Genomic DNA, 57,671 nt, shown 5'->3' with positions numbered 1-57,671 from the left:
GGTACCGGCGCCGCACCGGGTTCGGGCGCAAACTTTCCAGTAGCCCTGGATCGTGTCCAAGCCTCTGCGCTTTCGTCCGCGGGCGCCACGGCGGGCGACAAACGCTATTTCATCCACGTAGTTGGCGCCACGTGCCCTGAGGGCACCAAAGTCGCTGTTCTGTATGAAGCGACCAGCCCGGCGATCAACCCTGCCACCGGTAACCTGAAAAACACGGCGACCGCTACACCGGCATCCAAAGTCGAAGTGCAAATCGTCGATGGCGCCATCAACAGTCCGATGGACCTGCGCCTGGGCCAGGCGTCGACGATGGCAACCGTCACTGGCGGCACCGCATCGATGCCGTTCTACGCGCGCTACATCGCTACCGGTGGTGCAGCCGGCCAAGGCCTGGTCAACACCAGCGTGCAGTACACCGTTACGTTCCCTTGATTGGAGCGGATTGAACTCAATCCCGCTTGCTGCAAGCGCCCCGTCCGGCTAGCCGGGTGGGGCACTGACCTCCATCAAGGAACGTGCAATGCCGAACTTCCCAACCTCCTGGATTCATAGGGTGACTGGCGCCGCGCTGTGCATGGCAGCCGCTCTGGTTTCTCAGGCACTCAGCGCTGGCGTGATCATTGACGGCACGCGCCAGATCTACCCGGAGCAGCGTCGCGAGATCACCGTGCGCCTGACCAATGACGACACGCTTGCGCCGCGGCTTGTCCAGGCCTGGCTGGACAGTGGTGCTCAGGAGCAGGGCCCTGAGCACAGCGATGTCCCGTTCACGCTGTCGCCGCCGGTTTTTCGACTGGACCCGGGCAAGAGCCAGACCATGCGCTTGTCGTACACCCGGCAACCGCTGCCCTCGGACCGCGAGTCGGTGTTCTGGCTCAACGTGCTCGAAGTGCCCCCGGCGGCCAACGAGTTCGACCCCGCGCTCGAGGAGGGGGAGCGTAACCAGTTGCGCTTCGCCTTCCGGATTCGTACCAAAGTGTTCTTCCGCCCGACGGATCTGCCCGGAGCGCCGGCAGAGGCGCATGAACAATTGCGCTGGCAGCTCGATCACAGCGCTAAAGAAACGGCCCTGGTGGTGCACAACCCATCCGCTTATCACGTGACCTTCAACGATGTCGCGCTGGTCATGGGGGCACGCAAGGTGGCCGTAGACATCGGTATGGTCGAGCCGGGGAAAACCCTGCGCCTGCCTGTACGCACGCCCTTGCGCACCGTGCCCCCTGATGCGCAGGTCGACTTTACGTATATCAACGATTTTGGCGGGTTCTCTGCCATGCAGCGCACCTCGCTGCACCGTTGATTCCCGTACACCCGGCACTAAGCGAATGGATGACCATGCCTAATCACGTCCAACTCAGGGTGCATCGCCACGCCCCCATTTTACCTTTCCCCCGGCGAACACTGATGCTGGGCAGCCTCATCAGCGCGGCGTTGATGTCCCATGAAGCCGCCTTGGCGTCGACGCAGAGCTTCGACCTGAATGCGTTTTCCAACAGCCTTGGCGCCATCGATACAACACGCTTCAGCACCAGCAATGCGATGAGCCCTGGCACTTACCGTGTGGATATCGTGGTGAACGGCCAGCCCATCGGGCGGCGCGACGTGCTTTTCAAGGAGGCCGCCGACAGCGCCAGCGCCCAGCCGTGCCTGAGCCGGGAGATGCTTGAGCAGCTTGGCGTTGCCCTGGATAAGGCCGAGGCCGATGGCCCACAGCACACCGCCCTGGCGGGTGAGTACTGCGGCGACCTGGGACGCTGGATTCCCCTGGCCAGCAGCAGCTTCGACGCGGGAGCGCTGGAGTGGAGCGCCAGCGTGCCTCAGGTGTATATGCAAAAGTCCCACAGGGGCTACATCGACCCCGCGTATTGGGATGATGGTATCGATGCCGGGTTGCTCAACTACAACTTCAGTACCTCAACCATCACGGCGGGTGAGGGGCAGGACCGCGCCTACCTGGGGCTCAATGCCGGCCTCAATCTTGGGCCCTGGCGGCTCAGGCATCAGGGCGCACAAGCCTGGGACGGCAGGACGGGCCTGCAGACCTATCAGAACACGGCCACTGATGTGCAGCGCAGCATCGCCCCGCTCAAGTCGCAGTTGACCGTGGGCGATACGTTCAGCAGTGGCCAGATTCTTGAAAGCGTCAGGGTGCGTGGCGTTACCCTGGCCACCGATGATCGGATGCTGCCGCAATCCCAGCAGGGCTATGCGCCCCAGGTGCGGGGCGTGGCCGACAGCAACGCAACGGTCACCGTCAGCCAGAACGGCTATACGATCTACGAGACCACCGTCGCGCCCGGTCCCTTTGTGATCGAAGACCTCTATGCCACCGGTCAAGGCGGTGACCTGACGGTGAGCGTCACGGAAGTCGACGGACGCCGTAATACGTTTGTCGTGCCGTACTCGGTGGCACCCCAGTTGCTGCGCGCTGAAGGGTTCAAATACAGCCTGACAGCCGGCCATGTCGAGCAACGAGGCGTGGTCGACAACCAGGAGCCGGTGTTGCAGGGCACGCTCCAGTACGGCGTGACAGATGAACTGACCCTGTATGGCGGCGGTTCGGTGGCCGCGGATTACACCCAGGGCAAGCTCGGCATCGCCATGAGCACGGCGATGGGTGCGTTCTCCCTGGACGGCAGCAGTTCGAGTGCCCAGGTGGAGAATGTGGGGCTGATGTCGGGGCGCAGTTTCGGCCTGGGCTACAACAAAAGCTTGCCGTTCACGGGTACCCACTTTGCCCTGGGTGCCTACCGGTTTTCCACTGAGGGTTACCTGAGCCTGCCCGATGCCCTCAACGTGCGTGACCTGGGCCGGCGCAATCAGAATATCGACGCCTACGCCCGACAAAAAAGCCGGCTCGACCTGACCATCAGCCAGAAGCTGGGGGATGGCACCCTAAGCCTGTATGGCAGCTCGGTTGATTACTGGCAACAGCAACAAGGCCGACAAACGTCCTATACCGTCAGTTACGGCTCGACCTGGAACACCTTGAGCTGGAACCTCTCCGCCCAGCGCTCGCGTATCCAGGATACCCGTCAGTTGACTGCCCGCGAACACAGCGACGACGTGTTCTTCGGCACCGTGGGGCAGGCGGGCAGGGTGGACAATCGTTTCATGCTGACGCTGTCGATGCCCCTTGGCACACAGCCTGATTCGCCCAGTATCAACACCTCGTTCTCACGCGATACCGGTGACAGTCGTGGCAGCCAGCAACAAGTGGGCCTGAGCGGACTGATGGGCGAACATGCCGAAGTCAACTATGGCGTGTCGGCCAGCCGCGCCACCAGCGGGGACAGCCGCTCCAGCCAGGCCAACGTGTACGCCGGCTACCGCGCCGACACCACCAGCTTGCGCGCAGGCTATGGGCAAAGTCGTGACAGCTCGCAGGGCTCATTCGGCGCCGACGGAGCCGTGGTTGCGCATGCGGGCGGCGTGACCTTTGCGCAGAGCCTGGGTGAGGCGTCTGCCCTGGTGCATGTGCCGGGCGCCGAGGGCGCAAGGCTTGGCAACGGCAGCGGTACACGTCTTAACGGTGGCGGGTACGCGGTGGTGCCATCGCTGACCGCATTCCAGAGCAACGCCGTGAGTATCGATCCGCAAGGCATGTCGATGGATGTCGAGTTGCAGGAGTCGACGCGCAATGTCGTCCCGACTGTAGGTGCGTTGTCGCTGGTCAAGTTCGAGACCAACAGTGGGCGTGCGGTCGTGGTCAAGGGCCAGCGCGAAGATGGCGGCCCACTGCCGTTCGCGGCGCAAGTGTTCGACGAGTTGGGGCGCGAAGTCGGCGTGGTTGGCCAGGCAAGCAAAGCCTTTGTACGGGGTGTCGCCGACAGCGGCTCGTTGACGGTGAAGTGGAGTGAAGCGGCGGATGGACAATGCCGTATCCATTACCAACTGCCGGCCCGGCAAACAGGTGAACGCCAGACCCGTACCGATTTTCTGCAAGGGGTATGTATGAAATCGTCGCCCGAATTGGGAGTGAGCACGCTGTGAAATTTATCTGTGTGGTGAAACGTTGGGCAGGGACCGGTCGCGGGCTAAAACGCTTGGGTGCGTATGGATTGGCGCTGCTGGCGGTGCTGGGTTCGTCCCATGCCTTCGCCAGGGGAAAGTGCACGCCATCGGCGGCAACGGTTCTGCCAGCGCTGACGATGACGGTTTCACCGAGCCATCCTGTCGGCACAGCCGTGGGGGCAGCCGGCGGGTATGCATTCGGGCCTTCTGCGGGATATGCCATGAGTTGCTACTACGTTGAATGGCCGTTTGAATATTATGCCGAGTCGCGAATCAACACCGTCAGCCTGAACTATACGGGCCGAAACTTCAGTTATGGCGGTGTCAGCATGCCGGTCTATTACACGGCGATAGGGGGCGTGGGCATGGCCATGATGGCCAAGGATCCCAACCAACCTTTCAGGGCGGTCAGCGTCAACCCCGTGGCGCTGCATGGCGCCAGCCACAATAAACCGGGCATCTGGGGACTGGACGGGCGGATGTTCCTGGTGGCGATCGGGCCAGTCACCGGTGGCTCGCTTCCGAGGGCGGAATGGGCCAGGTTTACCGTGACCGACGCTGACATCGGATCGCCCGGTTATCACAGCGTCATATTCAACCCGATCACGGTCAACCTTCCGGCCAGGCCGACTTGTCGCGTCAATACCCGGGCACTGGATATGCCTTTGGGTGACATAGCAATCGAGCGTTTCGGTGCGGTCGGCAGCACGGCTGGCAGCGTTACCGGCAATGTCAGCATGACCTGCAGTGGCGGCGGCACAGGTACGACGCGTGAGGTGTTCATGACCCTCACTGACCAGACGGCACCGTCCAACCGCAGTGACCGGCTGTCCCTCACCACGGATTCGACCGCTCAAGGCATCGGCATACAAATGCTGCGCAACGGCACACTGATCCGCTACGGTGCCGACTCTGCAACCGTGGGCAACACCAACCAATGGCGCGTGGGCGCCTACGGCAATTCCACGTTTACTATCCCGCTGTCCGCCCGCTACGTGCGCACGGCACAGGATATCTCGCCGGGGACCGCCAAAGGGCGCGCAACTTTCACCATGGCTTATCGCTGATGCGCGGGATGGCCAAAGCGCTGGGGACCGGCTTGCTGCTGGTCGCCAGCGCGCTGTCGGCACACGCGGAGATTGTGATTGACCGAACGCGGGTGATCTACCCAACGGACGCCAGAGAAGTCACCCTCACCTTGCACAATGAGGCGGAAGGCCCCCGGTTGGTGCAGTTGTGGATCGATCAGGGAGATGGCCAGCAATCACCGGAATTGACCGACGTTCCCTTCACGTTCAATGCGCCGATCGTGCGGATAGAGGCGGGGAAGCGATCAGCGCCAAGGCTGTTCCTGGATGCGGACAGTCGAGAGGGGTTGCCCAACGACCGTGAGTCGCTGTACTGGCTCAACGTCCTGAGCATCGCGCCATCGGCCGAGAAACAGGAAGCGGTGGGCAACGTTCAGTTCGCCTTCCGTACCCGGATCAAGCTTTTCCTGCGGCCCGCCTCGCTTAAAGCACCGATCAATGAAGCGCCGGGCAAGCTTCAGTGGCGCAAGGCCGGGCACGAGGCGGTGCATGTCAGCAACCCCGGCCCCTACCATGTCACCTTGTCCAGCATCACCTGGCACGACCAGGCGGGCGCGTTGAGTACCGATGATCCCCCGATGCTTGGGCCGTTCGAGTCGGCCAGGGTGACGTTGTCCAGGACAGGGCCGGGATCGTCAGACCCGCGGCTGCTGACGTTCACCACCCTAGATGACCTCGGCTACAGCCAATCCCATCAAGCAGCGGTGGCTGCCGACGATTGAACTCACACCCGACGCTGGCGTACCAGATGCTTGAAGCCCTCGTACACCAGCACCATCACGGCCAGCCAGATCGGAATATAGGTCAGCCATTCGCTACCCTTGATGCCTTCACCCAGGATCAGCGCCACGCCCAGCAGCAGTACCGGCTCGACATAGCTGAGCAACCCGAACACGCTGAACGCCAACAGTCGACTGGCAATGATGTAGCTCACCAATGCCGAGGCACTGATCAGGCCCAACAGCGGGATCAAGGTGTACAGCCTGGGGTGGGCGTCCATCACCGCAAAGCCCTGTTCGCCACTTTGCACAAACCACCAGGCCACCGGCAGCATGAACGTCATGTCCAGCCAGAGGCCGCCGAGGTTGTCGGTCTTGAGGTATTTGCGCACGATGAAATAGACCGGGTAGCCGATGATCACCACCAGCGTCGCCCAGGAAAACCCGCCCGCCTGGTACAACTCGTTCAACACGCCGAGGGCAGCGAACGCCACCGCAATCTGTTGCAGGCGCGACAGGCGTTCGCCGTAGACCAGGCGCCCGGTCAGCACCATGGTCAGCGGCAGCAGGAAGTAGCCCACCGAGACATCCAGGCTGTGCCCGTTCAGCGGCGCCCACATGAACAACCACAACTGCACGCCGAGCAGGGCCGAGGACAGCACCACGCCGCCGATCAGCGCCGGGTCGCCGGCGAGCATGCGCAGCAACTCCCACACCCGTCGCCATTCGCCGCTGACGATCATGAACACCGTCATGCACGGCACGGTCAGCAACATGCGCCAGCCAAAAATCTCCAGACCGCTCAAGGGCGTCAGCAGTGATGTGAAGTAATACATCACGGCAAACAACACCGAGGCCAAGACCGATAACACAACACCTTTAGACACGCTGTCCTCGCCAAAACCGATTGTTGCAAATGAGGCGCTGATTATGGTGCTTTTGGCATGAACGTGCTGCGCTGTTTTGGGGCATTTTTACGCACGTTTTCCAGGCCATGCACCGTCGGTGTGATCGTTTGCGGTGAGCGAGGTTCAGGTACGGGGGAAGCGGCCTGACACGAAGTGCCCCACGTCATTGAAGCCCGGTGTCGACGAATGCCCCGGCGTCACCAGCGAATCGATGAACGCTTCGTCCTCGGCGGTGATTTTCACGTCCAGTGCGCCCGTGTAGGCATCCCACTGCGCTTCGGTGCGCGGACCGACAATGGCCGAACTCACGGCGCCGTTGTTGAGTACCCAGGCAATCGCAAACTCGACCATCCCCACGCCGCGCCCTTGGGTGTATTGCTGAATCTGTTGGGCGATCCGCAGCGATTCCACGCGCCACTCGGTTTCCAGGATGCGTTTGTCCTGGCGCGCGGCGCGGCTGCCGGCCTCCGGGGTGATATCCGGCGCATATTTGCCGCTGAGCACCCCTCGGGCCAGCGGGCTGTAAGGCACTACGCCCAAGCCGTAGGCAGTCGCGGCGGTGATTTGCTCGATTTCGGCCTGGCGGTTGACGATGTTGTACAGCGGCTGGCTGATCACCGGCTTGTCCACACCCAGGCGCTCGGCCACGCGGATCACCTCGGCAATGCGCCAGCCACGGTAATTGGACAGGCCCCAGTAGCGGATCTTGCCCTGGCGCATCAGGTCGCCAATCGCCGACACCGTGACGTCCAGCGGCGTGTCGTGGTCCTCGCGATGCAGGTAGTAGATGTCGAGGTAGTCGGTGTCCAGGCGGGTGAGGCTGGCATCGATCGCGTTGAAGATGCGCTTGCGGCTCAAGCCGCTGCGGTTGGGCACGCCGTCGGCAGGGCCGATCGCCACCTTGGAAGCCACCACCCAGTCCTGGCGGTGGCGGGCGATGGCCTCGCCGACGATCTCCTCGGAGCGCCCGCCGGTGTAGACGTCCGCCGTGTCGATGAAATTGATGCCCTGGTCCCAGGCCTTGTCGATGATGCGCAGCGAGTCCTCGGTGTTGGTCTGTTCGCCAAACATCATGGTGCCCAGCGTCAAGGCGCTGACCTTCAAGCCGGACTGGCCCAACGTGCGGTAGATCATGGAAAACTCCTGCTGTCGGTTGAACATGGGCTCATGCAATACCAGACTCGAAGGCTCTGGAACAAGCCCAGCACGTGTTTCTTCATGGACTCAGCAGGGCCCGACAGCGTTCTTGCAGAAATCGGTGCAGCACTTTCACCCGCTCTGGCACCTGCAGGCGGTGCGGACACATCAGGTTCAAGGGGGCCGGCTCTCCCTGCCAGCCATCGAACAGCGGCACCAGTCGGCCGGCGGCGATATCACCGATCACGTCGAGCCTGGCCTTGTAGGCCACGCCGTGTCCGGCCAAGGCCCAGCGCCGTACGATTTCACCGTCGTCGCTGAGAAAATCCCCACTCACCTCGACGTCCTGCTGCTGGGTACCTTGGCTAAAGCGCCAGGTCTTGCTCACCTGGCCCTGGCGCATGTACCGCAGCGCGCTGTGCCGGGACAAATCATGGGGGACCACTGGGGTACCGTGACGTGCAAGGTAGTCGGGGCTCGCGCAGGCGACCCGGTAATGGTCTGGCGCAATGGGCAATGCCACCAGGGTCGAATCCTGGGGTACGCCAAAACGCAGGGCGATGTCCACGGTGTCACGGAACAGGTCGGCATTGCTGTCGTTGAGCATCAGTTGCAGACGGATATTGGGGTGCAGGCCCTTGAATTCATCCAGCCAGCCGCGCACCACGTTGCGACCGAAGTCCGACGGCGCAGCCACTTGCAACAAGCCGGTGAGGCCTTGGCCCTGCTGCTTCAGCGCTTGCTCGCCCTCGGACAACGCCGCCAGCGCCACGCGCACGCTGTCGAGATAACGCCGGCCTTCTTCGGTGAGGCGCATGCTGCGGGTGGAGCGGGCGAGCAAGCGTATGCCCAGGCGCGTCTCCAGACGCTTGAGCGCAATGCTCGCCGCCGCCGGGGTCAAGCCCAACCCACGTGCAGCGGCGGACAAGCTGCCGGTGTCAGCGGTGCGCACAAAGACTTCAAGGTCGAGGATCGAGCTCATTTATAAAAATCCTTTAAAGATCTTGTGCTTTTACCCGGATTTTTCGCTGATTGCCAAGCTGGGAAGATGATCGCTCACTTTTTCAGCCAGGGCATTTCCTCATGACTTCTTCCCTTAGCGGTAAAACCGTCATCGTGATCGGCGGCAGCAGCGGTATCGGCGCGGCCGTGGCACAAGCCGCGACTGCGCGTGGCGCACAGGTGGTACTGGCCGGTCGACGCCTGGCGTCGGGCCGTGACAATGGCTTGCGCAGTGAACCGGTGGACGTCACCGACGCCGCTTCCCTGCAACGCCTGTTCGAAACCGTAGGGCGCTTCGACCACCTGGTCTACACCTCCGGCCCGTCGGTTCGGGCCAAGCACTTGGCAGAGACCGACCTTGTTGAAGCCCAGGACAATTTCAATGTAAAGCTCTGGGGCGCACTGCGGGCGATCCAACTGGCCCTGCCTTACCTCGATGAGCGTGGCAGCATCAGCCTGACCTCCGGGCAATTGGGGCGCAAATTGGCAGCGGGCCAGTTCATCAAGATCGGCATCAATGCCGCGACCGAAGCGCTGGGCAAACAATTGGCCAAGGAGCTGGCACCGCGCCGGGTCAATGTGATCAGCCCGGGCGTGATCGATACGCCGGCCTATGCCGGGTTGGCCGAAGAGCAACGTTCGGCGATGTTTGCCAAGGCGGGCAGTGCATTGCCGGTTGGACGGGTAGGGCAGGCGGAAGAAGTGGCAGCAGGCTATGTGCTGGCCATGGAGAACGGCTACATCACCGGCAGTGTTATCGACATCGACGGCGGCGGCCTGCTGTAAACACTGGGCAATCCTGTGGGAGTGGGTTTGCCTGCGATAGCGGTTGGGAATTCACCCTCGTCATCGCAGGCAACCCCGCTCCCACATGGGCTGCGTCAGGCCTTTAAAGTACGCGTCATGCGCAGGGCCAGCACGCTGCCGGCGACAATCACCGCTGCCAGCAAGTACAGCGCCATGTCGGTGGAGCCGGTGGCATCCTTCACAAAGCCGACGATATACGGGCTGAGGAAACCGGCCATCTGGCCCATGGAGTTGATCAACGCCAACCCGCCAGCCGCCGCGCCGGCGCTGAGCATGGCGGTGGGTACCGGCCAGAACATCGGCAGGCCGGTGAGGGCGCCCATGGTGGCGATGGTCAGGCCAAGGATCGCGATGGCTGGCGTAGTAGCAAAGTTCACCGCAATCACCAGGCCAATCGCGCCCATCAGCATCGGCACTACCAAGTGCCAGCGACGCTCCTTGCGCAAGTCCGCGGAGCGACCTACCAGCAACATGAACACCGCGGCCAGCAGATAAGGAATCGCACTCAACCAACCAATCACCAGGTTATCGCTGAAACCCAGGTTCTTGATGATCGATGGCAGCCAGAAATTGATCGCGTACACGCCACTCTGAATGCAGAAGTAGATCAGGCCAAACGCCCAGATGGCCGGGTTCTTGAACACTTCGGCAAGCGAGTCGGTGGTGGTTTTTGGCTTGTTCGCCAGGTCGGTCGCCTGATCGGCTTCCAGCACCGCGCGCTCGTGGGGCTTGAGCCACTTGGCGTTGGCAAAGCTGTCGCTGAGCAGGAAATAGGCGAGGGCACCGAGCACTACGGTCGGGATACCTTGCAACAGGAACATCCACTGCCAACCTGCGAGGCCACCCTGGCCGGCGGCGAAATGGTTGAGGATCCAACCGGAGAACGGGCTGCCGAGCAGGCCAGAAACCGGAATCGCCGACATGAACAGCGCCATGATCCGCCCGCGACGGAACGTCGGGAACCACTGCGAGAGGTACAGCACGACGCCAGGGAAGAAGCCCGCCTCGGCAGCCCCGGTAAACAGGCGCAAAGTGTAGAAGTGCGTCGGTGTGGTGACGAACAGCAGGCAGGTGGACAGGGTGCCCCAGACGATCATCATCAGCGCAATCCAGCGTCGTGGACCGAACTTGGTCAACGCCAGGTTGCTCGGTACGCCGCACAGCACGTAGCCGATGAAGAAAATCCCGGCGCCCAGGCCGTACACGGTTTCACTGAATTTCAACGCATCAAGCATCTGCAGTTTGGCGAAGCCAACGTTTACCCGGTCGAGGTAATTGAACAGATAGCAGATAAAGATGAAGGGGATCAGGCGCAGGGTGATGCGCTTGTAGATGGCGTTTTTATCGTCATCGGTGGCCAGCGTGGCAGTGGCGCTCTGTGACATGGCGGTCTCTCTTTATTATGATTTTTCGCGATGCGAGGGTAACGTTGATCGCCCAAACAGTCTCGGTGACGTCATCGGCTGTGTCTTTGTGCTTGCGCACAGTGAAGCACCCTTTGCGCTGTGCCGCTGAACAACCCACATTCTAGGAACTTAGCCCCATGTTCGAGCTGGATCATGACCTGGCGCAGGATATTGTCGATCGGACCATGGCAATTCTGCCCTACAACGTCAATGTCATGGACAGTCAGGGGTTGATCCTGGGCAGCGGCGAGCCGGAGCGCATCAACACTCGCCACGAAGGCGCGCAGTTGGTGCTGGCGAATGGGCGCGTCGTGGAAATCGACGGCCAGACCGCCAAGCACCTCAAAGGCGTGCAACCGGGCATCAACCTGCCGCTGCTGCATGATCAACGCTTGATTGGCGTGCTGGGCATAACCGGAGAGCCTGAACGCCTCAGAACCTATGCCGAACTGGTGCGCATGACGGCAGAAATGCTGGTCAGCCATCGCCATCAGCAGGCCGAACAGCAGTGGCGTCGCCAGCGTTGCGATGATCTGCTGGCGTTATTGCTTGCCGACAGCGGCGACTCGCCACGCCTGGTGGACGAAGCCCAGCAGTTGGGGCTCAAGCCGCAACTGTCACGTACACCGTACCTGTTCGAGCTGGGTGCCGGGCAATCGGCGGAAGCCTTGGGCACCTGGCTGACCAGTCGCTATCCCGACAGTTGGTGCGTCAGCTCGGCGCAGTTCTCCCTGCTGTGGTGTCGCCCGGCGGTGGCGCAGGTCGACAATCCACGCCTGCTGGAAAAACTCGAGGGCCTGGGCTGGAACATTCTGCGCGTGGCGGTGGGCGGGCAGGCCGAGGGCTTGAGTGGCTTGCGCCGGTGTTACCGCCGCGTGGGCGATTTGCTTGCCTACGGCCGCGACGTGCTGCCCCAATCACGCTTGCTCACCCTCAACCGTTATCGCCTGCCCGTGATGCTCTGGCGCCATCGCAATGACGATGCCCTGGACGAATTGCTCAACCCCTTGCGCAAAGTGCTGGCCAAGGACAGTAACGGCCAACTCCTGGCCACCCTGCGCAGTTGGTGCGAGCACGATGGGCAAAGCCAGGCGTGTGCCGACGCCCTTGGGATTCACCGCAACAGCCTGCGCTATCGCATGGAGCGCATCGCCGAGCTGAGTGGCGTCGACCCGTTGACCCTCGACGGCATGCTCGCGCTGTATCTAGGGGTGCAGCTGCTGCCCCAGGGTTTGTCGAAATGAACAACAAACCTCTGCCCGACTTGTGCATCGGACCGGCGTCAATGTGGGTGCCAACTGGCAGCATGGGCGTTATAAAAACCGGAGAAAGCCCATGAAAATCATCATCGCCCCCGACTCGTTCAAGGACAGCCTGAGTGCCGAAGGCGTCGCCCAGGCGATCGCGGCCGGGTTGCGCGACGTCTGGCCGGATGCACAGCTGATCCAGTGCCCGATGGCCGACGGGGGTGAAGGCACGGTGGACGCGGTGCTCGCCGCCTGCAACGGTGAATTGCGCCGCCAACACGTCCGGGGCCCGCTGGGGGAGACCGTTGAGGCGCGCTGGGGCTGGTTGGCCGACAGCCAGACCGCCATTATCGAAATGGCCGAGGCCAGTGGCCTGCAATTGGTGCCGCCGGGGCAGCGTGATGCCTGCACCACCACCACGTTCGGCACCGGCGAATTGATCCGCGCCGCCCTGGACCTGGGCGCCCGGCGCATCATCCTGGCCATTGGCGGCAGCGCCACCAACGATGGCGGCGCAGGCGCGATGCAAGCCCTCGGCGTACACCTGCTCGATGCCGCGCAACAGCCATTGCCGCCCGGCGGCCTGGGCCTGGCGCAACTGGCCCATATCAATCTTGAACACCTTGACCCACGCTTGGCCCAGGTCCGCTTTGAGATCGCAGCCGACGTGAACAACCCGCTGTGCGGCCCGCACGGTGCCTCGGCGATTTTCGGTCCGCAAAAAGGCGCCAATCCCGGGCAAGTGCAACAACTGGACGCTGCCTTGGGCCATTTTGCGGACCACTGCGCCAAGGTGCTGCCCCACGACGTGCGTGACGAGCCCGGCAGCGGTGCCGCCGGCGGGCTGGGCTTTGCCGCCAAAGCGTTCCTGGGCGCGCAGTTCCGCGCCGGCGTGGAGGTGGTCGCTGAACTGGTCGGCCTGGACGCAGCCGTCCGCGGCGCCGACCTGGTCATCACGGGCGAAGGCCGTTTCGACGCCCAGACATTGCGCGGCAAGACCCCTTTTGGCGTGGCACGCATCGCCCAACGCCACGGCGCGCCGGTGATCGTCATCGCCGGTACCCTGGGCGACGGCTACGAACAGATGTACGCCCACGGCGTGAATGCTGCGTTCGCCTTGCCATCCGGGCCGATGAGCCTGGAGCAAGCCTGCGCCGAGGCCCCGCGCCTGCTCAGTGAGCGGGCGGCGGATATTGCGCGTGTGTGGTGCACCGCTGTGGGCCGCTGACGCCTGCCCCCGAACATGGGACAATCCGCGCCTTCTGACACGGAGAGTCCCCATGTTGCGCCCTGTTTTCCTGACCCTGCTGCTGACCAGTGCCAGCGCCCAAGCCCTCGCTCAATCGCCTGCCGAAACCGTACCGCTGCTGCGGGAAATCAAGGAGTGGGTAATCGGGTGCGATAACCTGCGCAGTTGCCACGCCCTCAGTGCGCCCAGCGGCATGAATGAAGAGGACTACAGCTCGCTGACCCTGCATATCTGGCACCAAGCCGGGCCCGAGGGTTACCTGCGCTTGCGCTTCGATCATCGTGGCCAGGGCGCGGACCTTTCCACCTTGCTGCTCGATGGTCAGCAGCTGGGGTTGGAGTTGACGCGGGATTTGCAGGTCGAACTGGACGATCAGGGCGGGGATCCCGATGTGCAATCCTACGGGGTGATCGAGGATGCCGCCGCGCGACGTTGGTTGCAGCGCTTGCGCAACGGTGAGCGCCTGCAATTGGCCGGGGAGCAAGAGGCGCATGTCTCGCTGAGCGGGCTGAGTGCTGCGTTGCTGCTGATGGATGCCGTGCAAGGACGGGTGGATAACGTCACCGCACTGGCCCGGCCAGGCAAAGGCGCTGCCAGCCTGGTGCCGGCGCGCATGCCGGCGCCTCTATTGCGCGCATTCCCCGCGGCCCCCTTGCTGACCCCGCAGGAGCAGGCGGGTCTGGTGGCGGCGGCATTGCAGGCCATCACGCCGGAGGAAGGCGAGCCCGAGCCCGAGGCCAAGGTCGGCGCGTTGACAGCGCAGCAGGCCATGACCGTCACGCGTTACAACTGCGCAGCCTACAACTGCGAGTTCGACGTCAGCCGCCGCCAACGACAGGCGCCCTACACCGAAACCCGCCTGGACCTGCAGCCGCTGCCGCTCGACGGCGCCGAGTTGCAAGGCTCGGTAGGCTACGACCAGGCCACCGGCACGCTGAGTTACTTCTATAAACTGCGCGGGATCGGCGATTGCGGTGAAGGCGGGACCTGGGTGTTCGATGGCGAGCGCTTCCAGCTCAGCGAATTTCACAGGATGCCGCGCTGCACCGGCGTCGGCTATGGCGACTGGCCGTCGTTGTGGACGGCCGTGCCGGCACCCTAGTCAGTACGCGGGGTGCCTGCGTGACCAAGCATTACGCGACGCGGTGAGCATGGCGCGCCTGCGGCCGCCGCGTTAATCCTGCAGGGCAAACGCCACCGCGGCCTGCGCGTGCAGCTCAGTGGTGTCCAGCAGTGGCAGGTCGCTGTGTTCGGGTTTGATCAACAGACCGATTTCGGTACAGCCCAGAATGATTGCCTGGGCACCGCGCGCGGCCAGGGACTCGATCGCACGCTGATAGACCTGGCGTGAGGCCTCGTTGATCACACCGACGCACAACTCCTCATAGATGATCCGGTGCACGGCCTGGCGCTCGTTCGCCTCGGGCACCAGCACGGTCAGGCCGTGGTCGGTGAGACGGGATTTGAGAAAGTCCTGCTCCATGGTAAATGCCGTGCCCAGCAAACCAACTGTCAGGGTGCCGGCTTCAACCGCCGCCAGACCCGCCGCATCGGCGATATGCAGGAACGGAATCGACACCGCCGCCTCAATGCGCGGGGCCACCAAGTGCATGGTGTTGGTACACAGCACCACACAGTCGGCACCGCCGGCTTGCAGGCGACGGGCGGCATCTTCGAGGATCAGTGCCGTGTCATCCCAGCGCCCGGCGTGCTGGGCCTGTTCCACCGGGCCGAAGTCCACGCTGTACATCAACAGTTGTGCCGAACGCAGCGGGCCGAGCTGGTCGCGCACGCGCTGGTTGATAATGCGGTAGTACTCGGCGCTGGACTCCCAGCTCATGCCGCCGATAAGGCCGATGGTGCGCATGCGATGCTCCTGACAAGGAATGTGGCATCACCTTACCCAGCGGCCGGGATTAGAGCTATACCTACAGCTCGCTGTTTCGATGATGACTGCCAGGGAGTTCGCCATGAAGCTAAGGCTTATGATCAGCACGCTGTGTGTTGCTTCGCTCGGGATGACGGGGTGTGCCAGCAAGATCACGCAACCGGACGAGTATTCCGGTTTCCTTTCCGACTACAGCCAGCTCAAGGAAGCCAAGTCGCCTTCGGGGGCAGAGGTGATGCGCTGGGTGGATCCTCAATTGGACTTGAGCCGCTACCGCGCGGTGTACGTCGAGCCCACTCAGTTCTACCCCAAGCCACAAGCCACCGCGAAAATCCCCGAAAGCACCTTGCGGGGCATCAATGATTATTTCAATCAGGCCCTCAAGCGCGAGCTGGTGAAGTCCTTGCCCCTGGCTCAAGGCCCCGGCCCTGGCGTGATCGTCGTGCGGGCGGCGATTACGGCGGTGAGCAGCAAGACCGAGGGGCTCAAGCCTTACGAATTCGTCCCGGTGGCGTTGGTGGCGGCGGCGGTCAGCACCGGCGCGGGTATTCGCGACCAGGAAACCACCCTGGGGACCGAAGCACAGTTCCTCGATGGGGCCGATGGCAAGGTACTGGCCCAAGTCGTGCGCAAAGGCATCGGCAAGCCACTGTCCAATGATTCTCAGGTGATGACGGCGGGGGATGTGAAAAGCGTGATCGACGGCTGGGCGTCGGACCTGCATCAGTCCTACGTGAAGCTCAAAAGGCACTGAAGGAGCGCCCCTTGAGCCACGCAAGGGTTACTTGAGGGGTGTCAGCGGCGGCAACTTCCATTGGCCGCTGCCCACCTCGGGTTTGGGCAGGTAGATCCGCAGCACCGCGTAAAACGGCCGGGTTGGGGCGGGCAGCCAGTTGCTCTGCTCGGCCTTCGGTGGCTCGTGGTGCTGCAAGGCCAGGGTCAGGCCGCCATCGGCGTCCAGCTTGAGGCCGGGCAGCATCCGCGAGTTGATCATGTAGCGTTTCTTGTGGTTGGCCACCAGTTGCCCGGTCTTGGCGTCGTACATGGTCAGCGACCAGAACGCGTCGGTAGGCGGCAACTGGCCCTTGGCGAAGTGCACCGTATAGCTGTGGCGCGCACCGTTGGCCTGCTTGCCTTCGCTGTCCACGGTGTACGTCATGTAGCTGGCTTCAGAGGCCGAATTACCGAACAGGCGCAGATTGGCACCGGCGTAGCGATACAGGTAGTTGTTCTTCAAGCGGTCACGGCTGCCATACAGCTCGCCATTGTTGACCTGATGGGTATCGATCTTGTCCTTCTTGAACGCTGCAAACTCGGCCTTGGCGTCGGCGATGCCCTCCTCAAGCGCTTTGCGCTGCTCGGCAGTCAGTTGCCCGGGTTTGAACGGCTCACCAGGCGCGACGCCAATCTTGGCAAAGCGCGCCAACAGGTCCTTTTCACTGTCCTGGGGGGCCGCATAGGCCAGCATGAAGTTCAGGTAGCGAAACAATTGCGGGCTGTCGGTCATGTTCGCTACAGGCTTGGGCCATTCGATCTTCGCCACCTTGGCCGGTGCGGCTTGCTTCACATAGCGGCTCAAGGGCTGCACTTTGTAGCCGTTCTGGATCTGCTTGACCTTGCCCAGGTCTTTTTCATCGAACAGCTGCGTGCGGTACAGGGCGTAGGCGAGATTGCTCTCGCTGTAGATCACGCGATCGACGTCAACCGGCTGCTGCCCCTTCCAGTCAGGCCCGGCGATCATGTAATGGCCGCCGTTGTTACCGGTGCTGCGGGTGCCCAGATAGGCGAAATTCTGCGTGTAGAGGTCGACCAGTTGCACCGAGTAGTAACGTTCGTCTTCGATCTTGGGCAGGGTCAGGATCAGCGGCTCCCGGCGCAAGTCCATCCACACGAAGGAATACGGCGTATCCGGGTTGGGCAGCAGCCGCGAGGTGTCTTTCGGGCTGAACACCTGGGCAGTATTGCCGACCTGGTTGATCGGGGCCTTGAAGTTGGCGCCGCCTTTATCAACGGCCTGGGTATAGAGCGTCTTGTACAGCTCTACCACCGGGTAGCCATACAGGTAGGCTTCCTTGGCAATCGCCCGGGCTTCGCTCGGGGTCGCCGTGAAGTCGGCCCAGGCGCCGGCGCTGGAGAGTATCGAGAGGCTCGCCACCAACAGGCGCGTCGGTTTTCCAATCATGTTGTTGCGTCCTTCGTGGGTACGTTTTGAACAAGTCGTAGGTCGCCGAGTGTCCGGCTTTGTAGTCCGCAGGTCACGTTAATCTCTGCGGTCCTGACGCAAAAATGCCGCCCAGGGAGGCGGCACGCAGTCGTTGCAGCGATCAACTCACCGATAGCATCGATTTAACCTTGTCCCGCAGTTGATCGATGGAAAACGGCTTGGCGATCACCTGCATGCCGGCGGGCACGTCGATATTCTCGGCATAGCCGCTGGCAAACAGGATCGGCAGTGCAGGCCTGAGCACACGTACCCGGGTCGCCAGCTCCTTGCCATCCATGTCCGGCAGACCGACATCGGTCATCATCAGGTCAATGACGCTGTCAGGGTTGTTGACCACTTCCAGCGCCTCTTCGGCATCAGCGGCTTCAAGAACGCTGAACTCCAACTCTTCGAGTACATCGACGATCAGCATGCGCACGATGGCGTCGTCTTCGACTACAAGGATCGTGGAGGGGGTGGCGGACATAATAAAAATTCCCGAGCAATGGAGGGCGTGTTCTTTCGCGCTTGAAAGACCATTCTCTAATGAGTCACGTCGATCTCGGCAAGTTCCCGAATGCGGAAGGGCATTGTGCCGCTGTTGGCCAGGAAAGTCCCGTTCGGTTATTGACGCGTCACTGGCATGCCCGGCCTGCGACCTGAATCGGCACCGGGCACGTGTTCAAGGCAATTGTGCGATTAGTTCAGCGTAATCGGATGTTCAAACAGGCTGTAGGGGCCGCGGATGCTACCCACTGCGTTCATCAGTTGCATCTCATCGAAGGTGGACACCTTGTAAGCGGACGTACCGGGGTCGGGCAGGAACATGTGCCGGGTCGCGCCGCTGTTCATGGCGCGCTCCACACCCGTGCGCATAGCTTGCTCGGTACTGAACCGGGCGATGCCAAAGTTGGGATCGTAGTAATACCATTCCTTTTCTGCACCGTTGACCAAGACCCCGGCCGAAATGCCATGCCCCCCGGAACCGTTGCTGATCAACAGGCTTTTTGACGCTTGGGCGTTTGCAAGTTCGGTAATGATCTGCCCATAGGTGAAGTTCTGCGTCGGTTGCGTACCATGGAAGTTAGTCCGCAAGCTCGACTGGAAGCTCTGGAGACTGTTGCGAAAGTTCTGCGTGCCCAAATGATTGGGATTGGCCATGGCGGTGAAAAAGTTATCGATAAATGTGCTGATTTTTCCATCCTGGAAAGCATAAGCCACCGTATTTGAAAAGGCCGCGCATTGTCCTGGCGAAATCGGTTTCACCTGGCTGAGGTAATACCCCTGGGGCATGAGGATCACACGAGTGCCAGGTCCACTCAGTTCTGCGCTGAATTTTTGCGCCAGCAATTGATTGAGTGCGAGGGTTTTGTTTTCTATCTGCTTGAACAAACACGCCAGTTCGGCTGTTGAACGTCCCGGCTGCAGGGCCAGTTCCTGAAGTTGGGCGATAGTCAGCGTGGGTGTATAACCGTGGATTGAGGCCGCCACCCCTTGACTGTAGCCGCTGGCGAAGTTCTCCGCATCGGCCAGCTTGAGGTTGTCTGCCCTGGTAAAAAACCGGTTGGGCAGCTCTTCGAGGTTTTCAATACGCCTGACCAGGCGGCCTATTTCCTCCGGCGATCGGGCACCTTGCAACGACAGCCGTTTTATCTGGGCGATGGACAGGCTCGTCGAATAGTCGGCAATCATGGGGGCCAACCCACTGTCATACCCGCGTTCATAGGCGGCCTGATCGGCCTGGATGGCGCTGCGGCGCGAGGCGTCGAAATCCTTGACGAAATCAGGGTTTGCGCGGGCCGAGCCGAACCAGGTGCTCAGCCACTCAGTAGCGGAGGCTTCGGTGACGGCCTTGACCTCACCACCTGCCGCCGTCACCGACGGCTTGAAGTCTGTTAGCGGCGGACCATAGGGCTGTGCCTTGATCGGGTCGTAACGGTACCAGTGCCCGTCGTCAAAAACCGCTGAAGCCTCGACGTTGCGGTCGGCAACCTTGAGGTGTCCTAGCGCGGCAAGGTCATACTGCTGGCTGGCCGCCTTGAGCAGGTCGTAACTGCCGCTGGCGCCCCTGAGCTGGTTGATGCCCTGGCCGAGCGCTCGCGCACCTTTGCCGAGGGCGCGTGCGCCGCCGAATACCAGGTCGTCGACCCCGCCCAGAGGGTTGAACGCCGTAATGGCGCTGCTGGCGAGTATTTTTCCGGCCTGTATGGCCTTGGATACCGCGCTGCCACTGATTCGTCCAAGCTTGGCAACAGACGCGGCGCCCAAGGTCAGGAAGCCCATCAGGTCAATCGTCAAGTCGATCGCGCCCGCTACGTGGTTGCCATTGACGAAGTTGGTAATGGCCGATTTGAACGGGAAAAGGTCAAGAAAGAAATGGCCCGCGCGCTGTTGTGCTTCATGCTGTTTATCCAGCGGGGTAGAGCCCTTCAGCGCCTGGATGGCATCGGCATTATCGATCTCGAGGTGTTCTACAAATGCTTCGGCAATGTATTGGCTTCTGTCACTTTTGAAGCTCACGGGGATGCTCGAAGGGGCAGGGGGCCGCTCCTTCTGGTTATCGACGCTGCCGGCCGGGTGCATGAACTCGGTGCGTTGCGTTTGAACGGTGCCGATGCCGTAGTCTTTAGTCGAGATATCATCGCGTCCGGATTCTTTCTTCAGCGTGCCCTTTTTGAGGTCCAGTTGATAAACCGCTGAAGCGCCTTCCCGCTCCGTGCGTATCCAAAAGGTGTTGTCCTTATCGATCAGCGTCTCGCCGGACAGTCCGATCCTGTGACTGGACTCGTGGAAGAATTTGATATTGCCGAACTCCAGGTCCTTTCTTTGCTCGAGCGAGAGCTGGGAGATCAAATGCTTGACCGTGGTCGCCAACCCCTTCTTTTGCGAACGTATGGCTTCGTCCAGGCGCGTATTGAATTCGCGGTTGACGCCCAGCTTGGGGTTGGCATTGATGGCATCCAGAGGGATGCGCTCATCTTTGGTTGTCCACGCGTAGTGAGGGTTCTCCATCATCGCGATGTCGAGCATCGAATGCAGGCCCTCAGGTACCAGGTTGGGGTTGTAGAGGGGGTGGTAGGGCGACTGATTACGAGGGGCAACGACCCGCAGCAGCTTTTCCTCAAAGGGCACGTTTTCGCCATAACGCTCTTTGAGCTTGGCCAATGCAATTTCCTTGCGGTTCGGTAACGCAGTGTTCACCCAGCCGTCCACGGCCATCTGCTCGGTGAGCTGTGCGTTGTATTCAGCGCTCAACTGATTGAGCTGCTGGTCCGAATAGCGCTCGTCGCGCTTTCTCTCGAGCAAGCCACTGGCGACACCCCAGTCTGCCAATGCCGATTTTTGAGCGCGCGCGGTTGCGTCAGGATCGACCCGCGCAGTACGGTCGGCCTGCATCATGACCTGGTCGAAGCTCATGGTCGCAACGCTGCCTGGTGACTGGGCTTCCAGCGTCGACGCCGCAATCGCCAGGCGCACCCAGGCAGGACTGCCATAGGCGACACTGGCAGGAATGTTCTTGACCAGGAATTCGGGTGCCTGCTTCGCCAGCAACAGGTGCGCCGCTACCTTGGCCATCTCAGGTCCGGCCCGACCTTTTTCGACCAGGTGCGCAGCCAACCCCTCGACCACCGCGCAGGCGGGCTGCCCCCAGTGCGCTGACTGGGCCAGATCGAACCCTGCGACCCAGTTACGACTTGGCTGGGTCAGGGATTCAGGATTCAGGACCAACTGGAGGGTGGCCAGCAAGTAGTCATTTATGCTGGTCTCCGTCCACATACCCTTCGCCATGCTCTGCAGTGCCTGCCCGAATGCGTGCGCGCGACCGGAGTGCGTGATGGTTTCAAGCGCATGGATCGGGTCGTCGAGTGCATCGGCCGACAATGGACGATTGCCGTTCAGGAACTCGAGAATACCCCCGCCACTGCGGGCTTGAGGGCCTGCCATGTAAGCGTCAGCGGCCTCTAGCAGTTGGCGCTGCAACGCGAGGCTCAGTGGCACCGGCCACGTCAATCCACCCCCAAAGTCACCGAACGGGTTGGCGATGGCCCGGCTACTGACGGCATCCGCAAGGGAAGTCAGGTGAAAATGGTTGCTGGGCTGACCGACGTCGATGCTGCGGATGAATGCTTCCAGGCTCACGAACCCCGGGGTCTGCGCCGGGTAGGAGGAGTGAGGGTGGACAGCCATCGTCGTGGCATTGAGGGCTGCTGTCACCGCCTGAGGGGTAGCGTTCTTGCCCAGCGTATCGGCCAGTGCGTAGAGCTTTTTCGCCAGCATCTGCAGATTTCGCGCATCGCCCATTGCGCTCGCGCGCATTCCCGGCAACGGATTGGCGCCGGGCGGTGGCGTTTCCACCGACCGCAAGAGGGATGGGGAGGGCGCTCGCTGGAGTGTGTCTGGGAAGGAGGGTACTTGGGTTGAACGCGGGGTGTTCACGAGGTTATGTAGGCTTGGCATGGATGGATACCTTGCTGGGATAGACGATAAGCGTCTCGCGGAGGATCCCTGTTCCTGAACGCCTTCAATCAGTGCCCCTTTGAACAGCGAGCGTTCCGATTGCTGTGTAAGCAACGGCGTCGGTACAGCGATTGAAATCTGCAGCGCGCGTGTTCCGCCCGCGAGCTTTTCACCCGCATGCGGCGCAGAAAAATGGCGTTCAGGCACCTAACTGGGGCAAACTCCCGGTTTTTCCACACTTGGCCAAGGCATGCCCATGACTCCTGCGTCGTCCGTCGATGAAAAGAGCTTTCGAAACCTCCTGAGCCGAAACGTGGCGTTGCCCCTGGGTGTGGGCGTGCTCAGTGCCGTGTTTTTCGTGTGCCTGATCACCTACCTGTTGAGCGTTATCCAGTGGGTGGAACACACCGACCGGGTGATCAACAACCTCAATGAGTCGTCGAAGCTGACCGTGGACCTGGAAACCGGCATGCGCGGGTTCCTGATCACCGGCGATGAGCATTTCCTCGACCCTTACGAGGTGGCCAAGCCACGTATCCTGGCGGACTTGCGCAATTTGCAGGAGCTGGTTGCCGACAACCCGCAACAGGTCGATCGCCTCAAGCGCCTAGAGGCGCTCCAGACCGAGTGGAATGTCTACGCCCAGTCGATGATTGACATGCAGCGCGAGCGCGGCGATTACCGCAGCGCCGTCAAGAACGGCCGAGGCAAGCGCCTGACCGACGAGATTCGCAAGGAATATGACGCCGCCGTAGAGATGGAGCAGCAGTTCCGTATCGCCCGCAACGAGCAGGTCACCCGGACCACCATCGTCAGCGTCACGCTTTACCTGGTGTTCGTGCTTGGGCTGAGTGGCGTTTTAGCCTACATCGGCCGAAAGAATTTAATATCGTTATCAGAGAGTTATAACGCAAACCTCGTGTCACAGCAGAAGATTGCGCGACGCCTGGAGCAGCAAGCGTGGTTGCGCACTGGCCAGACAGAGTTGGCAGAACAGGTACTCGGCCAGCTCAGCCTCAATATGCTGGGGCGCAACATCCTGCAATTTTTTGCCCAGTACATGGGCTCGGCCGTGGCAGCGCTCTACGTGCGTGAAGAACACGGCGGCCTCAAGCGTGTAGCGACCTACGGTTTCTCCCGTGAACAGGAACAGTTGGAACAGGCGATCTACAGCGACGAAGGCATTGTCGGCCAAGCGGCGAACCTGGACCGCCTGATTCGCCTGGACGACGTCCCCGTGGATTACTTCAAGGTCAGTTCCAGCCTGGGTGAGGGGCATACCCGCAGTGTGCTGGTGGTGCCGACCAGCGACGACGGGCGGGTCAACGGCGTGATCGAACTGGGCTTCCTGCGCCCATTGGATGAACGCGATGTGGAACTGCTGGAGCTGATTGCCGGGAACATCGGCACCTCCATCGAGGCCGCCCGTTACCGTCAGCGCCTCCAAGAGGTGCTGGCCGAGACCCAGCAGCTCAACGAAGAGTTGCAGGTGCAGCAGGAAGAGCTCAAAACCGCCAACGAAGAGCTCGAAGAGCAGTCGCGCATCCTCAAGGAATCCCAGGCCCACCTGGAAACCCAGCAGGCCGAGCTGGAGCAGACCAACGAGCAACTGGCCGAACAGACCCAGACCCTGGCCGAGCAGCGCGATGCCATGGACCGCAAAAACGTCGAGCTCAACCAGGCCCAGTTGCAACTGGAAGACCGCGCCGACGAATTGCAGCGGTCCAGCAAGTACAAATCCGAATTCCTCGCCAACATGTCCCACGAGTTGCGTACCCCGCTCAACAGCTCGCTGATCCTGGCCAAGCTGCTGGCGGAAAACCCTCAGGAAAACCTCAGCGCAGAACAGGTCAAGTTTGCCGAGTCGATCTATTCGGCCGGCAATGACCTGTTGAACCTGATCAACGACATCCTGGACATCTCCAAGGTCGAGGCCGGCAAGCTCGAAGTGCGCCCGGAACACACCAGCGTCACGCGCCTGGTGGAGGGCCTGCGCGGGATGTTCGAGCCGCTGGCGGCTGATCGCAACCTGAGTTTCCAGGTGGATGTCCAGCCTGGCGCCCCGGCCATGCTGTTCACTGACCGCCAACGCCTGGAGCAGATCCTCAAGAACCTGCTGTCCAACGCGGTCAAGTTCACCGAACAGGGTGACGTCAGCCTGGCTGTGTCCAGCGCACCGGGGGAGGGCATCGCCTTCACCGTGCGCGATTCCGGCATCGGCATCGCCACGGACCAGCAGGAAAGCATCTTCGAAGCCTTCCGCCAGGCCGATGGCACCACCAACCGCCGTTACGGCGGCACCGGCCTGGGGCTGTCGATCTCCCGTGACCTCGCAGCCTTGCTGGGCGGCTCTATCAGCGTGACCAGCGAGCCCGGCAAAGGCAGTATTTTCACCTTGGTGTTGCCCGAGCAGTATGTAGAACGCGACGAAGACGCCGCGCCGGTCGAGCCGCCGCGCCCATTGGTGGTGGCGCCAGCGCCTGCCCCCGCCGCGATCCAGGTATCACCGCTGCCAGTGGCCAACGCTGACCAGATCCCGCGCTTCGCCGACGACCGCGACAAGGCCCCCTTTACCCGCCGTTGCATCCTGGTGGTGGAAGACGAGCCGAATTTCGCGCGCATCCTCTTCGATCTGGCTCACGAGTTGGGCTACCACTGCCTGGTGGCCCATGGCGCGGACGAAGGCTACAGCCTGGCTGAAGAATACATCCCCGACGCCATCCTGCTGGACATGCGCCTGCCGGACCACTCCGGGCTGACCGTGCTGCAACGCCTCAAAGAGCATGCAGACACCCGTCATATCCCGGTGCATGTGATTTCTGTGGAAGATCGCGTCGAAGCCGCCATGCACATGGGCGCCATCGGTTACGCTGTCAAACCGACCACCCGCGAAGAGCTCAAGGACGTCTTCGCGCGGCTGGAAGCCAAATTGACCCAGAAGGTCAAACGCGTGCTGCTCGTAGAAGACGACGACTTGCAGCGCGACAGCATTGCTCGCCTGATCGGCGATGACGACATCGAAATCACCGACGTTGGTTACGCCCAGGCTGCATTGGACTTGCTGCGCACCAACATCTATGACTGCATGATCATCGACTTGAAGCTGCCTGACATGCTCGGCAACGAGTTGCTCAAGCGCATGGCCACCGAGGACATCTGCTCGTTCCCGCCGGTGATCGTCTACACCGGGCGCAACCTGACCCGTGATGAAGAAACCGAACTGCGCAAGTATTCGCGCTCGATCATCATCAAGGGCGCGCGCTCGCCAGAGCGCCTGTTGGACGAGGTCACACTCTTTCTGCACAAAGTCGAATCCCAGCTGTCCCATGATCGCCAGAAGATGCTCAAGACTGCCCGCAGCCGCGACAAGGTGTTCGAGGGGCGCAAAATCCTGCTGGTGGACGACGATGTACGGAACATCTTTGCCCTCACCAGTGCCCTGGAGCACAAAGGCGCTGTGGTGGTGATCGGGCGAAACGGCCGTGAAGCCATCGACAAACTCAACGAAGTCGACGATATCGACCTGGTGCTGATGGACGTGATGATGCCGGAAATGGATGGATACGAGGCCACGGCCCTGATCCGCCAGGACCCGCGCTGGAAAAAGTTACCGATCATTGCCGTGACGGCCAAGGCCATGAAGGACGATCAGGAGCGTTGCCTGGCGGCAGGTTCCAATGATTACCTGGCCAAGCCGATTGATCTGGACCGTCTGTTTTCGTTGATTCGCGTATGGCTACCCAAGATGGAACGCATTTAAGTGGAACAGAGTTTTTTGGACAAAAGCAGCGACATTGAGTTGCGCCTGTTGATTGAGGCGATCTATCTCAAGTACAGCTATGACTTTCGTGACTACTCGGGTGCGTCGGTCAAGCGGCGCGTGGCCCATGCGCTGCGTCAGTTCGACTGTGCGACCATCTCCGCGTTGCAGGAGCGCGTGCTGCACGACCCGGCGGCGTTCATGCAATTGCTGCAGTTCCTGACGATTCCGGTGAGCGAGATGTTCCGCGACCCGTCGCACTTCCTGGCGATCCGCCAGGAAGTGGTGCCGCTGCTCAAGACGTACCCCTCGATCAAGATCTGGATCGCCGGGTGCAGCACGGGGGAGGAGGTGTACTCCATGGCGATCCTGCTGCGCGAGGAAGGCTTGCTGGAGCGCACGATCATCTACGCCACCGATATCAACCCGACGTCCTTGGAAAAAGCCAAGCAAGGCATCTTTTCATTGGAAAATGTTCGCGCCTACACCGCCAACTATCAGCAGGCCGGTGGGCAACGTTCATTTGCCGACTACTACACGGCGGCTTACGATTACGCGATCTTCGACAAGTCGCTGCGCGAGAATGTCACATTTGCCGATCACAGCCTGGCGACCGATAGTGTATTCTCAGAAACTCAATTAATTTCGTGTCGTAACGTACTGATTTATTTCAATAAAAAATTGCAAGATCGCGCGTTTGGATTGTTCCACGAGTCGTTGTGTCACCGCGGCTTCCTGGTGCTGGGCAGCAAGGAGACCCTGGATTTCTCCGCGTTCGGCAAGCAGTTCGAACCGTTGGTCAAACAGGAACGGATCTACCGAAAACTATGAACCAAGCGGCTGGCAGCCCGGCAACGATCCGGGGCATAGAAGCGATCGTGATCGGTGCATCCGCCGGTGGCGTAGAGGCGTTGCTGACCGTTTTTGCCGAGCTGCCTGCGGATTTCGGCTTGCCGATCATCACCGTGCTGCATTTGCCGGACGAGCGTCGCAGCCAGTTGGCCGAGGTGTTTGACCGGCGTGTGGCGATGCCGGTGGTGGAAGCCCGCGACAAGGACGTGATCCGCCCTGGCACCCTGTACTTCGCGGGGCCTGGCTATCACTTGTCGGTGGAACATGATCGCAGCCTGTCCCTGAGCCAGGAAGACCGCGTGCATCACTCGCGGCCGGCGATTGATTTCCTGTTTGAATCCGCGGCCGACACCTACGGCAAGGGCCTCATGGCCATTCTGCTCACCGGTGCCAACCACGACGGCGCCCGAGGCCTGGCCCAGGTCAAGCAGCTGGGCGGGACCACCGTGGTGCAGGATCCCGCTGAGGCACGGGTCGCGGTCATGCCCCAGGCGGCGCTGGCCCTGCACACACCCGACTACATTCTTACCTTGAGCCGCATCGGCTCATTGCTGGCTTCCCTGGAATATTCCCCATGTTAAGTACTGTCCAGGCCAAACTGCTGATCGTCGACGATCTGCCGGAAAACCTGCTGGCGCTCGAAGCGCTGATCAAGCGCGAGGACCGCCAGGTGTTCAAGGCATTGAGCGCTGACGAAGCCTTGTCACTGTTGCTGGAGCACGAGTTCGCCATGGCGATTCTCGACGTGCAGATGCCCGGCATGAACGGTTTCGAGCTGGCCGAATTGATGCGCGGTACCGAAAAGACCAAGAACATCCCGATTGTGTTCGTCAGCGCCGCCGGCCGTGAACTCAATTACGCCTTCAAAGGCTATGAAAGCGGTGCGGTCGACTTCCTGCACAAGCCCTTGGATATCCACGCGGTCAAAAGCAAAGTCAATGTGTTCGTTGACCTCTATCGCCAGAGCAAGGCGGTCAAGCAGCAGGTCGAAGCCCTGGAGCGCAGCCGCCGAGAGCAGGAGCTGTTGCTGGCGCGCCTGCAGGCTACCCAGGCCGAGTTGGAGCAGGCCGTGCGCATGCGTGACGATTTCATGTCGATCGTTGCGCATGAGGTGCGCACGCCCCTGAACGGGCTGATCCTCGAAACCCAATTGCGCAAGATGCACCTGGCCCGCGACAACGCCGCCGCGTTCACCCTGGACAAGATGCACGCCATGGTCGACCGCGACGAGCGGCAGATCCAGAGCCTGATCCGTCTCATTGAGGACATGCTCGATGTGTCGCGCATTCGCACCGGCAAACTGTCGATTCGGCCGGCACGCATTGACCTGGCCCAACTGGTAAGCAATCTGGTGGAGAATTTTTCGCCCCAGGTGGCTGCAGCGGACTCTTCCATGCAATTGCACAGCGAAGGCCCTGTAGAAGGCCACTGGGACGAATTCCGCATCGAGCAGGTGGTGACGAACCTGCTGACCAACGCCTTGCGTTATGGCGCCAAGAGCCCGATAGAGGTGCGTGTGTATGCCGAACACGGCGAAGCACGGATTGAAGTGCGTGACCGTGGCATTGGCATCAGCGAGGAAAACCAGAAGCGTATCTTCCAGCAATTCGAGCGCGTTTCAGCCAGCCAGGTCGCCGCTGGGTTGGGGCTGGGGTTGTTTATTTCCGAGCAGATCGTTGCCGCCCATGGTGGCACCATCGAGGTCGAAAGCCAGATAGGCGAGGGCGCCCTGTTTCGGGTGTGCCTGCCCCTCGGAATCGCGACATGAATTCAATCGTCATCCCGACGCAACCTCTGCGTGACCCCATGGTCGTAATTGCAGCAATTGACCGGATTAAGGCTTCCCATGAGTGAAGATGCACAAGATGTCGTTTTGATCGTCGAGGACGACGAATCCATTATGTTTGTGCTGGGTGAATACCTGGCCGGCCTGGGCTATCGCGTGCTGAAGGCGATCGATGGGGAGCAGGCGTTCCAGATTCTCGCCACCAAACCGCACCTGGACCTGATGGTCACTGACTATCGCCTGCCGGGCGGGATTTCCGGCGTGCAGATCGCCGAGCCCGCAATCAAGCTGCGCCCGGAGCTCAAGGTCATCTTCATCAGTGGTTATCCGCAGGAAATCCTCGACTGCAACAGCCCGATCACGCGCAACGCGCCGATCCTGGCCAAGCCGTTCGACCTGGATACGTTGCAAGAGCATATCCAGCGCTTGTTGGCCTGATACGCGCGGCGCCTCTGCGAGGAGCCGCCAATGTCGGTTCAGGGTCAAGCCCCAGGGGATAGCCCTACGTCAGGTCGTCATATTCCGATAAGTCGATAGGTGCACGAGCGCCGTCTCCTGATACCGGCTGCGCAGACTGGCGTATGTCACCCACCTGCGGGCTGCGCAGCGGTTTGGATGACATCATTTTGCCTTCAGCTGTAAACCTCACGGGGTTGTAGTCCGGATGTGGCGTGAGAATGTGTCGGTTGTCCGGGGTGATACCTGTCTCCTTGAGCTTATCGATCGTCTTGCGGCGGCCATTGACAGTCTCTGCGATAAACTCACGCTGCTTCGCGCCACCATTTTTAAACATCCGCGCCGCGACATCCTGGAGTTCCGGGCTGGTGTGCATGATGCCGACAAAACCCTCGGTGGGTTTTTGGGTGAGCTTGGATAACTGAGCCGCGAAGGAGTGCTCCGCGCCGTTCCCTGAATGGCACATCGTCAGGCGGATTTCCCTGTACTTAGTCATGTCCACATTGGCCGCTTTCAGTTGTTCGAGCAGTTGCCCTGGGGTGATGTGGTCGCCGTTGACCTGCATCAAGGCAGAGCTGTGGCCAGGCGGCATCGCACCATGAGCGTCCAATGTCAGGCGCAGCCCGCGCTTGGTTGTGTCTTCGGACATGCCCAGGCCGTTGTTGATGACCCTGAAGTTTTGCATCTCGCCGCCCATGGCAACGCTTTTCGCGTTGAACACCGACAGCGCTTTACCGTATGCCGAGCCGGACGCTGGGTTATAGCCATACCATTTGCCATTGCGCAGGATCGCTGACGTTTCAACCGCGTGTTCGCCGACGGTGTAAGTCCCTTGGGCCGCCACCCCGTAGTTTCGGCTGGCGTGCATCAGGTCATATTGATTGGCAATACCGCGAACATTCCCGACTGAAATGCCTACCTGGCGTCCACCACGCAATACTGACGAACCGAGCCCGTCCAGGGGATTGACGGCACTCAGGGCTGTTCGTCCAAAGGCTCTGCTCGCCTGACCCAGCGTGCTCAGGCTTCGAGCGCCAGTCGACACGACCTTGCCGCCTTTTGCCGCAGCGCCCACTACGACGAGCAGGCCCAGTGCGTCCAGTGCCAGGTCGGTCAGACCATCGGCAACGTTGCCCGCCTGGAAGTTTTTCGTCGCCGAATAGAGCGGGACCAGGCTCAAGAGCAACTCGCGTCCCTTTTTGTAGAAGGGTTGGCGGCTTTCGAAAGCGGTCGCGCCACGCGCCTGGGTTTCGTAGGAATCAATATTGGCGTCCTTGACGGCTGAGTCTGCAATCAGGGCCGTGCACGAACTGGAAAAGCTATTGGGTATGTCCTCCGCTTTCCGGGCCTGGCTTACCAGATTACGGCCTGCCGGGCTCGACGCCACCTGCGTGTATCTGCGCAGGGTCCGACCGGCGCCGTCGGTATGCTCGCCAAGGGCAATGTCGCCAAGGTCAGTACGCTTTAGGGTGTTGTCCTTCAAATTGAGTTCGTAGGTGAGCACGTCATCACCCACGGTGGTTTTGAGCAGCAGGCTACGGTCATTTGGCCCTCTACGTTCCTGGACGCCCCCAAAATTGTCCCGTGAAACGTTGGTTTGCTCCATTACAACAAGGGCACCGAACTCAATACGTTGGCGATCCTCGAGGGGCAGCCTGGCAATCAAGTGTTTCGTCTGGGTAGCAATGGCTGCCTTCATCCGGGTGCAGTAAGCAGCGAACTCGCGACTGAATACTGGGCCCATATTTGGCGAGCGGCGTGCGGTGGTGAGGCGTTCAATCGGCACATCCGCGCTGGTGGACACCCATCCGCGGGCCAGCGCTTCAGTGGTGCCATTGCGCAAATAAATATCGACTACCGAATGCGGGCCTACATCATTGCGGTCCTGGGCTCGTGTAGTGGACTGCAGGCATTCCTTTTCGAAATCGATGCCTTCACCAAAGGCTTTTTTCAACTCTTCAAGGGCCAGCCCCCTGCGTGTGGGCATGTCCGTGGAAAAAACAGCGGATGCAGCCGTCAGTTCCTGCATCTGCCGGTTGAAAGCCGTGCGTACGGCCTGCATCTGCGTGGGGGTGTAGGTGTCATCGGCATTCAAAGGGATCACGCCATTGGCCACGGCCCAGTCCTTGAGTGCGGTGTGTTGCGCCTGGTACTCCACGGCCCGGTCCTCTGCGGTCACGGGTGCCAGGTCTGCCTGCTCCATGACCTGGGCATACGTCATCTGCCGGGCGGCACCCGGCGAACGCGCTTCAAGGCGACTCACTGCCACTTCAAGACTGACCCAGCTATGACTGCCCACTACCACGGTGTCGGGAATATTTTTTACCAGGTACGCCGGTGCACGTCGTGCGAGCAGCAGATGGGCTGCGACGGGAGCCAAGTCAGCGGTGACCCGTTGCTTGCTCAACAGTTCATCGGCCAGCGCCTTGACCACGGCGTAGGGATGGCGGCCGACGTTGGCGGGCTGGGCCAGGTCATACCCGGCGACGCTTGTGCGCTTGGGTGTTTGCGAGACATCCAGCAGTGTTTCTTGATCCAGGGAGGCCTGCAGCGCAGCCAGCAACCATTCAGTGGCACTGCTGGCGGTGTGCAGGGCACCCATTTTACGTTGCAGCGCTTCGCCCACGGCCTGCCCGGCGGGCGAGTCGATCATCTGCTCCAGCGCCCTCTCTGGATGAGCGATGACTGATCGGTCCAAGTGAACACCGCGTGTGACCACCTTGAACAGCCCGTGATCCTCGACGCCGGGCAACGTCTGGACAGGGTGGTAATAGGTCTTTAACAGGTCATCGTTGCTCAACGGCGCCGACCACGACATTGCACCGCCCAGGTTTCCGAAAACGGCGGCGGCAGGCGTTGCTCGGGTGAGGCTCAGGGTCAGATTGCCGAGCGCCCAGTGATCGGACGGCATCAACCAGCCCTGATGTTCCATGAAATGCTTGAGACTGACCCGCGCCCCCGCCTGTGTGGTCATTGAGGTTTCCTCCAGGCAGTTCGACAGCAGGGCTTGCACCGGTTGCTTGAGTGCCTCTGGGACCTCGCGACTCTCGGCCGCACTGTCCAGCAAACCGGCCTCGTTCAATTTCGCCAGGTAGAGGCGAATGAATTGCGGCATCACCTGCGTCATCACCTGATCGACAAAAACCTGGTGGTCAGCCAACTCGTTCTTCAAATGGTGCTGGTGCTGCAGCGCCTGATCATCATACGGCGCGGTCTCCCGACTGCCGGCAAAGGCCTTGGACTGGCGCAGTGTCCTGACCCGCTCAATGATCGCCTCGCGGTCATCGGGGATTGATTCGCCATAAAAGGCCGCGACCTCATTGACGCTTGCCGAACCCTCAGCGGGAGAGAAAACGTACGTCTGGCCGTTAGCAAGTATGCTCGCTGCGTGCATGATCAGCGGCCATGAAGGGGGTATGTTGTGAGTGTTGGCTACGAACGGCCCGAAAAATTCGGTCGATTGTCCATTCGCTGTCAAGGCGCGTTCGTTGGCGGTTACCTTTGGCAACACCGACGCGGCGATGAATCCGGCTTTGGAGCCTCGTGGCGGAAACAACGTGATTGATTTGCTCACGTCAATCCGGTTTGCCAGCGCCCAGCGTTTGAAATCATTGCTTTGCAAAAGGGTTTTGAGGTGATTTCGCCACTTGCCATAGGACGATTGCGGTGGGACAGATGCGATTCGCTGTCCGCCCACGAATGACGACTGACCTGGCTGTGTACTTTTGATCAGTCCATCGGCAAAGAGCGATACCAGCGTACTGTCATCGCCTGCTTGCTCTGAAGGGGAAGTGTCGGGAGCAACTGGGCCTGGAGTCGGCGGCAACGTGTCGAGGACTACGCTGACAACCTGTTGTCGAGCGGGCTCAGTGCTGAATGTCAGGGGATTTGGGCTCACGGGCATAGGAAAGGTCTCACTCAGCAAGTAGACCATTCTGTGACCCGGGTGCACTTATTCATTCCATTATTCGTGCGCGCAACCCGTAAAAGAGTGTTTCACCCCCTTGAAGTCAATCGACGTGCGTGATCATTTCCCTCACTTTCGCGGTCAGCAGATCAAAGGTGAACGGCTTGGTGATCAACTGCATGCCTGGGTCGAGGAATCCACCCCGCACGGCGGCGTGCTCCGCATAGCCGGTGATGAACAACACTTTGAGGCCCGGGCGAACCTGGCGCCCGATTTCCGCCAACTGACGGCCGTTCATGCCGGGCAGGCCTACGTCGCTGATCAACAAGTCAATGCGCTGTCCTGACTCGATGATCGGCATCGCGCTGATGGCGTCGCCTGCCTCTACAAAGCTGTAGCCCAACTCTTTGAGCACCGCGCAGACGAGCACGCGTACCGCCGGGTCATCTTCGACGATGAGTACGGTCTCGCCGTCATTGGCAAAGGGCAGCAGGGCTGAATCCACGACCTCTGGCGCAGTGATTTGACCGATGAAACGCGGCAGGAACAGGCTCACTGTGGTGCCTTTGCCCACTTCGCTGTGGAGGGTCACGTGGCCGTGGGACTGGCGCGCGAACCCATAGATCATCGACAGGCCCAGGCCAGTGCCCTGGCCGATGGGTTTGGTGGTAAAGAACGGGTCGAACACCCGGCCCATGACACTTTCCGGAATGCCGCAGCCGGTGTCGCTGACGCTCAGCTCCACATAGTCGCCAGGCTCCAGCGTGCCGTAGGCGGCGGTGAATACGCTGTCCAGATGGCGATTGGTGGTTTCAACGATAAGGCTACCGCCACCCGGCATCGCATCCCGGGCATTGAGCACCAGGTTGAGCAGGGCGCTTTCCAGTTGGTTGGGGTCGGCCTCGGCGGTCCATAGCTGCTCGGTCAGGCGCATGTCCAGCCGGATGCTTTCGTTGATACTGCGCTGCAGCAGTTCGCCCATGGAGGTCACCAACTGGTTGATCTCCACAGGCTTGGAATCCAGGGATTGACGGCGCGAAAACGCCAGCAAGCGGTGGGTGAGGCCCGCCGCGCGGTTGGCGGAGGTGACGCCCAGGTCGATCAGGCTGTCGAGATCATCCAGTTTGCCCCGCGCTACGCGCCTGCGCAGCAACTCCAGGCTGCCGATGATACCGGTGAGCATGTTGTTGAAGTCATGGGCGATACCCCCCGTCAGCTGTCCGACCGCTTCCATCTTTTGTGACTGGCGCAGGGCTTCTTCGTTGTGACGCAGTTGTGCGGTGCGTTCCTCGACCTGTTGCTCGAGGGTTTCCAGAGTGCGTTGCAGGCGCAGCTCACTCTGACTCAGGTCGATCAAGCGATCGCGTGCTTCGTACTGCCGACGCCGACCACGCAGCGCAGTGCTGACCAGGCTGATCAAGGTGACAGGGTGGAACGGGCGCTCCAGGAAGGTCACGTTGCCCAGCAGGCCGCTCAGGCGGGAAGAGCCGTTCTGTTCGCTGCCGCCGTGGTGGGTCATCAGTACGATGGGCAGGTCCGACCAGGCGGGCTGTTGATGCAAGTGTTCGAGCAAAGGTTCCAGGTTCACACCGTTCAAGGCTTCAGCCGCAATCACCAGCAGGCCGCTGCCTTCGTCCAGCGCAACGCAGAGCGTGCCCAGGTCGTGGGCGATCACGCCGTTGTAGCCGGCTTCGTTGAGCATCATCAGTGCCAACGTACTGTCGCGGCCCAAGGGCGCGAGGATGATCGCGCGCTCGGAGACAGGAGCATGAGCGACCACTAGCCCTCATCCTTGAGCAGGGGAGAGCCGGCACCCATGTACGTCGGGATCCCGCGCAGCACCCCCTGGAAGTTGCTCAGCGGCTCACCGACGGTCATGCCGCGACTGCCGATGCGGTATTCACGAATGGTCGACTCGTGAGTGCCGGTACGTTTCTTGATAATCGATATCGCGCGGCGCACTTCGCCGAGCGCTTCGAAGTAACGCAGCAGAATGACTGTGTCGGCCAGGTAGGTAATGTCTACCGGCGCCTGCATGTCACCCACCAGCCCGTGTTGGGCGACGGTCATGAAGGTGGCGGCACCGCGACGGTTGAGGTACAGCAGCAGCTCGTGCATGTGCAGGATCAGTGCGTTCTCTTCCGGCATCGCCGCCTGGTAGCCGTTGATGCTGTCGATCACCACGGTCTTCGTGCCTGTCTCATCCACGGCGCGGCGTACGCGATGGGAAAACTCACCCGGGGTCAATTCGGCGGCATCCACCTGTTCGATCAGCAAGTTGCCCGTCGCCTGCAGGGCTTCCAGGTCAATACCCATGTTCTTCATGCGTTCGAACAGCAGGCCCAACTCTTCATCAAAAATGAACAGTGCAGCTTTCTCCCCTCGCGCCACGGCCGCAGCGGCGAAGACCATGGAGATCAGCGATTTACCCGTGCCGGCAGGGCCCAGGATCAGGCTGCTCGAACCGGTCTCGATACCGCCACCCAGCAGCAAGTCCAACTCGCGGATGCCGCTGGTCAGGGTTTCGCGGTTATAGCCGCCCCGATGCTCGGCAGCGACCAGACGGGGGAACACGTGGATGCCACCTTGCATGATGGTGAAGTCGTGGAAGCCGCCGCGGTATTTCTGACCACGGTACTTCACCACCCGCACCCGGCGACGTTCGGCGCCGTAGTTGGGCGTGAGTTCTTCCAGGCGGATGACGCCGTGGGCGACGCTGTGTACGGTTTTGTCCAGAGACTCGGTCGTCAGGTCGTCCAGCAGCAGCACGGTGGCGTCGTAGCGCACAAAATAATGCTTGATTGCCAGGATCTGACGACGGTAGCGCAGGGAACTCTGGGCCAGCAGGCGGATTTCGGACAGGCTGTCGATGACGACTCGCGTGGGTTTGATGCGCTCGACCACTTCGAAAATCTGCCGTGTGGCTTCACCCAGCTCCAGGTCGGACGAGTACAGCAGGCTTTGCTGATGCTCGGCGTTGAGCAGGCTTTCAGGTGGGGTCAGCTCGAAGATATGGATGTTTTCATCCAGGTCCCAACCGTGGGATTTGGCGCCCTGGCGCAATTCACGCTCGGTTTCCGACAACGTGATATAGAGCGAACGTTCGCCGTTCTTCGCACCGGCCTGCAAGAAGTGCAGGGCGACGGTGGTTTTGCCGGTGCCCGGTTCACCCTCCAGCAGAAACAGGTGGCTGCGTGATAAACCGCCGGCAAGGATGTCATCAAGACCTTCGATACCGGTAGCTGCCTTTTCACTGATCAGCTCGTTGGATGTAGACAAGGAGTGCCCTCAGGTCACGAATAAAGGGGGGCGCACCGCTGCGGGCACGTCATATTCTCTTGACCGTGGCGCCCTGCAGCCGTTCAACGCTTTGTTAAATTTGTACATTTCCAGAGGCGATTTACAAGATGGATAGTGGCAAATTAATTACAAACCCTGTTGCAGGGCCGGATCGTCCGGATTCTGTTGTTCCAGCTGTGCCAGCAGGACCTGCACATTCTGCAGTTGGCCGCTTTCCTTCCAGTAGTTGATCAACAGCACACGTGCCTTGCGATTGGCCGGGTGGCGCTGGATGATTTCTTCCAACTGGCGCTGGGCTGCTTCCAGTTCCTGCTGGGCGTGCAGGGTGGTGGCCAGGTCGTAGCGGTAATCCTGATTGTCCGGTTCCAGTTCCACGGCCTTGGACAGCCCGAGCAGGGCATAAGGCCGCTCGCCATGATGGAGCAGCCACAGGCCAAGGGCATGTTGCAGGTAGGCCGATTCCGGATGCGCCGCCAGTTGACGCGCCAGCAGTTGGCGGGACTCTTCACTCTTGCCTTGTTTGTCCAGCAGTTCGATCTGCGCCACGCCGGCTTGCAGGTTGTCCGGTTCCAGGCGCATGGCCTGTGCAAGGGCATGCTGTGCATCGGGCAACAGCGCACTGTGAATGTACAGGCGCGCCAGTTGAATCCAGCCCTCGGCGGTTTCGGGCTGAGCCTTGAGGGTTTTGACGTATTCGTCCAGCACCTGCTGCAAGGGCCCGAAGTACAGGCCCAGGATGTCCGGCGACAAGCCGAGCAAAGCATTGGCGGCGGCGAAGCGCACGCTCTGCTCCGGATCATCCAGCACCGGGCCGAGCAAGAGGGTGCGCTGGCCGGTGGGCACCAGGCCGACAATGCTGTGAATCGCCGCCTCGCGAACCAGCGGCGAGTCGCTGGCGAGGTCCTTGTCGGCCAACTTCAACGCCTGGGGGCTCGGATAATGGGGTAATTCAGCGTGCAAGGCGGCGCGGCGCTCCGGTGACAGGTCTGGCCGGCCCAATTGCTGGTACAGCACCCGCGCTGCACCCGGTTCGCCGTTGCGCGCCTGTTTTAACGCTTTGGAATAACCATGGGCAACGGTGGCGGGCACGACCACTGGGGTGGCGCGGTAGAAATACCAGGTGATCAATGCAACAAACAACAGGGCGCACAGGCCGATGATGGAGTAACGGCGTGACTTTGACATGCAGGCGTCCGAAAGCTGGGCAGCTAGTGCAAAGCCATCAGCTTCGGTCAGACCACGGCGAGTGTCAAACCTGTATCAAGTGAGTACGTAGTCCACCGGTTCCAGGGCCGGCGGCAGCTCCGTTTCGCCGAGGGCGGCGAGAACCTCACGCTCCAGCGTGCGCAGGATGGCATTGCAGGGCAGGTCGTTTTCGTCGAAGCCGAACGGGTCCTCCAAATCATCGCCGATTTCATCCAGACCGAAGAAGGTGTAGCTGACGATGGCAGTGAACACGGGTGTGAGCCAGCCCAGGGGCTCAGCCATGGCAAACGGCAGCAGGATACAGAACAGGTAAATGGTGCGGTGCAACAGCAGGGTGTAGGGGAAGGGCAGCGGTGTGCTTTTGATGCGCTCACAGGCAGCCTGCACCTGGCTCAAGCCCACCAATCGGACTTCCCATTGGGTGTAGCGCCATTCACTGATCAGGCCCTGCTCGGCATATCGGGAAAAACGCGCACCAAGGTCCTGCAGTATGCGATCGGGCAGGTTGGGGTGGCCGCCCGTCACTGGCGCCCAGGGCTGGATCGCCCGGGCCTCATCCTCATGGCGTAGACGGGCGATCAGGCCATGGGCAAAACCGCACGCGCCCCGCAGCAGGCCAGCGCGCTCCAACGGGTCATTCAACACTTGGGTTTCGCGTATCAGTGAGCGCACCTCAATAATCATTTGCCCCAACTGCTTGCGGCCCTCCCACCAGCGGTCATAGCAGGCGTTGTTGCGAAAACTCATGAAAATCGACAGCGACAGTCCCAACAGCGTGAAAGGCGTGGCGTTGACCTTGGAGAAGTACGCCGGGTGCAGCGTCTCCACCAGCACGATCACCGAGGCGAGCAAGGTCACCAGCAGGCTGCGCAGGGCAATGCGCTTGGCAATCGAGCCCTTGAGGGAAAACAGGATGCCAAGGAGGTTGGGTTTGGGGCGGACTATCATTGAGCAGAGTACTTCCAGGGTGGCGCAGTCCTTCAGGTTAGAAGCTCGGCTCGTCAGCGTCCAATTGCTTGAGCTGACTGGTTGATCAGTGGGATCGATGACTGGCCAAACCAGTCAGCCATGTTGGCGGCTTTGACCATTGCTGCTGCACCGCTCTGGCGCGACTATTTGCCTGAATCGCATCGAAAAAAGGAAACAATAACAATGCAGATCGAGCACAAGGTTTTTCTGGTCAGCGGCGGCGCCTCGGGCCTCGGTGCGGCGACGGCTGAAATGCTGGTGGCCGCAGGCGCCAAGGTGATGCTGGTGGACTTGAACGCCGACGCGGTTGCGGCCAAGGCCATGCAGCTCGGCGACAGCGCCCGCAGCACCGTCGCTGATATCAGTCAGGAAGCCGCGGCCGAAGCGGCCGTGCAGGCCACCGTCGCAGCGTTCGGCGGCCTGCACGGGCTGGTGAACTGCGCAGGCGTGGTGCGCGGCGAAAAAATACTCGGCAAGAACGGCCCCCATGCGCTGGCCAGCTTTGCCCAGGTGATCAACGTCAACCTGATCGGCAGCTTCAACCTGCTGCGCCTGGCAGCGGCGGCCATTGCCGAGACCGCAGCGAATGCCGACGGCGAGCGCGGCGTGATCATCAACACCGCCTCAGTGGCGGCATTCGACGGACAGATCGGCCAGGCCGCGTATGCGGCTTCAAAGGGCGCGATTGCCAGCCTGACGTTGCCCGCAGCCCGTGAGCTGGCGCGCTTCGGCATCCGCGTCATGACCATCGCCCCAGGCATTTTCGAAACCCCGATGATGGCCGGCATGACCCCCGAAGTGCGCGACTCCCTGGCAGCTGGCGTGCCGTTCCCGCCACGCCTGGGCAAGCCCGCCGAATACGCCGCGCTGGTGCGCCACATCATTGAAAACAGCATGCTCAATGGCGAGGTGATCCGTCTTGACGGCGCCTTGCGCATGGCCGCCAGGTAAGGAGGATTTTCCATGACCGATCCCATCGTGATTGTCAGCGCTGTACGCACGCCCATGGGCGGCTTCCAGGGCGAGCTCCAGAGCCTGACCGCGCCACAACTCGGCGCTGCGGCCATTCGTGCGGCGGTTGAGCGCGCCGGTATCGCTGCGGATGCCGTGGACGAAGTGCTGTTTGGCTGCGTCCTGCCCGCCGGCATCGGCCAGGCGCCGGCGCGTCAGGCTGCCCTCGGCGCCGGCCTGGACAAATCCACACGCTGCACCACCCTCAACAAGATGTGCGGCTCAGGTATGCAGGCGGCGATCCTGGCCCATGACTCACTGCTGGCTGGCAGCGTCGACGTGGTGATCGCCGGCGGCATGGAAAGCATGTCCAACGCGCCGTACTTGCTGGACCGCGCCCGCAGCGGTTACCGCATGGGGCATGGCCGGGTGCTCGACCACATGTTCCTCGACGGCCTCGAAGATGCCTACGACAAGGGCCGCCTGATGGGCACCTTTGCTGAAGATTGCGCCGGTTTGAACGGTTTCAGTCGTGAAGCCCAGGACGCCTTCGCGATTGCCTCGCTCACCCGTGCCCAGGAAGCGATAGCCCACGGCAGCTTTGCCGCCGAGATCGTCCCGGTGCAGGTCACTGTCGGTAAAGAACAGAAAACCATCCTGCATGACGAACAGCCGCCCAAGGCCAAGCTGGACAAGATCGCCAGCCTCAAGCCGGCCTTTCGCGAAGGCGGGACCGTCACCGCCGCCAATTCCAGCTCGATTTCCGACGGTGCAGCGGCGTTGCTGCTGATGCGCCAGTCCGAGGCGCAGACGCGCGGCCTGACGCCCCTGGCAGTGATCCACGGGCATGCTGCCTTCGCCGATGAGCCCGGGTTGTTTCCGGTGGCGCCGGTGGGTGCGATCCGCAAGTTGATGAGCAAGACTGGCTGGCGCCTCGGTGACGTCGACCTGTTCGAGATCAACGAGGCCTTTGCGGTGGTCAGCCTGGTGACGATGAGCACGCTGGAAATCCCCCACGCCAAGGTCAACATCCACGGTGGCGCCTGTGCTTTGGGGCATCCCATTGGTGCCTCCGGCGCACGGATCCTGGTGACCCTGCTCTCGGCCCTGCGCCAGAAAGGTCTGAAGCGCGGCGTTGCCGCCATTTGCATCGGCGGTGGTGAAGCCACGGCCATGGCTGTCGAATGCCTGTATTAAGGACACCTGACCATGTTGCCCAATGACGAACACCTGCAGATCAGCGACGCGGCCCGGCAATTTGCCCAGGAGCGCCTCAAACCCTTCGCGGCCGAGTGGGACCGCGAACACCGGTTTCCCAAAGAGGCCATCGGTGAAATGGCCGAGCTGGGCTTTTTCGGCATGCTGGTGCCGGAGCAGTGGGGCGGTTGCGATACGGGCTACCTCGCCTACGCCATGGCCCTTGAAGAAATCGCCGCCGGCGACGGTGCCTGCTCCACCATCATGAGCGTGCACAACTCGGTGGGTTGCGTGCCGATCCTCACGTTCGGCAATGACTTGCAGAAAGAGCAGTTCCTCAAACCCCTGGCCAGCGGCGCGATGCTCGGCGCCTTTGCCTTGACCGAGCCCCAGGCCGGCTCTGACGCCAGCAGCCTCAAGACCCGTGCGCGGCGTGAGGGCGACCATTACGTACTGAACGGCTGCAAACAGTTCATCACTTCCGGGCAAAACGCGGGCATTGTGATTGTGTTTGCCGTGACCGACCCGGCCGCCGGCAAGCGCGGCATCAGTGCATTCATCGTCCCCACCGACTCGCCGGGCTACAGCGTGGCGCGGGTCGAGGACAAGCTCGGCCAGCATGCCTCCGACACCTGCCAGATTCTGTTTGAGGACTTGAAGGTGCCAGCGGTCAATCGCCTGGGCGAGGAGGGTGAAGGCTACAAAATTGCCCTGGCCAATCTCGAAGGCGGCCGCGTTGGCATTGCCTCCCAATCGGTGGGCATGGCCCGCGCGGCCTTCGAAGCTGCCCGTGACTATGCGCGCGAACGGGAAAGCTTCGGCAAACCCTTGATCGAGCACCAGGCCGTGGCCTTTCGCCTCGCGGACATGGCCACGCAGATCGCCGTGGCGCGGCAGATGGTGCATTACGCCGCCGCGCTGCGCGACAGCGGCAAGCCGGCGCTGGTAGAGGCCTCCATGGCCAAGCTGTTCGCCTCGGAAATGGCCGAAAAAGTCTGCTCGGCCGCCTTGCAAACCCTCGGCGGTTACGGTTACCTGAGCGACTTCCCGCTGGAGCGGATCTACCGCGATGTGCGGGTCTGCCAGATTTATGAAGGTACCAGCGATATCCAGCGCATGGTCATCTCACGCAATCTCTAAGGAGCCGATACATGAGTTATGAAACCCTTTTGCTCGACGTCCAGGGCCGTGTCGGGCTGATCACCCTCAACCGTCCCCAGGCCCTGAACGCCTTGAACGCGCAACTGGTCAGCGAATTGAACCACGCGCTGGACGGCCTGGAAGCCAACCCGGAAATCGGCTGTGTGGTGCTGACCGGGTCAAAGAAAGCCTTCGCCGCCGGCGCCGACATCAAGGAAATGGCCGAGCTGACCTACCCGCAGATCTACCTGGACGACCTGTTCAGCGACAGTGACCGTGTCGCCAATCGTCGCAAGCCGATCATCGCCGCCGTCAACGGCTTTGCCCTCGGTGGCGGCTGCGAACTGGCGCTGATGTGCGACTTTATCCTGGCCGGTGACGGCGCCAAGTTTGGCCAGCCGGAAATCAACCTGGGCGTATTGCCGGGCATGGGCGGCACTCAGCGCCTGACCCGTGCGGTGGGCAAGGCAAAAGCCATGGAAATGTGCCTGACCGGGCGTTTCATCGATGCCGTGGAAGCCGAGCGCTGTGGCATCGTTGCGCGGATCGTGCCGGCCGATGAGCTGCTGGAAGAAGCACTGAAAGTTGCCGCCCTGATCGCCGGCAAGTCGGTGCCCATCAGCATGATGGTCAAGGAAAGCGTCAACCGTGCGTTTGAAGTGAGCCTGTCCGAAGGCGTGCGCTTCGAACGCCGGGTGTTCCATGCCGCGTTCGCCACCCAGGACCAGAAGGAAGGCATGGCGGCATTCGTCGCCAAACGCACCCCGGCCTTCAAGGACCAGTAACCCGCTTCAGGACACCGTGGAACACCCTGTGTACTGGCTTGCCTGCGAAGGCGGTGTATCAGTCGATGAAACGGCTGGCTGACCCACCGCCTTCGCGGGCCCGCCAGCGCCCACACTTTTAGAGTGGGTAGTTTTTCAGCTCTCGCGCAATCACCATCCGCTGAATCTCGCTGGTCCCTTCGTAGATCTGGGTGATCCGTGCATCCCGGTAGTAACGCTCCACCGGGTAATCTTCCAGGTAACCGTAACCGCCATGTATCTGCATGGCTGACGAGCACACCTTCTCGGCCATTTCCGAGGCGAACAGCTTGGCCTGGGAGGCTTCCGACAGGCAAGGTTTGCCGGCACTGCGCAGGCGCGCGGCGTGCAGGATCAGCAGTCGAGCGGCATTCAGACGGGTTTGCATGTCTGCCAACAGGTTGGCCACGCTCTGGTGCTCAATGATCGCCTTGTCGAACTGCACACGGTCACGGGCATAAACCAGCGCCGCCTCGAACGCTGCGCGGGCAATGCCAAGGGCTTGGGCGGCGATGCCGATTCGGCCCCCTTCCAGATTGGACAGGGCGATGGCTAGGCCTTTGCCGCGTTCGCCCAGCAGATTGGCTTCGGGCACCGTGCACTGGTTGAAGGTGACCGCGCAGGTGTCAGACGCACGAATCCCCATCTTGTGTTCAGTTCGGTCAACCCCGAATCCAGGGGTGTCGGTGGGCACCAGAAACGCCGAGATGCCTTTTTTACCCAGGTCGGGATCGGTCACGGCGAACACGATGGCCAGTTTGGCCCGCTTGCCATTGCTTACAAATTGCTTGGCACCGTTGATGACCCACTGACCGTCGCGCAGTTCGGCGCGAGTGCGCAGGTTGTGGGCTTCGGAGCCGGCCTGGGGTTCGGTCAGGCAGAAGCAGCCGATCGCCTGGCCGCTGGCGAGATCCGCCAGCCAGGTTTGCTTCTGTTCATCGGTGCCGTAGTTGAGAATCGGGCCGCAACCTACTGAATTGTGGATACTCATCAGTGCACCGGTAGCGCCGTCACCGGCGGAGATTTCCTCCACGGCCAACGCATACGCCACGTAGTCAACGTAGGTACCGCCCCATTCTTCCGGCACCACCATGCCCAACAGCCCCAGTTCGCCCATCTTCGCCACCAGGGCGTCGTCGATCCAGCCGGCTTTTTCCCAGGCTTGGGCGTGCGGGGCAATTTCACCACGGGCAAAGTCGCGTGCCATGTCGCGGATCATTACTTGTTCTTCAGTGTATTCAATATCTTGCATGGCTTAGCTCCCAACCTGCTCGAAGTTTTGGAAGAAGCTCTCGACGTGGCTTTCGGCGAGCCCGTGGAGGGTGGGCGGGTTCCAGCGTGGGGTCTTGTCCTTGTCGATGATCAGCGCGCGCACGCCTTCGATCAGGTCGCCGCGCTCGAACCACTGGCGGTCCAGATGCAATTCCAGGGCGAAACATTGCTCCAGCGGCAGGTGCCGACCGCGGCGCAGCATTTGCAGGGTGACCGCCATGGCGAGCGGGGAGCGGGTCAACATCAGCTCTGCCGTGGCCAACGCCCATTCATGGCTGCCATTGACCGTGACCGCCTGCAGCTGCTCGACAATGCTCGCCACGTCGCGCTGTGCGAAGAAGTGGTCGATGGCCGGGCGCAGCGTGGCCAACGGCGCATCGGGCAGTTGCTGCACACCCAGCTTGGCGAGCACGCCTTGCAGGTCCTTGAGCGGCGAAACACGCCATTGCAGGTGATCGAGCTTCTGATCCAGCTCGGCCAGTCGCCCGCTGTCCAGGTGCCAGTCCGCCAACCCGCAGTACAGGGCGTCGGCGGCGCGAATCTGGACGCCCGTCACCCCAAGATAGGTGCCCAACTCGCCGGGAAGGCGTGACAGGAAATAACTGCCGCCGACATCCGGGAAGTACCCGATAGCCACTTCGGGCATGCCCAGGCGGCTGCGCTCGGTGACCACGCGCAGATCGGCGCCCTGCACCAGGCCCATCCCGCCGCCCAGCACAAAGCCGTCCATCAGCGCGAGCATCGGTTTGCGGTAGTGATGGATGGCGAGGTCGAGTGCATATTCTTCGACGAAGAAGTCTTCGTGCAGGCGTTCGCCGTTCTTGAAGCTGTCGTAGAGGGAGCGAATGTCGCCACCGGCGCAGAAAGCTTTTTCTCCCGCACCACGCAGCACCACGGCGTACACCGAAGGATCGTCAGCCCAGGACCGCAGGTGTTCGGTGAGGCTGCGGACCATGTCCAAGGTGAGGGCATTCAGGCCGGCGGGGCGATTGAGGGTGAGGTGGCCAATGTGGTTGCGTACCTGGGCAACCACGTCAAACTGAATTGTTTCGGCACGGCTTGCCTCGGATGAAACCTGAGCAGTCATCTCTAACTCCCTGCTTTTATTGTTCTTTATCCAGAAGTTCGTGAACGAACTATCTCGCGATCGTACCAGTGCAAATTTGCCCAGTACAACCGTCAATCATGCAGGTCGTTTTTGCATTAATGCAGCAGGCCGGCGAGGCCCTCAGGCGGCTCGACTGGCCAGCACCTCGCCGATGCTGCGGCGTCTGGCATGGTTTTCTGCGGTGTGGATCAATTGCTCCAGCTCCGTGGGGGCTATGTCGTAGAACTGCTCCATTTCCGCCAGCGCCCGCTTCAGGTCGACGGCGGTAATGGCCGGGTCGGCAGGCGCAGGCGCCACGCCCATCAGGACCGGTGCAGCTTCAGCGGCGCCTTTCGGGTAGCGTGTGCGGGTGGCGTTGTTATAGGCCAGTGCACTGGCCAGCAAGGTGCCCGCGCCGAGCAGTACTGCACCCAATTCGTGCCAGCCCAGGGCTGCCGAGGCTGGATCGGCCAGGACGAGCGTCATGGCCAGGCCGCCGGCGGGTGGGTGCAGGCAGCGCAACCAGCAAATCAGCACGACGGTCATGCCGGCCGCCAGGCAGGCGCTGCCGAGCGTGCGCCCCAGCACCCGTGCCACCAGGAGCGCGACGATGCCTGCACACAAATAGCTGCCGATGATCGACCAGGGTTGCGCCAACGCGCCTGAAGACACCGCAAACAACAATACCGCCGAAGCACCCAGGGGCCCCAGCAAATGCAAGGCAACCTCCATTCCGAACACTTGCGCGCACAGCCAGACACTGAGCATTGTGCCCAGCGCCATGCCGATGGCGGCGCGGCTCCATTCCGACGGGCGGGTATTGATTGCAGCAGGTTTCCAGCGAGCGAGCATCGAGAACAGATCCATAAATGGCGGGCAAAAAAAAGGCTCGTCTGGTTGCCCGGAGAAGCCCTTGAAACGTTCCAACGGTTGGGGGAGGAACGATCGCAGTGTGCCGCGTGAAGTAACGCGACGCCAATGCATATTAATGAGGCTTGAATGCAAAAATAATGGATTCAACCGCGTTTAGCTTGAGAAAACCCTGGATTCAAGGCGTTGGCTGTTTCACCAGATGAAGGAGCACGTATGCGTTGTGGTCGAACTCGCCGGAGAGGCTCGGCGTGAGGGTCCGAAAGCGTGGCGCTGGCAAGGCCTCGAAATCTGCCGCACTCATCACCACCCAGGCGGGCGTTGGGATGGCCGTGAGGTCGCCGGCCTGCCGCGTGAACAGTGGCACTTGATCACACGCAAGATTGACCATGAACTTGATCGCCTTGGCATCCTTGCCCAGCCCATGCAACACCAACGGCGCCGGATCCTGCGTCACGTGTTGGTGAACCTGCAGGGTAAAGGTGCGGGTATCGTAGAGGCTGCGTTGCAGCGGCTCAACCACCAGGATATAGCTCGCCCACACCGCCAGCACACCTGCAAAGGCGGGTACCAGCAGACGCAGGCGCGCGCTGCACAGCGAGAGCAGCGCCACGGCCTGCAAAGCGCCGAGCAGGCCGAACACCTGGCCCAGCCCGTTCAACTGCGCAGGATAGCGGCCGCGGGCGTAGACGAGGCCGCCGATCATCAGCGCCGGCAGCAGCGTGCAGACGCCCAGCAGGAGGCCGCGAAGCCAGGCGAACAGGCGCCCCCTTGATGCCTGGAAGGGGTACGCAGCAATGATCGCCGCCATCGGCAGCATCGGCAGGATGTACCGCGCCTTCTTGGCTTGGGGAATCGACAGCCCCAGCATCACCAGCAACCCCGCGCCCGCGCAATACAGCACCAACCGCACGGCAGGATCCGGAACCGGTCGGCCGATAGCGAGTGCCAGTAACACCAGCAGCGCCGCAGGGTAGGCCAAGGCGTAATTGCCCAGGGAACTGATGAAGTAATACAGCACGCTGCCAGAACCTTCGCTGCCATCCATGCGCCCCAGGAACTGCATGCGGATCACGTCCTGCATGAAGCGTTCACCACCACTGAGCTTGGCCATCAGCAACAGCAGGCCTACGCAGGCCACCAGCAGCGCCAGGGCGATCAGTCCGAAGCCGAGCAGCGGGCGCCATTGTCGGTTGATCAGGTAATAACTGCACAGCACGCCAGCGGGAACCACCAGGCCGATCGGCCCACGAATCGCAAAACCGATAATCAGCAGCAGATACACCCAATGCAGGCGTTTGCCGGCGCCAAAGTGATCGTGGGCATATCCCAGGTAAAACACCGCCAGGGTGACGGCGGCGAGCATCTGGTCCAGGGACACCGCACGGGTTTCGCTGATGAACGTACTGCTCAGCAACAGCACCGCGATACTCAGCAGGCCCCAACGGGTGGAATAGGGTGCCGTCAGGCGATACACCAGGGTGACGATCAGCGCCGAGGCCATCGCCGTTGGCAACCATGCGGTCAGGCTGGTGACCTGGCCCAGCGGCAACGACAGCAGCCAGGTCAGCAGGGTGGAGGTCGCCAGATAATCGGCGTAGGGCTGCCCATACGTCGTGGGAAAAAATCCCGGCCCATGGCGCAACATCTCTTGGGCGAACAGGACAAACCGCGAGTCGAAACCGATGATTGACTGGTGCCAGCTACCGGCAATGAACAGCAATAAACCCAGCACGCCCAGGCCGAGAGACTGACGACGAACGATGGCACTCAGCAAGGGCGGCCGGGCGTTGTCCACGTCTCAGGCTTCCACCACCTGAGGCAGCCACTGCTGCTGGGGAATCGGCAATTGGCAGGAGTCGCCACGTCCCATAGGGAAGTACTGGAAACCCTTGCGCGACAGGCGCTCGCCGTCATAGAGGTTGCGGCCGTCAAAGATCACCGGGGTCTTCAGGCGCTGGTGGATCAGGTCGAAGTCTGGCGCCTTGAATTGCTGCCATTCGGTGCAGACGATCAGCGCATCGGCGCCTGCCAGGGTCGATTCCGGCGTGCCCATCAGCATCAGGCGCGCTTCGTCGCCGTACAACCGTTGGGTTTCCTGCATGGCCTCCGGGTCGAAGGCCCGCACGTTGGCACCGGCCGCCCAAAGGGCTTCCATCAGCACACGGCTGGGGGCGTCGCGCATGTCATCGGTGTTGGGTTTGAACGCCAGGCCCCAGAGAGCAAAGGTCTTGCCCCGCAGATTGCCCTTGAAGAATGCGTTGATACGCTCGAACAGCTTGCTCTTCTGGCGCTGGTTGATGGCTTCTACCGCTTCCAACAGGTCACTGGAGCAGTTGGCCTGCTTGGCGCTGTGGATCAGCGCGCGCATGTCCTTGGGGAAACACGAGCCGCCGTAGCCGCAGCCGGGGTAGATGAAGTGGTAGCCAATGCGGGAGTCGGCGCCGATGCCCAGGCGCACGGATTCGATGTCCGCGCCCAGGTGCTCGGCCAGCTCGGCAATCTGGTTGATAAAGCTGATCTTGGTCGCCAGCATGCAGTTGGCCGCGTATTTGGTCAGTTCGGCGCTGCGCAGGTCCATGAAGATGATGCGGTCATGGTTGCGGTTGAACGGGGCGTAGAGGTCGCGCATCACGTCGCGCACTTCCTCGCGCTCGCAACCGATGATGATGCGGTCGGGACGGCGGCAGTCAGCGACCGCCGAACCTTCCTTGAGAAACTCCGGGTTGGAGACGATATCGAACGCCAGGTACCGGCCCGCGACGCGCAGGGCTTTTTCGATGTGGGCGCGCAACGTATCACCGGTACCCACCGGGACCGTGGATTTCTCCACCAGGATCACCGGTTCGACACGGTGACGGGCCACCGCATCGCCCACCGACAGCACGTATTTAAGGTCGGCCGAACCGTCCTCATCCGAAGGCGTGCCCACGGCGATAAACAGCACTTCACCGTGCTGCACCGCGAGCTTCTCCTCGAACGTAAACCGCAGGCGGCCGCTTTCCAGGTTCTCCTTGACCATTGCCGCCAGCCCAGGCTCGAAAATGCTCACGTGGCCCTGTTGCAACTGACGAACCTTGTCCTGATCGACATCCATGCAGATGACATCGTGACCGACTTCAGCCAGTACAGTGGCCTGCACCAGGCCAACGTAACCACTACCAAATACACTGATTTTCATGGGGCATTCCTGGGCGTTGTCGCGCTAGCACGGCGGGAGTTGATTACCAGCACACCGAGGATGACAAGCGCCACCCCCAGGGTTTTTGAAACGGAAAAATGTTCGTCGAACACCGGCAGGCAGGCAGCCAGCAGGTACACCAGCGCGTAGCTGATACTCAGCAGCGAATAGGCACGGCCCAGCGGCAGGTGTTTGAGTGCGCCGAGCCAGCACAGCATCGACAGGGCGTAGGCGCAGATCGCCAGCATCACCACGCCAAGGGCGCTTAGGTCGATCTGCGCGCTCAGCCATTCTGTGGGCAGCGGCAGGCGCGTCATGCTCCAGCGCATGCCCAACTGCGCCGCACTCACCAACGCGACACTGCCCAGGGCTAGGGCGAAGCCTTGGACGCGGCTCATACCTGGCGTCCCAGCAGCGCGACGCCGGCGATCACCAGCACCACGCCCAGCCAGTGACGGCGGTCGATGGGCTCCTTGAAAACAAAGCGCGCCACCAGGGTGACCAGTACGAAATTCAGGCCGAGCATGGGGTAGGCGATGCCCACTTCCAGGCGCTGCAACACCAGCAGCCACACCAGCAGGCCAAGGCCCAGGCACAGCAGCGCGGCCCATAACCACGGCGAGTGCAGCTTCGGCGCCCAGCCGTCGGGCAGGTCGCGCCATCCTTCCACCGCGAATTTCTGCGCAACCTGGCCCGCACAGGTCAGCAGGCATGCGGCCAACAACAGCAGCAAGGTGATCATGGCGTCACCTGCGGGAAGATCAGAATCACCAGGTTGCCTTGCTCATAGCGCTGCCCGTCAGTGGGCAGCAGGGCCACTTCGGCGATTTCATCGTCACCTTTGACCCGCATCACCACACCGACCGAGCCTTTTTGCCGCGCTTCGCTCATCCATTGCTGGACGTGGGCGGTATTGACCTTGTGGTGGGCTGCATCCGGGTAGGCGAGGCCGTACTTCACTTCGCCAATGGTGTTGTAGAGCGTGACGTCCGGACGCCCCAGACGCCAGGACAGCGCCGATGCCGCACCGAGGTCATTGCTGAGCAACGCCGTCGCCGGCTGCAACTCCGGCAGGTGATCGATGATGAATTGATCCGGGGTCTTGTTGTACACCACCGAATGGGGCAAGGCGGCCGGCAGCAGGGCCACCATCAGCCAACTGCCAACCACCGGCGCGGCCCAGAAACGCAGGGGCCTGACGCCTTGCAGCAGATTGGCGACGATCCAGCCAAGCAACACCACGACCGCCAGCACCAGGCTGAGGGTTTCCTGCCCGTGCCCGTACACCGGTCTGTTCAGTTGAAACCAGCTCAACCCCAGCAATACCAGCACACCCAGCACCAGGTTCAGCCAACCGTTGAGGCGCAAGGCCCGATAGTGCCCTTGGCCCAGTTTGTCTGCGAGGCTATTGCCCATCAGCAGGGCCAACGGCAACAGACAGGGCATGATGTAGGAGGGCAACTTACCCTTGGCGAGGCTGAAAAACGCCAGCGGCATCAACAGCCACAGCAGGATATAACCGATGTCGGTGCGGCGCTTGTTCAGCCAGGCATGCCGGACAGTGGACGGTAGCAACGCCATCCACGGCAGGCAGAAGGCGACCAGCAGCGGCAGGTAGTACCAGAACGGTTCGGCATGCTGGGCGTCCTCCCCGGCAAAGCGCTGGATATGCTCGTGCCAAAAGAAGAAATGCCAGTAGTCGGGCTCCTGCAGATGCACTGTCAGGGCCCACGGCAGGCTGACGATAACGGCCACTGCTACGCAAACCACCCCATAGCCGACCAACTCGCGAAAGCGTTTTTGCCAGAGGGCGTAGGGCAGGGCGATCAATACCGGCAGCAGCCACGCCAGGAAACCCTTGGTCATGAACCCCATGCCGCAGGCGAATCCCAGCAACACCCACGCACCCAGGCGGCCACGGTGGGTGCTGCTGTCAAAACAGAACCACAGCGCCACACCGGTCAAGTTGACCCAGAACGTGAACTGCGGGTCCAGGTTGGCATAGCCCCCCAAGGCCGCGACGCTGACAAAACTCATGTACAGCACGCTGCAGACCAGGCTTTTCTGTGGGTCATTCCACAGCCGCCGGGCCATCAGGTACACCAGCAGGATGCTCAGGCCCGAACTCAACGCCGAGACAAAACGCACGCCGAACAGGTTCTGCCCGAAGACCGCCTGGCCCAGTGCGATCATCCAGTAGCCTGCTGCGGGTTTTTCGAAATAGCGGATGCCCATGAAGTGCGGCGATGCCCACTTGCCCGTCAGCAGCATTTCCTGGCTGATCTGCGCGTAGCGGGTTTCATCCGGAATCCACAGGCCATGGGTCATCAGCGGTAACAGGTAAACCGCGACAAACGCCAGCAGGAGCAGGGGCAGCGCCCAACGGCGGATCATGCTTGCTGCACGCCAAGCCACCCCTCGCGCCCGCTCAGGGCGCCGCGCACCAGGTGTTGCTGGGGCAGGGTGGTCAGGTCGGCGGGCAGCAAATCGCCCAACGGTGTGAACTCAATGCCGCGCTGCCCGGCCAGGGCCAGCAACTGGCGAAAATCGTTGGCCATCAATATGCCTTCTACCTCTGCGTGGATCGTGTAGACGTTGAGGGTTGATTCGCTGAAGCGGTCAAGAATGAACTGATTGAAATCCTTGGCCGCCAGCACCGGCCCGACGACCTCGTCGAAGGTCGGCAGGTCGACCGGAATCTGTGGGGTGCCCGCGCTGCCATCGGCCAGGGTCGGACGAAACAGGCGGGTGCCTCGGCAATCGCTGTTGTAGCGGAAGTTGAAGCCTTGCTTGGCCTGCACCACACGTTCATCGGCACGCCAGCCGGCGGCCGCTGAACACTCCACCCGTTCCCCCAGGATATCGCTCAAGGTGTCGACGCCACGGCGAATCTGCTCGACCAGCCTGACCTCGCTCCAGCGCCCGGCGTTGGCCTGCCAGCCATGGTGGTCCCATGCGTGCAGGCCCACTTCATGCCCGGCGGCCTTGGCCTGGCGCATCAGGTGCCCCAGGTCACGGCCAATCGGCTTGCCCGGCCAGGCCGTGCCGGCCAGCAGGATATCCAGGCCATACAGCCCGACGGCATTGGAGCGCAGCATCTTCCACAGGAATTGCGGGCGGATCAGGCGCCACAGGTGGCGCCCCATGTTATCCGGGCCGACGCTGAAGAAAAACGTTGCTTTCACCCCGGCTTCATCCAGGGACTCAAGCAACCGCGGCACACCTTCGCGGGTGCCACGGTAGGTGTCGACGTCAATGCGAAGACCTGCCTGCATCAGTGCTTGTCCGCCAATTCCAGCATGGCTTCACGCAGGAAGAAGTCCAGGGTGTTGCCGATGGTTTCGCTCATTTCCACGCTCGGCTCCCAGTCGAGCAGGCGCTTGGCGTTGTCGATGCTCGGTTTGCGGTGCGCCACGTCCTGGTAACCGGTGCCGTAGAACGCCTTGCTCTCGACGTCACGGAAACCGGCGAACGGCGGGAAATTGCCGCGCAACGGGTGCGCTTCAAACTGACGCAGCAGCTCTTCGCCCAATTGGCGGATGCTGGCTTCGTTTTCCGGGTTGCCGATGTTGATGATCTGGCCGTCGCACACGCCATTGTCGTTATCAATGATGCGTGCCAGGGCTTCGATGCCGTCTGCGATGTCGGTGAAGCAGCGTTTTTGCTCGCCACCGTCGAACAGGCGGATCGGCGTGCCTTCCACCAGGTTGAGGATCAATTGGGTGATCGCGCGCGAGCTGCCGATACGCGCCGAGTCGAGGCGGTCGAGGCGCGGGCCCATCCAGTTGAACGGACGGAACAGGGTGAACTTCAGGCCTTTGTCGCCGTAGGCCCAGATCACGCGGTCCAGCAGTTGCTTGGAGACCGAGTAGATCCAGCGTTGCTTATTGACCGGACCCACGACCAGGTTGGAGGTGTCTTCGTCGAAATACTGGTCCTGGCACATGCCATAGACTTCGGAGGTCGACGGGAAGATCACGCGCTTGTTGTATTTGACGCAGTAGCGCACCAGCTTGAGGTTTTCTTCGAAGTCCAGTTCGAACACGCGCAACGGGTTGCGGGTGTATTCGATTGGCGTCGCGATGGCCACCAGCGGCAACACCACGTCGCATTTCTTGATGTGGTACTCGATCCACTCGGTGTGGATGCTGATGTCGCCTTCCACGTAATGGAAGTTCGGGTGGCTGCGCAGGCGCTCGATGGCATCGGAGCCGATGTCCAGACCGTAGACTTCGTAGCGGTCGTCACGCAGCAGGCGCTCGGACAAGTGGTTACCGATAAAACCGTTCACGCCGAGGATCAGCACGCGGGTGCGGCGCGGCTTGCGCCCGGATTCGGCGCCCCGCAATACCGAGCCATCCACCAGGCCGAGTTCATTGGCTAGCGCAGGGCCGGCCAGGTACAGGCCGTTGTCGTTGCGCTGGCCAAACGTGATCACCAGGGAGTCTTCACCGCAGGCGATGCGCAACGGGTTGACGCTGATCACCCGGCCCGGCGCCAGACCTTCGTTGCCTTTGGCGACTTCGGCCTGCCACACGATCAGCTTGTGTTCGCCCACGGCGCAGAAAGCACCCGGGTACGGCTGGGTCACGGCGCGAACCAGATTGAACAGCGTTTCAGCCGGTTGCTTCCACTCAAGCTTCCCGTCGGCGGCGCTGCGGCGGCCGTAGGTGGTGGCCAGGCGCTCATCCTGGGCGGTTTCACTCAGCTTGCCGGCTGCCAGTTGGGGCAGGGCATCACGCAGCAGGCTGACGGCGGCGTCGCGCAATTTGGCATGCAGGCTCAGGCCAGTATCGCTGCGCTCGATAAGCACAGTTTGCTGGGCGAGGATGGCGCCGGCATCGGCACGCTTGACCATGCGGTGCAGGGTCACGCCGGTCTCGGTCTCGCCGTTGACCAACACCCAGTTGGCGGGCGCGCGGCCACGGTATCGGGGCAACAGCGAGCCATGCAAGTTGAATGCGCCCTGTTTGGCGGTGGCCAGCAGCGGCTCGCTCAGCAGGTTGCGGTAGTAGAACGAGAAGATGAAATCCGGGTTGAGCTTGGCGATGCGCTCGACCCACAGCGGGTGGTTGGCGTCTTCCGGGGCATGCACAGGGATGCCGTTGCGGGCGCACAGTTGGGCGACGGAGCCGTAGAAGTTGTTTTCCTTGGGATCATCGGCATGGGTGAACACCGCCGCAATGTCATAGCCGCTGCTCAGCAGGGCTTCAATACCTGCACAGCCAATATCGTGGTAGGCAAATACAACAGCTTTTGAACTCATGACGGGACCTGATCGCTGGAAGTAGAGGTAGAGGACGAAGCCAGGCCGTCAACGACGACGACCGGAGCCGGTGCGGCGGGTTGGTTGCGCAGCACTTTTTCAATAAAGAAGCGCGGGCGGGCCCGCACGTCGCTGTACATGCGGCCCAGGTATTCACCCAGCAGGCCCATGCCGATGAATTGGCCGCCGGTGAACACAAACAGCACCGCGAACAACACGAAGAGGCCATCACCCGCCCAGTCGGCGCCGAAGGCCAGGCGCAACACGATCAGCGCAAACGCAAACAGCATGCCCAGCGCCGCCAGGCTGAAGCCAACGATGGAGAGCAGGCGAAGGGGGGTGGTGGTCATGCAGGTGAGGAGGTCGAACATCAGGCTGATCAGGCGCATGGCGCTGTATTTGGACTCGCCGTGCTCACGCTCGGCGTGGTGCACCAGGATCTCCGTGGTGTGGCGGGCGAAGCCGTTGGCGAGGATCGGAATGAACGTGCTGCGCTCACGGCAGGCCAGCATGGCGTCGACGATGGTGCGGCGGTAGGCGCGCAGCATGCAGCCATAGTCGCTCATCGCGACGCCGGTGGAGCGTTGCACGGCCAGGTTGATCAGGCGCGAAGGCCAGCGGCGAAAGGCCGAGTCCTGGCGATTGTTGCGCACGGTGGCGACCACGTCGTAGCCGAGGGCGGCTTGCTCTACCAGGCGCGGGATTTCTTCTGGCGGGTTTTGCAGGTCGGCGTCGAGCGTGATCACCACGTCGCCCCGGCATTGTTCGAAACCGGCCATGATCGCTGCATGCTGGCCGTAGTTGCGGTTGAGGATGACTGCCACCACGTTGCTGCCCGTTTCCGCTGCGGCGTCTTCGAGCAATTGGGCGGAGTTGTCGCGACTACCGTCATCCACCAGGATGATTTCGTATTCGTAAGCCAGTTGCTTGCACGCTGCGGAGGTGCGGCGCAGCAATTCAGGCAGGCTCTCTTGTTCGTTGTAGACCGGGATAACGATCGACACACAATGAATAGGGTAGGGTTTCAAAGATTCATGACCTCGGGGTTAGAGCAACTTGGCGCGTGCAAACAGCAGTATTCATGGAGCGAAAGTCTAGTCCGGATCGTTCAGATCGTCGCTAAAGCTAAAGCATTATCAACAGGTTAGCCGGTGTAGCGCGGATTGTTCTCAAGTACTGTGTTCAAGGTTAAGCGCAAAAATGTGGAACAGATATGAAAGCCGGATGAAAAACTCGTTTATTTGAGCACCAGACAGCCAGGGTTCAGCTAGACAACTAAGGCCCGCCAGGATTCGTTTAGCCGCGCAACTTTATTGAAGAATCTTCTCTGCAGGGGGGTGCAAGTGTCGGTAAAGTACGGCCTCTGTTGGCAGGGTGATCGGATGAAGAACGAGCAGCGTTTGCGCGGCCAGTGGCGGCCAGTAGTGATGGGGTTGTTGATGAGCGTGGCGTGTGTGACCACGGTAAGGGCCGATGAAGGCGTGGCACTCACGCGTGTCGACCAGGTACCGGAAGGCGTGGAAGTGCGCGGCAAGCAGGTCGCCGCCTACACGTGGGACGATCGCCAGGGTAAGAATCTGCTGGTGTTGGCCGAGCAGGTCAGCGAACGTGAGGATGATGGCAGCCAGTCGGCGTTTGTATATGCCGCCCAATACCTGATCGATGGCAATCGCCCCAAGCGCGTGTGGATGCTCTACGACGACGTACAGCATTGCGAGTTCGACGCATCCCTGCGCTTCGACATGGCCGCGACCCAGGTCACCGACCTGACCGGTGATGGCCTCACCCAGGCCACGGTCGGTTATTCGCGCACCTGCACCAGCGATGTCAGCCCGAATGAATTCAAGCTGATCATGCATGCCGGCAAATCCGAGAAGTACCGCCTGCGTGGCCTTGACCGCTACGGCGCCGCCTGGTGGGACGAGGAGGCCGGTGCGCTGCGCGGCATGCCGTTGCCAAAGGATTGCAGCGTGGCCGGGCAACAGGCACTGGTCAGCCAGTACAAGGAGCAGGGGACAGAGTTGCCCCTGCCCGGTTGCTACAGCGATGAGCGGGATTTCGCGGATGCGCCCGCGCCTTATTTGGGTTTCATGCGCGCCAGTTGGTTCGCGCTGATGCAGAAACAAGATGAGAACTGGGCGCAAACGTCGCTGCAGGACAGCGAGGAAGAACCCTAGTTAGAACGCCACTGCATCAGCCTGCGGTCTTCGAGTGAACGCCTGTGGTTATCTTTTGCCCTGCATTCTTTCAACTTCACTATACAGCTCGAGGTTTTGGCGAAGGACCGGTGAGCCGACTGAACTGTTCTTGATTCCGCTCTCGGCCATGCTGACCATGGCCTGTAGCTGATTGTTAGCGTTATTGGCGTGTTGCATGGCTGCTGGGCTGTTCTGCCGACCTTGTGCGACCTCCTCGCGAAACCCTGCCATCGATTGGCGCAGCGGTCCGGTTTGCTCGCCCTTGGCTGCTTCAGGGTATTTGTGAGACCACCGTTCCACTTGCTCGATTTTGTTGTCCAGCACGGTGGCGTTTTTGTGGTTCTGGCTGTAATTGGGATGGGATGGATTTGGAATGGACGGCTTTTGGACGGCAGCGTAGTAAGACGGTGGATTGGCGGTTGATTGGTAGCTGGGCGGCTGGTCCGGCGCAATGGAGGCGCGTTTGTCAGCGTAGGAATTATGAGTCTGGTAACGTGAAGTAGGATTGTCGATGGGCATGAATTCAGCTCCAGGGGTGAGTGAAAAATGACATGTATGGCCCACTGATCTTAATGAGCGGCGCGGAGGCGCTTTATCGGATAAGGCTTTGTAACGACGCCGATCCGTCTGATTCATCCCAGGGTTTGGTCTGAAGCCCATCCTTTGCTAGACTTCAGATTCGAATTTCTTGCAAATATGTCTATTTAACAACCGGTAGATGGGTGTATTTAATCCACAGGCTGATCTCCCTTGACTGAGTCCATCCGCAACCCGTTGACCCTCTATCTCACCCGCCTGGCACCCTCCAGCCAACTGACCATGCGCTACGTCTTACAGGACGCTGCCGACCGCCTGGGCTATGAAGACATCAACCTCGAAGACATCGACTGGCACCTGCTGCAACCTGAACAGGTGATCGCCCTGGTGGCCGCTTTGCGCGAGGATGGCTACGCGCCGAACACGTCATCGCTGTATGTGAATGCGGTGCGTGGGGTCATGAACGAAGCCTGGCGCATGAGCCTGATCAGCCAGGAACATCTGTTGCGCATGCGTACGGTCAAGGCCGCCACTGGAACCCGTCTGGGCCAGGGACGTAATCTACGTCGCAGCTTGATCCGCGAGTTGATGGAGGTCTGCGCTGCCGACCCTAGGCCCCAAGGGCTGAGGGACGCAGCCGTCATTGGCATTTTGTATGGTTCGGGCATGCGCAAGTCGGAGTCGGTCAACCTCGACCTGGCGCAGGTCGATTTTGAGCAACGCAGCCTGCGGGTGATCGGCAAGGGCAACAAAGAGCTGCTCAAGTACGCGCCAGACTGGGCCTTCGCCAAGCTGCAGGCGTGGCTG

46 protein-coding genes (2 of these 46 cut by a window edge) are annotated in these 57,671 nt (G+C 61.4%); 21 read left to right on the top strand and 25 right to left on the bottom strand.

Annotation, left to right across the window (positions count from 1 at the left end; genetic code table 11):
* The 5 genes from CQ041_RS06600 to CQ041_RS06580 form a co-directional block, all read left to right on the top strand.
* A protein-coding gene (locus CQ041_RS06600; RefSeq protein ID WP_105521659.1) for a fimbrial protein crosses the window boundary here: on the top strand, positions 1 to 432 show its 3' portion. It extends 129 nt beyond the left edge of the window; the window shows 432 of its 561 coding nt (coding positions 130-561); its start codon lies off the left edge, out of view; the stop codon is at positions 430 to 432.
* 88 nt (positions 433 to 520) lie between these two features.
* On the top strand, positions 521 to 1,300 hold the full coding sequence (locus CQ041_RS06595; RefSeq protein ID WP_105521658.1) for a molecular chaperone: 780 nt from the start codon (positions 521 to 523) through the stop codon (positions 1,298 to 1,300).
* A gap of 104 nt (positions 1,301 to 1,404) precedes the next feature.
* The gene (locus CQ041_RS06590) at positions 1,405 to 3,993 is read left to right on the top strand and encodes a fimbria/pilus outer membrane usher protein (protein WP_256586746.1); all 2,589 of its coding nucleotides are present in this window, start codon (positions 1,405 to 1,407) and stop codon (positions 3,991 to 3,993) included.
* Positions 3,990 to 5,081, top strand: a complete 1,092-nt coding sequence (locus tag CQ041_RS26150) for a fimbrial protein (protein ID WP_163002570.1) — start codon at positions 3,990 to 3,992, stop codon at positions 5,079 to 5,081. The genes CQ041_RS06590 and CQ041_RS26150 overlap by 4 nt, the downstream gene beginning before the upstream one ends.
* 8 nt (positions 5,082 to 5,089) lie before the next feature.
* A complete protein-coding gene (locus CQ041_RS06580; RefSeq protein WP_177429360.1) occupies positions 5,090 to 5,824 on the top strand; it encodes a molecular chaperone in 735 nt (244 codons plus the stop codon).
* Between the two features lie 2 nt (positions 5,825 to 5,826).
* Here the strand turns inward: CQ041_RS06580 and rarD are convergent, their stop codons facing one another.
* The 3 genes from rarD to CQ041_RS06565 form a co-directional block, all read right to left on the bottom strand.
* Positions 5,827 to 6,708 (bottom strand): EamA family transporter RarD, encoded by an 882-nt coding sequence (gene rarD, locus CQ041_RS06575; protein ID WP_105521655.1) that lies wholly within the window; start codon positions 6,706 to 6,708, stop codon positions 5,827 to 5,829.
* Between the two features lie 144 nt (positions 6,709 to 6,852).
* The gene (locus CQ041_RS06570) at positions 6,853 to 7,863 is read right to left on the bottom strand and encodes an aldo/keto reductase (RefSeq protein WP_105521871.1); all 1,011 of its coding nucleotides are present in this window, start codon (positions 7,861 to 7,863) and stop codon (positions 6,853 to 6,855) included.
* Positions 7,864 to 7,945: 82 nt separating this feature from the next.
* Positions 7,946 to 8,848, bottom strand: a complete 903-nt coding sequence (locus tag CQ041_RS06565) for a LysR family transcriptional regulator (RefSeq protein WP_105521654.1) — start codon at positions 8,846 to 8,848, stop codon at positions 7,946 to 7,948.
* A gap of 101 nt (positions 8,849 to 8,949) precedes the next feature.
* Here CQ041_RS06565 and CQ041_RS06560 point away from each other — a divergent pair, with 101 nt between their 5' ends.
* Positions 8,950 to 9,654, top strand: coding sequence for an SDR family oxidoreductase (locus tag CQ041_RS06560; RefSeq protein ID WP_105521653.1), 705 nt, complete (start codon positions 8,950 to 8,952; stop codon positions 9,652 to 9,654).
* 95 nt (positions 9,655 to 9,749) lie between these two features.
* On the opposite strand, the gene CQ041_RS06555 is transcribed toward CQ041_RS06560, so the two are convergent.
* Positions 9,750 to 11,060, bottom strand: a complete 1,311-nt coding sequence (locus tag CQ041_RS06555) for an MFS transporter (RefSeq protein ID WP_105521652.1) — start codon at positions 11,058 to 11,060, stop codon at positions 9,750 to 9,752.
* A gap of 158 nt (positions 11,061 to 11,218) precedes the next feature.
* On the opposite strand from CQ041_RS06555, the gene CQ041_RS06550 reads away from it, so the two are divergent.
* From CQ041_RS06550 to CQ041_RS06540, 3 genes are all read left to right on the top strand, one after another.
* The gene (locus CQ041_RS06550) at positions 11,219 to 12,325 is read left to right on the top strand and encodes a sugar diacid recognition domain-containing protein (protein WP_105521651.1); all 1,107 of its coding nucleotides are present in this window, start codon (positions 11,219 to 11,221) and stop codon (positions 12,323 to 12,325) included.
* Between the two features lie 91 nt (positions 12,326 to 12,416).
* Positions 12,417 to 13,556, top strand: coding sequence for a glycerate kinase (locus tag CQ041_RS06545; protein WP_105521650.1), 1,140 nt, complete (start codon positions 12,417 to 12,419; stop codon positions 13,554 to 13,556).
* A gap of 52 nt (positions 13,557 to 13,608) precedes the next feature.
* Complete coding sequence (locus tag CQ041_RS06540; RefSeq protein WP_105521649.1) at positions 13,609 to 14,679, top strand: DUF1176 domain-containing protein; 1,071 nt, start codon at positions 13,609 to 13,611, stop codon at positions 14,677 to 14,679.
* Between the two features lie 72 nt (positions 14,680 to 14,751).
* Here the strand turns inward: CQ041_RS06540 and CQ041_RS06535 are convergent, their stop codons facing one another.
* On the bottom strand, positions 14,752 to 15,444 hold the full coding sequence (locus CQ041_RS06535; RefSeq protein ID WP_105521648.1) for an aspartate/glutamate racemase family protein: 693 nt from the start codon (positions 15,442 to 15,444) through the stop codon (positions 14,752 to 14,754).
* Positions 15,445 to 15,547: 103 nt separating this feature from the next.
* Between CQ041_RS06535 and CQ041_RS06530 the strand changes: the two genes are divergently transcribed.
* Complete coding sequence (locus tag CQ041_RS06530) at positions 15,548 to 16,219, top strand: DUF3313 domain-containing protein (RefSeq protein WP_105521647.1); 672 nt, start codon at positions 15,548 to 15,550, stop codon at positions 16,217 to 16,219.
* A 27-nt stretch (positions 16,220 to 16,246) separates the two neighbouring features.
* On the opposite strand, the gene CQ041_RS06525 is transcribed toward CQ041_RS06530, so the two are convergent.
* The 3 genes from CQ041_RS06525 to CQ041_RS06515 all read right to left on the bottom strand — a co-directional run bounded on the left by CQ041_RS06525 (position 16,247) and on the right by CQ041_RS06515 (position 22,024).
* The gene (locus tag CQ041_RS06525) at positions 16,247 to 17,647 is read right to left on the bottom strand and encodes a DUF1254 domain-containing protein (protein ID WP_105521646.1); all 1,401 of its coding nucleotides are present in this window, start codon (positions 17,645 to 17,647) and stop codon (positions 16,247 to 16,249) included.
* 142 nt (positions 17,648 to 17,789) lie between these two features.
* Positions 17,790 to 18,155 carry a response regulator gene (locus CQ041_RS06520; RefSeq protein WP_105521645.1) on the bottom strand — a complete coding sequence of 122 codons (366 nt, stop codon included), beginning with the start codon at positions 18,153 to 18,155 and terminating at the stop codon, positions 17,790 to 17,792.
* A 212-nt stretch (positions 18,156 to 18,367) separates the two neighbouring features.
* Entirely contained in the window at positions 18,368 to 22,024 is a 3,657-nt protein-coding gene (locus CQ041_RS06515) for a hypothetical protein (protein WP_146116049.1), read from the bottom strand.
* Between the two features lie 358 nt (positions 22,025 to 22,382).
* Here CQ041_RS06515 and CQ041_RS06510 point away from each other — a divergent pair, with 358 nt between their 5' ends.
* From CQ041_RS06510 to CQ041_RS06490, 5 genes are all read left to right on the top strand, one after another.
* Entirely contained in the window at positions 22,383 to 25,886 is a 3,504-nt protein-coding gene (locus CQ041_RS06510) for a response regulator (protein ID WP_105521643.1), read from the top strand.
* A complete protein-coding gene (locus tag CQ041_RS06505; protein ID WP_371923001.1) occupies positions 25,887 to 26,717 on the top strand; it encodes a protein-glutamate O-methyltransferase CheR in 831 nt (276 codons plus the stop codon).
* Positions 26,714 to 27,319: a chemotaxis protein CheB gene (locus CQ041_RS06500; protein WP_105521642.1), complete on the top strand. Its 606-nt coding sequence runs from the start codon at positions 26,714 to 26,716 to the stop codon at positions 27,317 to 27,319. The genes CQ041_RS06505 and CQ041_RS06500 overlap by 4 nt, the downstream gene beginning before the upstream one ends.
* Positions 27,313 to 28,506: a hybrid sensor histidine kinase/response regulator gene (locus CQ041_RS06495; protein ID WP_105521641.1), complete on the top strand. Its 1,194-nt coding sequence runs from the start codon at positions 27,313 to 27,315 to the stop codon at positions 28,504 to 28,506. Before CQ041_RS06500 ends, CQ041_RS06495 begins: the two co-directional genes overlap by 7 nt.
* A gap of 78 nt (positions 28,507 to 28,584) precedes the next feature.
* Positions 28,585 to 28,962 (top strand): response regulator, encoded by a 378-nt coding sequence (locus tag CQ041_RS06490; protein WP_043049923.1) that lies wholly within the window; start codon positions 28,585 to 28,587, stop codon positions 28,960 to 28,962.
* Between the two features lie 64 nt (positions 28,963 to 29,026).
* Here the strand turns inward: CQ041_RS06490 and CQ041_RS06485 are convergent, their stop codons facing one another.
* From CQ041_RS06485 to CQ041_RS06465, 5 genes are all read right to left on the bottom strand, one after another.
* A complete protein-coding gene (locus tag CQ041_RS06485; RefSeq protein WP_146116048.1) occupies positions 29,027 to 32,914 on the bottom strand; it encodes a hypothetical protein in 3,888 nt (1,295 codons plus the stop codon).
* Between the two features lie 76 nt (positions 32,915 to 32,990).
* The gene (locus CQ041_RS06480) at positions 32,991 to 34,592 is read right to left on the bottom strand and encodes an ATP-binding protein (protein WP_371923003.1); all 1,602 of its coding nucleotides are present in this window, start codon (positions 34,590 to 34,592) and stop codon (positions 32,991 to 32,993) included.
* Between the two features lie 74 nt (positions 34,593 to 34,666).
* Positions 34,667 to 36,166, bottom strand: coding sequence for an ATPase domain-containing protein (locus tag CQ041_RS06475; RefSeq protein ID WP_105521638.1), 1,500 nt, complete (start codon positions 36,164 to 36,166; stop codon positions 34,667 to 34,669).
* Between the two features lie 147 nt (positions 36,167 to 36,313).
* On the bottom strand, positions 36,314 to 37,372 hold the full coding sequence (locus CQ041_RS06470; RefSeq protein ID WP_105521637.1) for a tetratricopeptide repeat protein: 1,059 nt from the start codon (positions 37,370 to 37,372) through the stop codon (positions 36,314 to 36,316).
* A gap of 75 nt (positions 37,373 to 37,447) precedes the next feature.
* Positions 37,448 to 38,341: a bestrophin family protein gene (locus CQ041_RS06465; protein ID WP_105521636.1), complete on the bottom strand. Its 894-nt coding sequence runs from the start codon at positions 38,339 to 38,341 to the stop codon at positions 37,448 to 37,450.
* Between the two features lie 204 nt (positions 38,342 to 38,545).
* Here CQ041_RS06465 and CQ041_RS06460 point away from each other — a divergent pair, with 204 nt between their 5' ends.
* Genes CQ041_RS06460 through CQ041_RS06445 form a run of 4 tightly spaced genes read left to right on the top strand, consistent with a single transcriptional unit; the run spans position 38,546 to position 42,435 of the window.
* Positions 38,546 to 39,313 carry an SDR family NAD(P)-dependent oxidoreductase gene (locus tag CQ041_RS06460; protein ID WP_105521635.1) on the top strand — a complete coding sequence of 256 codons (768 nt, stop codon included), beginning with the start codon at positions 38,546 to 38,548 and terminating at the stop codon, positions 39,311 to 39,313.
* Positions 39,314 to 39,325: 12 nt separating this feature from the next.
* On the top strand, positions 39,326 to 40,510 hold the full coding sequence (locus tag CQ041_RS06455; RefSeq protein ID WP_105521634.1) for an acetyl-CoA C-acyltransferase: 1,185 nt from the start codon (positions 39,326 to 39,328) through the stop codon (positions 40,508 to 40,510).
* A 12-nt stretch (positions 40,511 to 40,522) separates the two neighbouring features.
* Positions 40,523 to 41,650 (top strand): acyl-CoA dehydrogenase, encoded by a 1,128-nt coding sequence (locus tag CQ041_RS06450; protein ID WP_105521633.1) that lies wholly within the window; start codon positions 40,523 to 40,525, stop codon positions 41,648 to 41,650.
* 11 nt (positions 41,651 to 41,661) lie between these two features.
* Entirely contained in the window at positions 41,662 to 42,435 is a 774-nt protein-coding gene (locus tag CQ041_RS06445; RefSeq protein WP_105521632.1) for an enoyl-CoA hydratase, read from the top strand.
* Between the two features lie 118 nt (positions 42,436 to 42,553).
* Here CQ041_RS06445 and CQ041_RS06440 read toward each other — a convergent pair whose 3' ends face one another.
* The 11 genes from CQ041_RS06440 to arnC form a co-directional block, all read right to left on the bottom strand.
* A complete protein-coding gene (locus CQ041_RS06440) occupies positions 42,554 to 43,705 on the bottom strand; it encodes an acyl-CoA dehydrogenase family protein (protein WP_105521631.1) in 1,152 nt (383 codons plus the stop codon).
* Between the two features lie 3 nt (positions 43,706 to 43,708).
* Entirely contained in the window at positions 43,709 to 44,812 is a 1,104-nt protein-coding gene (locus CQ041_RS06435; protein WP_105521630.1) for an enoyl-CoA hydratase/isomerase family protein, read from the bottom strand.
* 141 nt (positions 44,813 to 44,953) lie between these two features.
* Complete coding sequence (locus CQ041_RS06430; protein WP_105521629.1) at positions 44,954 to 45,664, bottom strand: HPP family protein; 711 nt, start codon at positions 45,662 to 45,664, stop codon at positions 44,954 to 44,956.
* Positions 45,665 to 45,860: 196 nt separating this feature from the next.
* A complete protein-coding gene (locus CQ041_RS06425) occupies positions 45,861 to 47,480 on the bottom strand; it encodes a glycosyltransferase family 39 protein (protein ID WP_105521628.1) in 1,620 nt (539 codons plus the stop codon).
* A gap of 3 nt (positions 47,481 to 47,483) precedes the next feature.
* Positions 47,484 to 48,863: a UDP-glucose/GDP-mannose dehydrogenase family protein gene (locus CQ041_RS06420; RefSeq protein WP_105521627.1), complete on the bottom strand. Its 1,380-nt coding sequence runs from the start codon at positions 48,861 to 48,863 to the stop codon at positions 47,484 to 47,486.
* Positions 48,860 to 49,261: a 4-amino-4-deoxy-L-arabinose-phosphoundecaprenol flippase subunit ArnF gene (arnF, locus tag CQ041_RS06415; RefSeq protein ID WP_105521626.1), complete on the bottom strand. Its 402-nt coding sequence runs from the start codon at positions 49,259 to 49,261 to the stop codon at positions 48,860 to 48,862. The genes CQ041_RS06420 and arnF overlap by 4 nt, the downstream gene beginning before the upstream one ends.
* A complete protein-coding gene (arnE, locus tag CQ041_RS06410; protein WP_105521625.1) occupies positions 49,258 to 49,605 on the bottom strand; it encodes a 4-amino-4-deoxy-L-arabinose-phosphoundecaprenol flippase subunit ArnE in 348 nt (115 codons plus the stop codon). The genes arnF and arnE overlap by 4 nt, the downstream gene beginning before the upstream one ends.
* The gene (arnT, locus tag CQ041_RS06405; protein WP_105521624.1) at positions 49,602 to 51,257 is read right to left on the bottom strand and encodes a lipid IV(A) 4-amino-4-deoxy-L-arabinosyltransferase; all 1,656 of its coding nucleotides are present in this window, start codon (positions 51,255 to 51,257) and stop codon (positions 49,602 to 49,604) included. The genes arnE and arnT overlap by 4 nt, the downstream gene beginning before the upstream one ends.
* Positions 51,254 to 52,138, bottom strand: a complete 885-nt coding sequence (arnD, locus tag CQ041_RS06400) for a 4-deoxy-4-formamido-L-arabinose-phosphoundecaprenol deformylase (protein WP_105521623.1) — start codon at positions 52,136 to 52,138, stop codon at positions 51,254 to 51,256. The genes arnT and arnD overlap by 4 nt, the downstream gene beginning before the upstream one ends.
* On the bottom strand, positions 52,138 to 54,129 hold the full coding sequence (arnA, locus tag CQ041_RS06395) for a bifunctional UDP-4-amino-4-deoxy-L-arabinose formyltransferase/UDP-glucuronic acid oxidase ArnA (RefSeq protein ID WP_105521622.1): 1,992 nt from the start codon (positions 54,127 to 54,129) through the stop codon (positions 52,138 to 52,140). Before arnA ends, arnD begins: the two co-directional genes overlap by 1 nt.
* Positions 54,126 to 55,157, bottom strand: a complete 1,032-nt coding sequence (gene arnC / locus CQ041_RS06390) for an undecaprenyl-phosphate 4-deoxy-4-formamido-L-arabinose transferase (protein WP_105521621.1) — start codon at positions 55,155 to 55,157, stop codon at positions 54,126 to 54,128. Before arnC ends, arnA begins: the two co-directional genes overlap by 4 nt.
* Before the next feature lie 354 nt (positions 55,158 to 55,511).
* On the opposite strand from arnC, the gene CQ041_RS06385 reads away from it, so the two are divergent.
* Positions 55,512 to 56,306, top strand: a complete 795-nt coding sequence (locus CQ041_RS06385) for a M949_RS01915 family surface polysaccharide biosynthesis protein (protein WP_105521620.1) — start codon at positions 55,512 to 55,514, stop codon at positions 56,304 to 56,306.
* A gap of 48 nt (positions 56,307 to 56,354) precedes the next feature.
* Here the strand turns inward: CQ041_RS06385 and CQ041_RS06380 are convergent, their stop codons facing one another.
* Complete coding sequence (locus tag CQ041_RS06380) at positions 56,355 to 56,846, bottom strand: hypothetical protein (RefSeq protein WP_105521619.1); 492 nt, start codon at positions 56,844 to 56,846, stop codon at positions 56,355 to 56,357.
* A gap of 231 nt (positions 56,847 to 57,077) precedes the next feature.
* On the opposite strand from CQ041_RS06380, the gene xerC reads away from it, so the two are divergent.
* Positions 57,078 to 57,671, top strand: partial view of a tyrosine recombinase XerC gene (gene xerC / locus CQ041_RS06375; RefSeq protein ID WP_105521618.1) — the 5' portion only. It continues 321 nt past the right edge of the window; 594 of the gene's 915 nt are visible here — the first part of the coding sequence; the start codon lies at positions 57,078 to 57,080; the stop codon falls past the right edge of the window.

Origin of the sequence: Pseudomonas sp. MYb60 (assembly GCF_002979555.1) — a bacterium.
Taxonomy (GTDB): domain Bacteria; phylum Pseudomonadota; class Gammaproteobacteria; order Pseudomonadales; family Pseudomonadaceae; genus Aquipseudomonas.
This window is presented reverse-complemented; position numbering and strand designations above follow the sequence as displayed.

Bases quoted from the DNA above. Each gene is read 5' to 3' on its own strand.
- CQ041_RS06595 (WP_105521658.1), top strand. From the start codon at position 521: ATGCCGAACTTCCCAACCTCCTGGATTCATAGGGTGACTGGCGCCGCG.
- CQ041_RS06590 (WP_256586746.1), top strand. From the start codon at position 1,405: ATGCTGGGCAGCCTCATCAGCGCGGCGTTGATGTCCCATGAAGCCGCC.
- CQ041_RS06580 (WP_177429360.1), top strand. From the start codon at position 5,090: ATGGCCAAAGCGCTGGGGACCGGCTTGCTGCTGGTCGCCAGCGCGCTG.
- CQ041_RS06570 (WP_105521871.1), bottom strand. From the start codon at position 7,863: ATGATCTACCGCACGTTGGGCCAGTCCGGCTTGAAGGTCAGCGCCTTG.
- CQ041_RS06565 (WP_105521654.1), bottom strand. From the start codon at position 8,848: ATGAGCTCGATCCTCGACCTTGAAGTCTTTGTGCGCACCGCTGACACC.
- CQ041_RS06560 (WP_105521653.1), top strand. From the start codon at position 8,950: ATGACTTCTTCCCTTAGCGGTAAAACCGTCATCGTGATCGGCGGCAGC.
- CQ041_RS06555 (WP_105521652.1), bottom strand. From the start codon at position 11,060: ATGTCACAGAGCGCCACTGCCACGCTGGCCACCGATGACGATAAAAAC.
- CQ041_RS06550 (WP_105521651.1), top strand. From the start codon at position 11,219: ATGTTCGAGCTGGATCATGACCTGGCGCAGGATATTGTCGATCGGACC.
- CQ041_RS06545 (WP_105521650.1), top strand. From the start codon at position 12,417: ATGAAAATCATCATCGCCCCCGACTCGTTCAAGGACAGCCTGAGTGCC.
- CQ041_RS06540 (WP_105521649.1), top strand. From the start codon at position 13,609: ATGTTGCGCCCTGTTTTCCTGACCCTGCTGCTGACCAGTGCCAGCGCC.
- CQ041_RS06535 (WP_105521648.1), bottom strand. From the start codon at position 15,444: ATGCGCACCATCGGCCTTATCGGCGGCATGAGCTGGGAGTCCAGCGCC.
- CQ041_RS06530 (WP_105521647.1), top strand. From the start codon at position 15,548: ATGAAGCTAAGGCTTATGATCAGCACGCTGTGTGTTGCTTCGCTCGGG.
- CQ041_RS06525 (WP_105521646.1), bottom strand. From the start codon at position 17,647: ATGATTGGAAAACCGACGCGCCTGTTGGTGGCGAGCCTCTCGATACTC.
- CQ041_RS06520 (WP_105521645.1), bottom strand. From the start codon at position 18,155: ATGTCCGCCACCCCCTCCACGATCCTTGTAGTCGAAGACGACGCCATC.
- CQ041_RS06510 (WP_105521643.1), top strand. From the start codon at position 22,383: ATGACTCCTGCGTCGTCCGTCGATGAAAAGAGCTTTCGAAACCTCCTG.
- CQ041_RS06500 (WP_105521642.1), top strand. From the start codon at position 26,714: ATGAACCAAGCGGCTGGCAGCCCGGCAACGATCCGGGGCATAGAAGCG.
- CQ041_RS06495 (WP_105521641.1), top strand. From the start codon at position 27,313: ATGTTAAGTACTGTCCAGGCCAAACTGCTGATCGTCGACGATCTGCCG.
- CQ041_RS06490 (WP_043049923.1), top strand. From the start codon at position 28,585: ATGAGTGAAGATGCACAAGATGTCGTTTTGATCGTCGAGGACGACGAA.
- CQ041_RS06485 (WP_146116048.1), bottom strand. From the start codon at position 32,914: ATGGTCTACTTGCTGAGTGAGACCTTTCCTATGCCCGTGAGCCCAAAT.
- CQ041_RS06480 (WP_371923003.1), bottom strand. From the start codon at position 34,592: ATGATGCTCAACGAAGCCGGCTACAACGGCGTGATCGCCCACGACCTG.
- CQ041_RS06470 (WP_105521637.1), bottom strand. From the start codon at position 37,372: ATGTCAAAGTCACGCCGTTACTCCATCATCGGCCTGTGCGCCCTGTTG.
- CQ041_RS06465 (WP_105521636.1), bottom strand. From the start codon at position 38,341: ATGATAGTCCGCCCCAAACCCAACCTCCTTGGCATCCTGTTTTCCCTC.
- CQ041_RS06460 (WP_105521635.1), top strand. From the start codon at position 38,546: ATGCAGATCGAGCACAAGGTTTTTCTGGTCAGCGGCGGCGCCTCGGGC.
- CQ041_RS06455 (WP_105521634.1), top strand. From the start codon at position 39,326: ATGACCGATCCCATCGTGATTGTCAGCGCTGTACGCACGCCCATGGGC.
- CQ041_RS06450 (WP_105521633.1), top strand. From the start codon at position 40,523: ATGTTGCCCAATGACGAACACCTGCAGATCAGCGACGCGGCCCGGCAA.
- CQ041_RS06445 (WP_105521632.1), top strand. From the start codon at position 41,662: ATGAGTTATGAAACCCTTTTGCTCGACGTCCAGGGCCGTGTCGGGCTG.
- CQ041_RS06440 (WP_105521631.1), bottom strand. From the start codon at position 43,705: ATGCAAGATATTGAATACACTGAAGAACAAGTAATGATCCGCGACATG.
- CQ041_RS06435 (WP_105521630.1), bottom strand. From the start codon at position 44,812: ATGACTGCTCAGGTTTCATCCGAGGCAAGCCGTGCCGAAACAATTCAG.
- CQ041_RS06430 (WP_105521629.1), bottom strand. From the start codon at position 45,664: ATGCTCGCTCGCTGGAAACCTGCTGCAATCAATACCCGCCCGTCGGAA.
- CQ041_RS06420 (WP_105521627.1), bottom strand. From the start codon at position 48,863: ATGAAAATCAGTGTATTTGGTAGTGGTTACGTTGGCCTGGTGCAGGCC.
- arnF (WP_105521626.1), bottom strand. From the start codon at position 49,261: ATGAGCCGCGTCCAAGGCTTCGCCCTAGCCCTGGGCAGTGTCGCGTTG.
- arnE (WP_105521625.1), bottom strand. From the start codon at position 49,605: ATGATCACCTTGCTGCTGTTGTTGGCCGCATGCCTGCTGACCTGTGCG.
- arnT (WP_105521624.1), bottom strand. From the start codon at position 51,257: ATGATCCGCCGTTGGGCGCTGCCCCTGCTCCTGCTGGCGTTTGTCGCG.
- arnD (WP_105521623.1), bottom strand. From the start codon at position 52,138: ATGCAGGCAGGTCTTCGCATTGACGTCGACACCTACCGTGGCACCCGC.
- arnA (WP_105521622.1), bottom strand. From the start codon at position 54,129: ATGAGTTCAAAAGCTGTTGTATTTGCCTACCACGATATTGGCTGTGCA.
- CQ041_RS06385 (WP_105521620.1), top strand. From the start codon at position 55,512: ATGAAGAACGAGCAGCGTTTGCGCGGCCAGTGGCGGCCAGTAGTGATG.
- CQ041_RS06380 (WP_105521619.1), bottom strand. From the start codon at position 56,846: ATGCCCATCGACAATCCTACTTCACGTTACCAGACTCATAATTCCTAC.